This is a genomic window from Undibacterium sp. Tian12W (assembly GCF_049339405.1).
GTDB lineage: Bacteria > Pseudomonadota > Gammaproteobacteria > Burkholderiales > Burkholderiaceae_D > Undibacterium.
The window spans coordinates 57,672-115,342 of the sequence record NZ_JBMPPK010000009.1 but is presented as its reverse complement, the minus strand read 5'-3'; the positions used below and the strand labels follow the sequence as shown (position 1 = coordinate 115,342).

The 57,671-nt window shown below is 51.2% G+C and carries 50 protein-coding genes (2 of these 50 cut by a window edge); 19 read left to right on the top strand and 31 right to left on the bottom strand.

What is annotated here, in order from left to right:
* From ACO0LI_RS13035 to ACO0LI_RS13015, 5 genes are all read right to left on the bottom strand, one after another.
* Positions 1-208, bottom strand: the 5' portion of a protein-coding gene (locus ACO0LI_RS13035) for a hypothetical protein (RefSeq protein WP_110257001.1). The gene continues 92 nt to the left of window position 1, outside the view; 208 of the gene's 300 nt are visible here — the first part of the coding sequence; it begins with the start codon at positions 206-208; its stop codon lies off the left edge, out of view.
* A 335-nt stretch (positions 209-543) separates the two neighbouring features.
* Entirely contained in the window at positions 544-1,683 is a 1,140-nt protein-coding gene (gene mltB / locus ACO0LI_RS13030; RefSeq protein ID WP_423033009.1) for a lytic murein transglycosylase B, read from the bottom strand.
* 26 nt (positions 1,684-1,709) lie between these two features.
* The gene (locus ACO0LI_RS13025) at positions 1,710-3,722 is read right to left on the bottom strand and encodes a transglutaminaseTgpA domain-containing protein (protein ID WP_423032902.1); all 2,013 of its coding nucleotides are present in this window, start codon (positions 3,720-3,722) and stop codon (positions 1,710-1,712) included.
* Entirely contained in the window at positions 3,719-4,702 is a 984-nt protein-coding gene (locus ACO0LI_RS13020) for a DUF58 domain-containing protein (protein WP_423032901.1), read from the bottom strand. Before ACO0LI_RS13020 ends, ACO0LI_RS13025 begins: the two co-directional genes overlap by 4 nt.
* Positions 4,703-4,729: 27 nt before the next feature.
* Positions 4,730-5,650: an AAA family ATPase gene (locus ACO0LI_RS13015; RefSeq protein WP_422951589.1), complete on the bottom strand. Its 921-nt coding sequence runs from the start codon at positions 5,648-5,650 to the stop codon at positions 4,730-4,732.
* Positions 5,651-5,937: 287 nt separating this feature from the next.
* Here ACO0LI_RS13015 and ACO0LI_RS13010 point away from each other — a divergent pair, with 287 nt between their 5' ends.
* Genes ACO0LI_RS13010 through ACO0LI_RS13000 form a run of 3 tightly spaced genes read left to right on the top strand, consistent with a single transcriptional unit; the run spans position 5,938 to position 8,004 of the window.
* Positions 5,938-6,876 (top strand): histone deacetylase family protein, encoded by a 939-nt coding sequence (locus ACO0LI_RS13010; protein WP_423032900.1) that lies wholly within the window; start codon positions 5,938-5,940, stop codon positions 6,874-6,876.
* A 3-nt stretch (positions 6,877-6,879) separates the two neighbouring features.
* Positions 6,880-7,434, top strand: coding sequence for a GNAT family N-acetyltransferase (locus tag ACO0LI_RS13005; RefSeq protein WP_423032899.1), 555 nt, complete (start codon positions 6,880-6,882; stop codon positions 7,432-7,434).
* A gap of 60 nt (positions 7,435-7,494) precedes the next feature.
* Positions 7,495-8,004 carry a nuclear transport factor 2 family protein gene (locus tag ACO0LI_RS13000; RefSeq protein ID WP_423032898.1) on the top strand — a complete coding sequence of 170 codons (510 nt, stop codon included), beginning with the start codon at positions 7,495-7,497 and terminating at the stop codon, positions 8,002-8,004.
* A gap of 34 nt (positions 8,005-8,038) precedes the next feature.
* Here ACO0LI_RS13000 and ACO0LI_RS12995 read toward each other — a convergent pair whose 3' ends face one another.
* From ACO0LI_RS12995 to ACO0LI_RS12950, 10 genes are all read right to left on the bottom strand, one after another.
* Positions 8,039-8,533: a phage tail protein gene (locus tag ACO0LI_RS12995; RefSeq protein ID WP_423032897.1), complete on the bottom strand. Its 495-nt coding sequence runs from the start codon at positions 8,531-8,533 to the stop codon at positions 8,039-8,041.
* 96 nt (positions 8,534-8,629) lie between these two features.
* Positions 8,630-9,094: a phage tail protein gene (locus ACO0LI_RS12990; RefSeq protein ID WP_423032896.1), complete on the bottom strand. Its 465-nt coding sequence runs from the start codon at positions 9,092-9,094 to the stop codon at positions 8,630-8,632.
* Between the two features lie 12 nt (positions 9,095-9,106).
* Positions 9,107-10,663: a hypothetical protein gene (locus tag ACO0LI_RS12985; protein ID WP_423032895.1), complete on the bottom strand. Its 1,557-nt coding sequence runs from the start codon at positions 10,661-10,663 to the stop codon at positions 9,107-9,109.
* Between the two features lie 81 nt (positions 10,664-10,744).
* A complete protein-coding gene (locus tag ACO0LI_RS12980; RefSeq protein ID WP_423032894.1) occupies positions 10,745-15,106 on the bottom strand; it encodes a hypothetical protein in 4,362 nt (1,453 codons plus the stop codon).
* Between the two features lie 24 nt (positions 15,107-15,130).
* Entirely contained in the window at positions 15,131-16,108 is a 978-nt protein-coding gene (locus ACO0LI_RS12975; RefSeq protein ID WP_423032893.1) for a hypothetical protein, read from the bottom strand.
* A 1-nt stretch (position 16,109) separates the two neighbouring features.
* A complete protein-coding gene (locus tag ACO0LI_RS12970) occupies positions 16,110-17,630 on the bottom strand; it encodes a hypothetical protein (protein WP_423032892.1) in 1,521 nt (506 codons plus the stop codon).
* An 87-nt stretch (positions 17,631-17,717) separates the two neighbouring features.
* A complete protein-coding gene (locus ACO0LI_RS12965) occupies positions 17,718-20,972 on the bottom strand; it encodes a DUF6603 domain-containing protein (protein ID WP_423032891.1) in 3,255 nt (1,084 codons plus the stop codon).
* 41 nt (positions 20,973-21,013) lie between these two features.
* Positions 21,014-21,535 (bottom strand): hypothetical protein, encoded by a 522-nt coding sequence (locus ACO0LI_RS12960; RefSeq protein WP_423032890.1) that lies wholly within the window; start codon positions 21,533-21,535, stop codon positions 21,014-21,016.
* Positions 21,536-21,575: 40 nt separating this feature from the next.
* Positions 21,576-22,769 (bottom strand): hypothetical protein, encoded by a 1,194-nt coding sequence (locus tag ACO0LI_RS12955; RefSeq protein WP_423032889.1) that lies wholly within the window; start codon positions 22,767-22,769, stop codon positions 21,576-21,578.
* 49 nt (positions 22,770-22,818) lie between these two features.
* Positions 22,819-23,838: a hypothetical protein gene (locus ACO0LI_RS12950; RefSeq protein ID WP_423032888.1), complete on the bottom strand. Its 1,020-nt coding sequence runs from the start codon at positions 23,836-23,838 to the stop codon at positions 22,819-22,821.
* Between the two features lie 407 nt (positions 23,839-24,245).
* Between ACO0LI_RS12950 and ylqF the strand changes: the two genes are divergently transcribed.
* Together ylqF and ACO0LI_RS12940 are read left to right on the top strand one after the other, a co-directional pair.
* On the top strand, positions 24,246-25,178 hold the full coding sequence (ylqF, locus tag ACO0LI_RS12945) for a ribosome biogenesis GTPase YlqF (protein ID WP_162059699.1): 933 nt from the start codon (positions 24,246-24,248) through the stop codon (positions 25,176-25,178).
* A complete protein-coding gene (locus ACO0LI_RS12940; RefSeq protein ID WP_423032887.1) occupies positions 25,175-25,960 on the top strand; it encodes an enoyl-CoA hydratase in 786 nt (261 codons plus the stop codon). The genes ylqF and ACO0LI_RS12940 overlap by 4 nt, the downstream gene beginning before the upstream one ends.
* On the opposite strand, the gene ACO0LI_RS12935 is transcribed toward ACO0LI_RS12940, so the two are convergent.
* Together ACO0LI_RS12935 and ACO0LI_RS12930 are read right to left on the bottom strand one after the other, a co-directional pair.
* The gene (locus ACO0LI_RS12935) at positions 25,961-26,392 is read right to left on the bottom strand and encodes a hypothetical protein (protein ID WP_162059697.1); all 432 of its coding nucleotides are present in this window, start codon (positions 26,390-26,392) and stop codon (positions 25,961-25,963) included.
* Positions 26,393-26,922: 530 nt separating this feature from the next.
* Positions 26,923-27,591 (bottom strand): GntR family transcriptional regulator, encoded by a 669-nt coding sequence (locus ACO0LI_RS12930; protein ID WP_162042205.1) that lies wholly within the window; start codon positions 27,589-27,591, stop codon positions 26,923-26,925.
* Between the two features lie 338 nt (positions 27,592-27,929).
* Here ACO0LI_RS12930 and ACO0LI_RS12925 point away from each other — a divergent pair, with 338 nt between their 5' ends.
* Positions 27,930-28,697 carry a helix-turn-helix domain-containing protein gene (locus ACO0LI_RS12925; RefSeq protein WP_423032886.1) on the top strand — a complete coding sequence of 256 codons (768 nt, stop codon included), beginning with the start codon at positions 27,930-27,932 and terminating at the stop codon, positions 28,695-28,697.
* Positions 28,698-28,863: 166 nt separating this feature from the next.
* Positions 28,864-30,006, top strand: coding sequence for an ABC transporter substrate-binding protein (locus ACO0LI_RS12920; protein ID WP_423032885.1), 1,143 nt, complete (start codon positions 28,864-28,866; stop codon positions 30,004-30,006).
* A gap of 66 nt (positions 30,007-30,072) precedes the next feature.
* Here the strand turns inward: ACO0LI_RS12920 and ACO0LI_RS12915 are convergent, their stop codons facing one another.
* On the bottom strand, positions 30,073-31,014 hold the full coding sequence (locus ACO0LI_RS12915; RefSeq protein ID WP_423032884.1) for a 4-hydroxyproline epimerase: 942 nt from the start codon (positions 31,012-31,014) through the stop codon (positions 30,073-30,075).
* A 195-nt stretch (positions 31,015-31,209) separates the two neighbouring features.
* Positions 31,210-31,764: an SRPBCC family protein gene (locus ACO0LI_RS12910; RefSeq protein ID WP_423032883.1), complete on the bottom strand. Its 555-nt coding sequence runs from the start codon at positions 31,762-31,764 to the stop codon at positions 31,210-31,212.
* Positions 31,765-31,911: 147 nt separating this feature from the next.
* On the opposite strand from ACO0LI_RS12910, the gene ACO0LI_RS12905 reads away from it, so the two are divergent.
* The 7 genes from ACO0LI_RS12905 (at position 31,912) to ACO0LI_RS12875 (ending at position 38,908) form a co-directional block, all read left to right on the top strand.
* Positions 31,912-33,930 (top strand): TonB family protein, encoded by a 2,019-nt coding sequence (locus ACO0LI_RS12905; RefSeq protein WP_423032882.1) that lies wholly within the window; start codon positions 31,912-31,914, stop codon positions 33,928-33,930.
* 69 nt (positions 33,931-33,999) lie between these two features.
* On the top strand, positions 34,000-35,055 hold the full coding sequence (locus ACO0LI_RS12900; protein ID WP_423032881.1) for a rhomboid family intramembrane serine protease: 1,056 nt from the start codon (positions 34,000-34,002) through the stop codon (positions 35,053-35,055).
* A gap of 5 nt (positions 35,056-35,060) precedes the next feature.
* Positions 35,061-35,297 (top strand): hypothetical protein, encoded by a 237-nt coding sequence (locus ACO0LI_RS12895; RefSeq protein ID WP_423032880.1) that lies wholly within the window; start codon positions 35,061-35,063, stop codon positions 35,295-35,297.
* Positions 35,298-35,420: 123 nt separating this feature from the next.
* The gene (locus ACO0LI_RS12890) at positions 35,421-35,621 is read left to right on the top strand and encodes a hypothetical protein (protein WP_423032879.1); all 201 of its coding nucleotides are present in this window, start codon (positions 35,421-35,423) and stop codon (positions 35,619-35,621) included.
* A gap of 57 nt (positions 35,622-35,678) precedes the next feature.
* Complete coding sequence (locus ACO0LI_RS12885) at positions 35,679-36,455, top strand: prolipoprotein diacylglyceryl transferase family protein (RefSeq protein WP_423032878.1); 777 nt, start codon at positions 35,679-35,681, stop codon at positions 36,453-36,455.
* Positions 36,436-37,428, top strand: coding sequence for a hypothetical protein (locus ACO0LI_RS12880; RefSeq protein WP_423032877.1), 993 nt, complete (start codon positions 36,436-36,438; stop codon positions 37,426-37,428). The genes ACO0LI_RS12885 and ACO0LI_RS12880 overlap by 20 nt, the downstream gene beginning before the upstream one ends.
* A gap of 1 nt (position 37,429) precedes the next feature.
* Entirely contained in the window at positions 37,430-38,908 is a 1,479-nt protein-coding gene (locus ACO0LI_RS12875) for a radical SAM protein (RefSeq protein ID WP_423032876.1), read from the top strand.
* Between the two features lie 50 nt (positions 38,909-38,958).
* Here ACO0LI_RS12875 and ACO0LI_RS12870 read toward each other — a convergent pair whose 3' ends face one another.
* Positions 38,959-40,296, bottom strand: a complete 1,338-nt coding sequence (locus tag ACO0LI_RS12870) for a hypothetical protein (RefSeq protein WP_423032875.1) — start codon at positions 40,294-40,296, stop codon at positions 38,959-38,961.
* A gap of 113 nt (positions 40,297-40,409) precedes the next feature.
* Here ACO0LI_RS12870 and ACO0LI_RS12865 point away from each other — a divergent pair, with 113 nt between their 5' ends.
* Positions 40,410-41,051: a tRNA-uridine aminocarboxypropyltransferase gene (locus tag ACO0LI_RS12865; protein ID WP_423032874.1), complete on the top strand. Its 642-nt coding sequence runs from the start codon at positions 40,410-40,412 to the stop codon at positions 41,049-41,051.
* An 85-nt stretch (positions 41,052-41,136) separates the two neighbouring features.
* Here ACO0LI_RS12865 and ACO0LI_RS12860 read toward each other — a convergent pair whose 3' ends face one another.
* The 6 genes from ACO0LI_RS12860 to ACO0LI_RS12835 all read right to left on the bottom strand — a co-directional run bounded on the left by ACO0LI_RS12860 (position 41,137) and on the right by ACO0LI_RS12835 (position 46,813).
* The gene (locus tag ACO0LI_RS12860; protein ID WP_423032873.1) at positions 41,137-42,051 is read right to left on the bottom strand and encodes a LysR family transcriptional regulator; all 915 of its coding nucleotides are present in this window, start codon (positions 42,049-42,051) and stop codon (positions 41,137-41,139) included.
* Between the two features lie 205 nt (positions 42,052-42,256).
* Complete coding sequence (locus ACO0LI_RS12855) at positions 42,257-43,234, bottom strand: MBL fold metallo-hydrolase (RefSeq protein ID WP_423032872.1); 978 nt, start codon at positions 43,232-43,234, stop codon at positions 42,257-42,259.
* Between the two features lie 18 nt (positions 43,235-43,252).
* Positions 43,253-43,741 (bottom strand): ester cyclase, encoded by a 489-nt coding sequence (locus ACO0LI_RS12850; protein WP_422953073.1) that lies wholly within the window; start codon positions 43,739-43,741, stop codon positions 43,253-43,255.
* A 64-nt stretch (positions 43,742-43,805) separates the two neighbouring features.
* Positions 43,806-44,729, bottom strand: coding sequence for an NADP-dependent oxidoreductase (locus ACO0LI_RS12845; RefSeq protein ID WP_423032871.1), 924 nt, complete (start codon positions 44,727-44,729; stop codon positions 43,806-43,808).
* 627 nt (positions 44,730-45,356) lie between these two features.
* On the bottom strand, positions 45,357-45,983 hold the full coding sequence (locus tag ACO0LI_RS12840; RefSeq protein ID WP_423032870.1) for a hypothetical protein: 627 nt from the start codon (positions 45,981-45,983) through the stop codon (positions 45,357-45,359).
* Positions 45,984-46,114: 131 nt separating this feature from the next.
* Positions 46,115-46,813, bottom strand: coding sequence for an NADPH-dependent F420 reductase (locus ACO0LI_RS12835; protein WP_423032869.1), 699 nt, complete (start codon positions 46,811-46,813; stop codon positions 46,115-46,117).
* A gap of 110 nt (positions 46,814-46,923) precedes the next feature.
* Between ACO0LI_RS12835 and ACO0LI_RS12830 the strand changes: the two genes are divergently transcribed.
* Together ACO0LI_RS12830 and ACO0LI_RS12825 are read left to right on the top strand one after the other, a co-directional pair.
* Positions 46,924-47,472, top strand: a complete 549-nt coding sequence (locus ACO0LI_RS12830) for a LysR substrate-binding domain-containing protein (RefSeq protein WP_423032868.1) — start codon at positions 46,924-46,926, stop codon at positions 47,470-47,472.
* Complete coding sequence (locus ACO0LI_RS12825; protein WP_423032867.1) at positions 47,384-47,815, top strand: LysR substrate-binding domain-containing protein; 432 nt, start codon at positions 47,384-47,386, stop codon at positions 47,813-47,815. Before ACO0LI_RS12830 ends, ACO0LI_RS12825 begins: the two co-directional genes overlap by 89 nt.
* Before the next feature lie 128 nt (positions 47,816-47,943).
* Here the strand turns inward: ACO0LI_RS12825 and ACO0LI_RS12820 are convergent, their stop codons facing one another.
* From ACO0LI_RS12820 to groES, 4 genes are all read right to left on the bottom strand, one after another.
* Complete coding sequence (locus ACO0LI_RS12820) at positions 47,944-48,393, bottom strand: nuclear transport factor 2 family protein (protein WP_422953068.1); 450 nt, start codon at positions 48,391-48,393, stop codon at positions 47,944-47,946.
* A 280-nt stretch (positions 48,394-48,673) separates the two neighbouring features.
* On the bottom strand, positions 48,674-50,656 hold the full coding sequence (locus ACO0LI_RS12815) for an OPT family oligopeptide transporter (RefSeq protein ID WP_422953067.1): 1,983 nt from the start codon (positions 50,654-50,656) through the stop codon (positions 48,674-48,676).
* A 358-nt stretch (positions 50,657-51,014) separates the two neighbouring features.
* Complete coding sequence (gene groL, locus ACO0LI_RS12810) at positions 51,015-52,667, bottom strand: chaperonin GroEL (RefSeq protein WP_186947447.1); 1,653 nt, start codon at positions 52,665-52,667, stop codon at positions 51,015-51,017.
* A gap of 41 nt (positions 52,668-52,708) precedes the next feature.
* On the bottom strand, positions 52,709-52,999 hold the full coding sequence (gene groES / locus ACO0LI_RS12805; protein ID WP_110257032.1) for a co-chaperone GroES: 291 nt from the start codon (positions 52,997-52,999) through the stop codon (positions 52,709-52,711).
* Positions 53,000-53,441: 442 nt separating this feature from the next.
* Between groES and ACO0LI_RS12800 the strand changes: the two genes are divergently transcribed.
* Positions 53,442-54,467, top strand: a complete 1,026-nt coding sequence (locus tag ACO0LI_RS12800) for an FkbM family methyltransferase (protein ID WP_423032866.1) — start codon at positions 53,442-53,444, stop codon at positions 54,465-54,467.
* Between the two features lie 61 nt (positions 54,468-54,528).
* Here ACO0LI_RS12800 and ACO0LI_RS12795 read toward each other — a convergent pair whose 3' ends face one another.
* Positions 54,529-56,940 carry a phosphocholine-specific phospholipase C gene (locus tag ACO0LI_RS12795; protein WP_423032865.1) on the bottom strand — a complete coding sequence of 804 codons (2,412 nt, stop codon included), beginning with the start codon at positions 56,938-56,940 and terminating at the stop codon, positions 54,529-54,531.
* Between the two features lie 316 nt (positions 56,941-57,256).
* Between ACO0LI_RS12795 and ACO0LI_RS12790 the strand changes: the two genes are divergently transcribed.
* On the top strand, positions 57,257-57,671 hold the 5' portion of the coding sequence (locus ACO0LI_RS12790) for a DUF305 domain-containing protein (protein ID WP_423032864.1). Its footprint extends 56 nt past the window's final position; 415 of the gene's 471 nt are visible here — the first part of the coding sequence; its start codon is at positions 57,257-57,259; its stop codon lies beyond the right edge, outside the window.

The following is a 57,671-nucleotide window of genomic DNA, read 5'->3' as shown; positions in this document are numbered from 1 at the left end:
CATCGCTGATTTCATGCATGCGGATCAGCAGTGATGCGCCGACCGGCAGGCGACGATGCCTGATTTTACTGATTACTGGTGGTGCCACTTCCAATGCTCTGGAGAGTGCTGCATCATTTTTCAAATGCAATTGCTTGATCAGAGTATCCAACAGATTGTTTGGATCATAGTCGATTTCATCGGATTCAAGCTGGGTCAAATTTGCCATAATTACCTCGCTGTGTAGTTTATTGACGCTTAATTAGTTGCTTCAATAAAAAATTAATCAAACGGTAATATTGTATCTTTAAAATATAATTTGCTTGTCAGAAAAATAGCAAACCATTGTTAAATCTCTTGACACTTTGCTTAGTTAAGAAGTAAATGTGTCAACTAGATAACAGCACTTTAGTTTAGAAAATACTGAATGGCAATGTTTATTCCAGTAATTAGTTACTAGAATAACATAAATTAACAATTTTATTTGGTTTATTAAAATCTGTTAAATTGCGAGCTTCTTCTCCCATCACTCTGTGATGCGGCGTTAACCACATTAACTGAGAATTATTTTTGTCTGGCCGCAGCAATGACACGGCCCAGATCATAGACTGACATTGCATAAAAATAACTGCGGTTATACAAGGTAATGGCGTAAAAATTTTCTGTTGCAAGCCAGTACTCTGTTGCGTCATTGCCATTTTGCAGATCGACAAGCCCGTAAAGGATATTTGTTGGCGCATCGCTACTGGCTGTTGTCGCGATGGCTTTTAAATCCTGCAACTGATAACTGGCCTGCAAACCCTTGCTCAGGGCCGTGCTGAGTTGTTCATTTTTCTCATGTAACACCAGAGTGGCAGGGAATGCGACAGGCAAATTGCGCTTCCAGCCATGCACGGCCAGATAGTGGGCGACACTGCCTATGGCATCCACCGGTGAGTCTGTCAGGTTGATCTTGCCGTCACCATCAAAATCGACTGCATATTTCCTGATGCTGCCCGGCATGAATTGTGGCCAGCCTATCGCGCCTGCGTAAGAGCCTTTAAAAACAAAAGGATCAAGCGAGGCTTCTCTGGACATCAGCAACATGTTTTCCAGCTCCCCCCGGAAGAATTGCATGCGTGCATCGCGCGTCGGTGTGTCGGGATAATCAAAGGCCAGCGTAGTCAGCACATCCATCACGCGAAAGCCGCCAGTCTGCTTGCCAAAGATGGTTTCTACACCAATCAGGCCGACGATGATTTCTGGCGGCACGCCATATTCCTGCTCGGCTTTGGCGAGGGCATCGGCGTATTTATCCCAGAACGCGACGCCGGCTTCGATACGGTAAGGCTCGACAAAGCGGGCGCGGTAGGCTTTCCAGTTCTTGGGTTTGCCTGCCGGAGCAGGGCGCATTAGTTGCCTGGCGGTTTCTATGTACCTGGCTTGCTTGAAGATGGCTTTCAATTCTGCTTCGGTATAGCCATGCTTGCTGACCATTTCTGTGATGAAGCTGGATACTTCCTTCCATTGCTCAAAATGGCTTTCATTTTTTTTTGCCTTGACAGCCGGGGCGGAGCTGGCTGCCGCCGTGCTGCTTGCAGGCTTTTTCACATGTTTTTTTTCTGTTGCATGGGCTGCGCCTGAGGTGAGCAGGGCGACTGCGATAATCAGTGAGTAAATGCTATTCAGCAGGATGCCTGGCTGGCGTGATGCGTGGGATGTCAGAGAGATCAAAATACGTCTATTAAAAATTAGCGGCATGCTGCCAGCAAGGTTTTCAAACGCCGGATCAGCGTGCTTTCCGGACCTGGGTCTTTGCCGTAGCGGGCACTTGCGTACAGTGTCAGAAAACGCTCGGCATTTTCAAATTCAGCTGCGGGCAGGCTGCTGCGCAATCTTTCCAGATAGGTTTTTGGCCCCTCATGCAAAGCGCGTGCTGCGGTCTTTTTTTCCATCTTGCGACAGAAAGAAAAGTATACCTTATCAAGCGCTGTGACACGTGGCCGGTTGCGAATTAAGGGCAGGGAGATCAGGCCGAGTATCAGGCTGGTCGCGACAAAAAACAACATGGTCAGTTGTGTCCAGTCCACTTTCATGAGGCCCATGGAGTTCAACAGGCTTCTCTGGGTATTCTGGTTGTAGTTCAATACCCATTGATTCCAGGAGTTATTGACGGCACTCCATTGCATGCGCACCTGGTTGAAAAAAGAAATTCCATCCGGGCTCAGGTTCATAAGGCCCGCCAGGCCCTGGCGCGGCACGGCATAATTGAGTGAGCGCTGCACCCTTTCCGGTGCGACGGCTGCCGTTGGGTCTATCCTGAGCCAGCCTTTACCTTCCAGCCAGACTTCGGCCCATGCATGCGCGTCGGACTGGCGTATCTCAAGATAACCATCGACAGAATTCAGGTTGCCGCCCTGATAGCCGGCAATTACCCGTGCTGGGATATTGGCGGCGCGCATCAGCAGGACAAAGGCACTGGCATAATGCTCGCAAAAACCAGCCTTGGTATCGAACAGGAATTCATCGGCACTATTCCTGCCCAGGCGTGGCGGTTCCAGCGTGTAGGAATAGGCTTCACGTCGGAAGTAGTTCAGTATGGCCCAGATCAACTGCATATCATCGGGATATTGTTGTCTCAGCGTCGCAGCAAAAGCCAGGGTGCGTGGATTGTAGCCTTCAGGCAGTTTCAGCGAATCGGCCACCATCTCGCGGTTGCTGCTGGCTTCCAGGGCATAGCTGGTATACGACTCTATCGTGTATTTAAGCCTGTCATTGGTGACTTGCTCGCGCCGGGTTTCCATCAGTCTGTTGATGATCGCAACGGTACCGGTATTGGTGTCCAGTTCGGGTTTGCCTGCGGGCATGTCGAGTGCAAACAGCCAGTTTTGCCCATTCGCTTCCAGCGTGATTTCCTGGCGTATGGCCTGGCCGCCATATTTAATCCAGTTTTTGTCCTGGTCAGTTTTATAGGAAGATCTTTTTTCTTCCTGTGACCAGCTGCGCCCATCGTATTTATTCATGACGATGCCACGCCAGTAAAGCTGAGGTTTGGCCGGGATGAATTTATCGAACTTTACTCGAAAGGCAATTTCTTCAGACTGTGCCAGTTCGCTGATATTCCCTGGAGACATTGAGTTCGACAGACCGCTGCGGCCAGATTGCGCATCGCCTGGCAAACCCCACAGTGGCCCCTGTATGCGCGGGAATAGCACAAAAGCGATGATGGTCAGCGGAATTGCCAGCCCCAGTACGCTGGCGCCAAGCTTGAGCCTTTGCAGTAAAGGCGGTACTACACCTGTGTAATGGAAGGATAACTGCGCTGTCAGCAACAGGCACAGCCCGGTCAATGTCAGTATGGCGGCGAAGATGCTCTGCTGATAAAAGAAACTCGTCAGTAACAGGAAAAAGCCCAGAAAAATCACCACGAACAAATCTCTCTTGGCATGCATTTCCAGCAGCTTGCAGGTCAGCAGCAAGACCAGCATCGTGACGCCCGCTTCCCGGCCAAAAAAAGTCCTGTGCGTCAGATAGACTCCGGCCATCATCATCAGGGCAACCGGCAGCAGCAGCCAGGCAGGGGGCAGGCGGCGTCCGCTCAGGGTCAGCCATCCGCGCCAGGTCAATAACAGGGCGCAAGAGGCATTCACCCACCATTTGACATGGTCAGCATGCGGTAATAATACGAAGACGCAGGCAAAGATCAACAGCAGGGTATCTGCCTTGTCGCGTGACAATATGGTGCGGAAGACTGGCAATTTCATGATGCTGGTATCTCGTAGAGCGCCAGTGCGCGCAGGCAGGCTTCACAGTGCTCTGGCCCAGTAGTGGGCGGATACTGCGTATGCGCCAGCCTGAAGCCATAAGTCAGGCCGCGCTGATCGGCTTCTAGTACCCAGCTGGTCAGGCGTGAAAGTTTTAGTTCTGTATCGAGGTTACGTGGCAGTGCGGCAAAGTCCAGCATGACATCGTTGCCAGAACCTCCGGCAAATTGTTTGGTCACCAGTGAGCCACCCAGGGCTGTATCGACTTTGGCAATCTGTTTCCAGGCCAGGTGTTTCATGGGGTCGCCAGGCTGATAGGCACGTACGCCGGCAAAATCTTCATCACCGGCATGGCCTGGTGCTTCTGTTTTTTGCCCGGCACCTGACATCGGCAGCGGTGGTGGATTTGCCTCTGGTTGCGGATAGACGAGCGCATTGGCATCTGGCAGCCAGGTGCTCCAGGCGCGTAACAGGCCCAGCGGGAAGTTAGTCTGCAAACGTATTCTGGGTATCGCCTGCAAACCCCGGTTCGTCGTCGGGTAGCTGAGCTGCACGGCAACGCGGCTGCCAGCAGCGATATCAACAAATTTTTCCGGATGGCCTTTTTCAGCAAAACCCACACTGATGGCATAGCGTGGATGAGTGCGGCGGTTGATCAGATACACGGTATATTCGGTTTCTTCACCAGCAAAGACCGCCCTGGCCGAGCCTGGCAGCAAGTGCAGGTAGGCCAGGTTGCGAAAGCCATAAAATACATTGACCAGCGCAACGCCGCCCAGGACATAAGTCAGGCCAAAGCCCAGGTTCAGGCTGTAATTGGTTGCTGCCAAAAACATCAGTAGCAAAAGGACGACATATACCAGCCCAGGCTTGCTGGGCAGGGTGAATACCCGCCGCTGATTCAGGAACACTTCACCGCTTTCTGGCTTGTGTTCCAGAAAAACGATCTTGCGCAGTCTTTTTTTTATCGATGTGAACATGCCGTAATTGATCTATGGCTGTGCAGTTCAGACGCTGACACGTTTCATTAGTTGTGCCAGTAATTCGCTACTCGCACTGACCTTGCCTGTCATCGACTTCAAAGGGCGCAGCCTGTGTGCGATGACGGGTATCAATACTGCCTGCACATCTTCAGGCAGGACGTGGTCACGGCCTTCCATGGCAGCCCAGGCACGGGCAGCCTGCAACAGGGCGATAGAGGCGCGCGGGCTCATACCCTCGGCAAATAAATCGCCCTGGCGTGTTGCATGTGCCAGTGATTGCACATAGTCGATCAGCGCGGCAGAAGTATGGATTTTTTTGAGTTGCTGCTGCGCTTCCATCAATTCTTCTGGCTGCATGATGGCAGGCAATTGCGCCAGCAGGCTGCGCCTGTCTTCACCCAGCAAAAGGGCACGTTCTGCTGCCGCATCCGGGTAACCGAGCGACAGGCACATCAGAAACCTGTCGAGTTGCGATTCAGGCAGGGCAAAAGTACCCACCTGATGGGCAGGGTTCTGGGTGGCGATGACAAAGAACGGTGAGGGCAGGTTGCGCGTTTGCCCTTCTACCGAGACTTGCCTTTCTTCCATGGCTTCCAGCAAGGAGGATTGGGTTTTGGGCGTAGCGCGGTTGATTTCATCTGCCAGCAGTACCTGGGCAAACACGGGGCCAGGATGAAAGACAAATTGTGATTTTTCCCGGTCAAAAATCGAAATACCGACCACGTCTGCTGGCAACAGGTCGCTGGTAAATTGCAGACGGTTGAACTTCAGGCCCAGGGAAATCGCCAGTGCATGCGCCAGTGTAGTTTTGCCTACACCAGGCAAATCTTCTATCAGCAAGTGCCCACCCGCCAGCAAACAGACCAGCGCCTGCCTGATCTGCTGTTCCTTGCCGATGATGACGCTATTGACCTGTTTTGCTACTTTATGTACTTTGGAAAACATGTTCTTCCTTGCTGAGCAATATTTATTGTTGCCTGAAAATCATGATGGTTCAAGCCAGCCTGGGCTGGCCACGCACATGAATTGTCAAATTTCTGTGCCCACAGTGTAAACCGAAATGTGAAAAACTGTTGCCCATAGTGAAAAGATTCAGACAGACGGATTTGCAAAATCAGGCAAATAGGGTGAAACTGATAATAAGATAGATAAGATAAACAGAACAAATATCACTCATCCTGTGCCGGCATGCATGTGCCGGGCTGGTTTTGTGGCAGTTCTGGCACAGAGACATGACAACTGCGTATTACACCCATGCTGACTGCAAACGCCATGAAATGGGTTCATGGCACCCTGAATCACCGGACCGCCTGCAAGCCATAGACGATCAACTGATCGCCAGCCGTATCAGCAGCTTGCTGGATCACCGCGAGGCACCACAAGCGACGGAGGCTCATCTGGCGCGCGTGCACACGGCCGATGCCATTTACCGCATACGGGAAAACTGCCCCTCAGAGCGCTCTGACTACAGCCATTTCCCGCTGGATGCAGATACTTCACTGAATGCTTACACCTGGCGCGCCTCCTTGCGTGCTGCCGGTGCTGCTGTAGCGGCAACCGATGCCGTGCTTGATGGTGAAGTGGAAAATGCCTTTTGCGCCATACGTCCGCCAGGACACCATGCTACCCCCAGGGAAGCCATGGGTTTTTGCATGTTCAATAACATTGCCGTAGCAGCCAAGCATGCATTGGAGGTACGCGGCCTGAAGCGTATTGCCATCGTTGATTTTGACGTTCATCACGGCAATGGCACGGAAGAAGCATTCAGGGATGATGATCGCGTGCTGATGGTCAGTTTTTTCCAGCATCCGTATTACCCCTATACCGGCACTGAACACCCGGCCAGCAATATGGTGAATATTCCCGTTCCGGCACACAGTTATGGCGACGTCGTGCGCCAGTTGATTACTGAACAGTGGTTACCCGCCTTGCGCAAGTTCGAACCAGAAATGATTTTTATCTCTGCTGGGTTTGATGCACACCGCGAAGATGATATGGGGCAGATGGGCTTGGTCGAAGCCGACTACGCCTGGATCACTAAAGAAATCATGAAGATAGCCCAGCAGTTTTCCAACAAGCGCATCGTCAGTTGCCTGGAAGGGGGCTATAACCTGTCTGCTCTGGCGCGCAGCGTGGTGGCTCATCTTAAAGTCCTGGCAGACCTGGATTGAGCCATGATTAATTACGGTAGCCTGAGTCCGTTGAAGACGGAACGTCTTCTGTTGCGCAAGATGGAGCGCAGCGACATCGACAGCGCCGCCATCATCCATGGTGACCCCGCCACCAATATTCACAACCCCACAGGTCCCAGATCACGCGAAACCACCAGGGTATTGCTGGATGAATGGGCAGGTGCATGGGATACGCAGCATTTTGGTTACTGGACAGTCTGTTCTATAGATGAGCCAGACCAGGTATTGGGTTTTGGTGGCGTCATGCGCAAACAGATAGGTGATTTCAGTGGCCTGAACATCTATTTCCGTTTTGCTGCGCACGCCTGGGGCAAGGGCTATGCAACGGAAATGGCGATGGCTGCCTTGCATGCTGCTTTTGTCGTGCTGGCTGAGGATGCTGTATATGGCCTCGTCAGGCCTGCCAATATCCCCTCGCGCCGCACCCTGGAAAAAATCGGCATGCAGTTTTACTCGGAAGTAGAAGATGTGCCGGGTGAGGCCGCCAGCCTGATTTACCGCATCACCCGTGCCGATTACCTGAGCCAACGAAACTGATACCCGGATCAGGCGACGAAAATTGGGCGAAAACCAGGCTATGAAAACCAGGATGTGAAAATGAAAAAGACACTAAGTGCTTTATTGGCAGTGTGGGCCATGCAGACTACATTGGTTCATGCTGCAGATGATATTGCAAGCGTCACGAGCAAAGTTGCCCAGTTCATTGATGAATGGCATGACGATGCTGCCCATGCACGCCTGCAGTATTTCGACAAGATGGCAAAAGATGGCGTGTATATAGGCACCGACAAGACAGAACGCTGGACGCGCGATGAATTCAAAGCCTGGGCCAAGCGGTTTTTTGAACGGCCATCTGCCTGGGCTTTCAAGTCCTTCAACCGCCATATCAGCATGTCGGCAGATCACAAATTTATCTGGTTTGATGAGCAGTTGCAGACACAGATGGGGATCTGCCAGGCGACAGGCGTCATCGAGCAAACTGCCAATGGATTTGAAATCAGGCATTATCAGCTGTCGCTGACGGTGCCTAACGAGCTCACTGATTATCTGGCCGATGGCGTGAAAAAACTGACTGAAAAGCAGGCTGAACAAGCGCAGAAAAAATGAATTCGCACGCTGCGTCAGCCTTATTTGAGTACTCTCAGTACTTGATGATATAAGTCAGCGCAAAATACGGTGGGCGGTTTTCGTGAGCCCCGTTGCCGCCGGTGTTTGTCGTACCGTAATAATAATTGTCCTTGTCAATCCCGCCTTTGCTACCCATCTGATTCTTGCCCTCTAGGCCCATGGGCCAAGAGGAATCCGATTCACCAAATCCAAAATGCTGGTGGCTGGGTATCTGGTTGACATTGAGAGTCACGGTTTCAACACCGCCTGTGCTTTTGAGCGGGTAGTTGCTGAGGCCATTACCTTGCCCGGTGCCGATGACAAAACGGCTGCGTAAATCGGGTACCGTGCCGCCTATGACGGCAAACAGGTTGGGGTAGGTCGATTGACTAATAGTCTGCCCTATGCAAAGCAGCCAGCCGTTAGGCGCATCGCTGCCGCCAAAGGAAATGATGGAGCCAACTGGCAGGGGATTGATTGCAACCGTCTCAGCTGACTGCGAAGGCGCGGTAGTGGTTAAAGTGCTCATGGTAGTTTTATCTGAAAAAGAGTGAAAATGGTGCAAATATAGGTCTATGTTTGCACCACTACGATAAGTCGTCGCTTTGTGCTTGGTTGCGGTAATCTAGTACTTGATGATGTAGGTCAGCGCATAAAATGGCGGCATATTGTTATGTGCCCAAGTTGACCCAGCGCTGCCGGTCCAGGTTGTAAACGCCGAACTGGTTGTTGACCAGCCCTCCGAATTACCTGTGCCGTTATTACCTCCGCCGTTACCGCCACCAACACCATAGGAATGATTGTGGCTTGGTATTTCATTGAGATTGAGTGTGTGATTTTCTTCTCCTCCAGTGTTATTCAGGGGGCGGCTTGCCAGTCCATTGCCCTGGCCTGCTCCGACGATGAAGCGGCTGCGCAGGTCAGGTACATTGCCGCCGATCAGGGCATACAAAGTCGGATAGGTGGATTGCGCAATAGCTGCTCCGTCGCATATCAACCAACCGTTTGGTGCTGCGGATCCTGCAAAACTGACAACAGTGCCAACTGGCATCTGTATAGTGGCTGTGACTGTGGCGCTTGGATTTGGCATGGGATACTCCGGTCAGTTATTAGTGTTATCGCCATACACATTCAGTGTATAGGTGGTTTGTGGTGAAGTCGGGTTGACGATATAAGACGTCGCGGTTTGTGGTATCGGTAATTGGCGCGTGGTACCTGAACCATCATCGGCAACGATTTCAAAGCTGTTTTGCCCCTCGATATTCCAGTTCAACTGGAAGGCATAGCTGGCTGGCGGCACAATAGTGGCCGTCTGTATCGTGAAGCTGTTGATGACAGGGGGGAAGATCAGAGGCACCGTGCACTGTATCTTGTTCAACAGGTTTTGCCAGTTGCTGTCAGAGTACGCCCAGCAATACACAGTCAGTGTCTGCGTCTTGGTAATGCCGGTGATCTGTGGATGCTCACTGTCATAATTGAGCGCGGGATGTGCAGTAGTGCCGTATGTATACCTTTGTTCTGGTATGGTCATGCCGGGGATATAGAAGCTCAGCTTGACACTGCCGACGCCAAACATGCTCCAGGTCAGCGGGATAGAAACCTGTTCAGTGGAACTGCTGACGTGGATGGTTTCTGCCAGACTGTAGATACCGATCGCACCAGGATTCGGTGGAATCTGCTTGCTGATGGGGACGACAAATACCGTATCGTTGTAGTGCGTACCATCGTTTGCCATGAAGCCGGAAAACTGTACATACATCTGCGTAGGGCCAGTCGGCGTCATCGAAATGATATTGGCGAAAGAGAACGTCACATTTGACTGATCACCGGTCCCTATGATCTGTTTGTTGGTATTGTTGGGTGTCAATGTCCAGGTTGGAGAATTTGCCTGGCCGGTCACTGAAGGGTTTTGTACACTCCAGCCACCAGTCTGATCTACATAAACACCCGCACTGATGGCCCAGGCTGAACCCAGTTGAGTAGATTGCTGTTTGTCGTCCGGTGCCAGTGAGCCACTGGTCGTGCCATACACAAAACTGACGGATACCTTGGGCGAACCCGTCCACATATTATTGCCATTGAACAGAGGCGTGCTGCCGATATTCTTGAGGTTCAGGTACAGGGTGTTGGTCAAAGGATTGCTGATGGCGGACACATAGACCGCGCCGCCAAATTCTGGTGCGACGCTGAGTACATCATGTAAATTCAGGTTGCCCGGCGCAGGTTGCGCAACCAGCGCCAGTGGTGACGATACCTGGCTAGGTACGTTGGTACCGCTGATGTCATTGAAGTTGATTTGCACGACGTCAGCAGCAGGCGTGTTTGATGTCAGTATATTGTTGATGCTAAAAGTGACGGCGCCATTGCTAGCCCACGGGGCATTGCCGCCTGTCCATTTCAGTTGCAGGGCCATATCAGTGCTGTTATAGCTGAAAGTCCAGCCTGCAGGCGCGATATTGCCTATCGTCATTTGCTCCAGCTGTGGCGCTGTAAAATACAGCGGCATAAACACTTCCAGACTGGCAGCGTTAGTGAGATTGATATCAGCCCCGGTATCATTGGTGAGCGCGATATTCAGGCTGGCTGTGACCCCTGTATAAATAGTAGCGGGCGTGCCCGGTACCGCAGGGTTGTTCATGGTCATTATTACTGAGCTCATAATTTTTCTGTCTGTTAGGGTTGATCAAAATAATAAATCTTCAGTAGTGCTGGCTTGTTTGTTACTGCTTGTATGCATGCTTCATTTATTACTGTCCGGAGTGAGTTCCAGCCAGCCCTCCTGCAGGGTCTGTGGTGAGTAACCATAGACCGGGGTCTCGTTGGCAGCATTGGCAGGCAGTGCTGTTTCGTCGGCATTACCGGGTGTAATCCACGACCAGACATAACCAGCCTCCGCAGGCAAAGGCACGACCAGGCCCTGACTCATTTTCAGCATGGGTCTGGTGACGAAATTGACTTGCAGGCTGTTCATTGCGCTTGAATACTGGTCAGGCGGTATGCTCAGTTCATTGACGGGCAAGACGCCTGTCGTGGCATGCACTGCCGCACGCGGATCAACCAGCATGGTCAGGTGGCGTGATGCTGCATTCAGTGTTAATTGCACCGTGGTTTCAGCCGGTGCCCGGATACCACCCTGCATGCCAGGATCAGCCGCAGGTGCATAGAAAATCGAATTGGTATAGGGATTGTCACCGGTTCCATCCATCAGGTAACCAACCAACCCGTCATCCAGATTGGCGAGGTCACCCAGGCGCAGCGGGAAATTGAGGTTTGGCAGGTTGGCACTGCTGTAAGCCATGCGGTCTGTGTAATTGACGCGGTTACTGTTAACGTCTTGCGGCAATGGCGCGCCGGGGCCGCTGCTAGCCTGGCTGATTGGCAGCAGGTTGCCGGCAGTTTCCAGTCCGACCGAGGCCCTGACCAGCGCCAGTGGATTGCCCAGCAGTACCGACAGATTGGCATCTCTGGCGTAATTGGCCGGGTTGATATAGTCGGCAGAATCCAGTATGACTTTCATCAGGTCCTGTAGGTAACTGGCATTCTGGCCATTGATGTACCACATATAGTTGGCCAGATTGGCATTCACCTTGGGTGAGCCTGGTTCACCTATGTCATACGCCAGGCTGCTGGTGGCATTGGCCAGGTTGCCAGCACGGGTGCGATAGACCAGAGTCGGATTGGTGCTCAGATGCTCTATGCCAAAAGTGCCTATCGGGCTGCCATCGGCATTGTAGAAGAACAGGTTATTGTCGAGATGATTCGGCATGATCCAGCCGCACACGGGTGAGGTGGCGGGGTGACGGCTCATCTCTTCAAAGTCCCCGGTGATACCGGCAATGCTGGTGTCATATGAGGCTGACAACCATTGGAACCACAGGCGGCTGGAGGCCAGTAACCTCGGTGGCAGGTAAATCTTGCCTTGGTTCGCTGTATCTTCGGCAGGCGGCGTCATGGAGTAAGCGGTAATCACCTCCAGCGAACCATCTGGATTGCTGGCTGCAGTCGCCAGGTCCATGCGCTGGCCGAAGGCATCGACGATTTCTATGCTCATGATTTCCAGGAAACCAGAACGCAAGGGGCCAAAATTACCCTGCGCCAGCAAGCCAGTGGAGATAGGTTGCTGGCTGTTGAAGCCAAAGTCATACCAGTTGTCCCAGGCATTTTGTTTGGCAGCGTTGGCGACAGCGGTAGTTACGCTGTCGCGGCTGCCCTTGGTCAGGTCCTGGACTGCTACCTGGGCGACATCAGCAGTCAATATTTGCTGGATATTGAAACCGCTGATCGATTGCGCCAGGAAGTTCTTGTCGGCATACAGATCGGCTATGCTTTGCAGGGTAGGGTTATCCGGGTCACCGGGGTGGCTGGCTATATAGGAGTTGATTTGATACACCAGCACGCCAGTGGAGTTGGAACTCATGGTCGATGAGTTGCCATAAGTGATGGCGTCAGGCGAGGTGAAGTTTACAGCCTGGCTGCCATTCATCTTATAGACATAATCGACCGCATCTGTGTCCAGGGTAAAGAAGTCCGTGAGATTCGATGGTGAATAAATCGCGTTACCATTGCTGTCTTTGGCTTCCCATAACAAAGGATTGAGCCTGACATTCCAGACCATGAATACCGGCAGGAAGGGATTGACCTGGCTGGATGGGAAACCGGCTGGCGTAGCCTGGGTGCTCCAGCCTATGGTATTCGGTGCCCAGCCATTGCTGGCGGCATTGCTGAACGTGATATTCAGCGACTGTGGTGCGCTGACTGCGATGGCGGGATTGGCTGCAGCCTGGTAATTGTCACTTGCTACCGTCGTGAACAAACTGGACTCAGGCGAAGCGGGCGGGGTGGGCACACCACCTGCGTTAGGTGCTATATCCAAAGGACTCAGGCCGCCTTGCGCATACATCAGGCTGATAGTGAAAGCAGCGGCTGAAGCAACTGCCGGATTATTCGCCCCCCCTTTTGTTGCAAGTGCCGAGGTCACCGCCGTTGTCAGCATGGGCGTGATCAGGCAGGCTTCGCCGAGCAGGGCGCTGACATCAGCCCCCATGGGAATATTGCTGTTGATGGCCGGTACGATAGCTGTGCTGCTGGCGGTGATCTGGAATTCAGTGCTGTTGTAGCAGATATTGAGCTGCCCCAGTATCTCCTGGCTCAGGCGCACAAAGGTCAGTGGATTTCTGCCATTCCTGCGCGCGGGTTCCATCATGTCACCCTGCATCAGTACCAGGGGCTCATTCGGCAGATAGAAAGCGTCACTCTTCGTGCATTGCACTTGCCAGGCCGGGTAAGCAGCCAGGGCATTTTGCACCACCTGATAATTGTCCCATACCTTGTAGGCCAGACTGGAGACAGACACGCCGCTGACTGGCTGGCTGACACCGGTGACTGCACCTGATTCTTCATTCGTGATATACGACAATATACCAACCGCCGTGCCCTTGGCGATGACGGCATTCAATTCACCACCGCTGGCAGTGTTGATGAAATTGGCCATATTGTTGATGCTGATATTCGGGTCAGTGATCTCACCCGTGTAAAGCTTCACATAATGCGTCCAGTCCATGAACAATTGCTTGCGCATGGTAGAGAGTGCAGCGCGACCCATGTCGTAGTTTTTTTGCGCCTGATTCAGCAAATACAGTTGCTCGGCCAGGTCCAGCGGCAGGGTGACTTCGATATCGGGATTGACCGGGGTGTCACCATTGACTTCCTGACTGCCTATGATCCACAGATAGCCGCCCGGGTCGGTAGAGAAAGCATTGCTGTGCAGTGCTTCTTCCAGCGTAATCAGTTTGTTCGGTGTTTTTTCCAGATCAGCCAACAAGCCCAGTTGCAGGGCATCCAGCAGGTATTCATAATTGCTCAACACATTTGGGTCATCGGTCTGCTGGCCCATGTCAGTTTTGAGCATGGCAGCCACGGCTTCTTCAGTTGAATTGCCGACGGCAATCTCAACCTGGGTATCCCAGACTGAAACATTGCCTGCATTATTCGACTGCAAAAAATAAGTCGTGCCGGGATTGCTGAGCATGTTCCAGACAACTTCCTGACTGGTGCCGGCAGACAGGGTTTCTTCCGGGTAGTTGAGTGAGGCTATCGTGTGATTTTCATTGAGCTCATAACCCACATCGGCCAGATTGAAGGTCCATTTCATTTTTCCGGCAGTGATCTGCTTGAAAAAATCATTGGGTGTCAGTTCAGGGGCGACATGGTTGTTATTGCAGTCAGTCAGGTACTGGTTATAGTCGTCGGTAATGTGGGCATCAATATTTGCCAGAGGATCAGACAAGCTTTCATTGAGCCAGCCCGTGACCTGATAACTGGTGCGGAACTGTATCGTCGCATTCGCCTTCAGGGCTTCATACAAAGACTTGTAGCCGGGATAAGGCACGTCAGAAAAATTATCCCAAAAGCCAAACACGCTGCAGCATTCAGGATAGTAGGATCCAAAATAGGCACCGACAAAACCTATCGATGTCAGGTACAGCGAGTTACCATCAGTGGCCTTGTAATTCGGCAGGTAATTCGATGCCGGTGTATTCGCCGGGTTCCAGCTTGCTGCATCGACCACCCGCCCCATGTACATGAAAGGCTGTTGCTGGAAACCAGGCTGGGCAGGAATAGGGACAGAAATAACGGGCCTGATAATGCCGGAAGCATCGGCTTGCAGTGTTGATGACAGGTAATCACTCTCGACCACCCAGCTCTTGCTGCTGATGCTGCCATAAGCCTGGGTTTGCGTATCATAGAAACTCAGGAAGCGGGTTACCAGCCAGCGGTTAGGCGCCGCCGGGAAAACCAGGTTGCCGCCTTCTGCAGGTTGTGTGCCCTTGCGAAAATAGTCAGGCAGCTCCCATTGCAAATGCACACCCACACCGAGCGGGTTGGCCGGGCTGTTGAGCGGGTTGCCGCCGGCTGTACTGCCCAGCGGCGCATAAATCTTGTCACCAGTACTGGCCGCTGCCGGTGGCGTGCCACCATTCGGGTTATACCAGGGCATGGAATTGAAGCTGGCCGTCTTGCCCTGCAAGCCGCCGACGACATTGGTGGCATCATTGTTATTGACGCGCAGTGCAGCAATATTGAGTGGAACGATGGCGTTCATCATGATTTTCAGTCGCTGGCTTAATTAATTTGATTTATAAAAACTGACCATGCCCACACCCTCGGTCATCTCAAAGCCCATCTCGGCAGAATCGATACTACTGGGGGCAGTGGTACCCGGTGGCGGCGCGACAGAGCGGTTGGCTTGCAGGATAAGCTTGGACAAACTGTCCATACCCAGCACGCGCGGCGATATGCTGCGGAAACATGAGCTGATGTCAGTCGGTATCACCGTCTGGCTCATGGTGACGCTATTCGTGGTGGTGCCATTGCTATTGGCAGTAGCATTGCCAAAGGTGTACAGATTCTTAACCGCAGTGGCGGCCTGGCCTCTGACGGTACAGCTATTCCGGAAACAATCAATACCGTAATGCAGCGCCTGTGGTGCTTCATGTATATCAACACGGTAGGCGTCACCGGCAATCAGACAGATCAGCGTGTCAGACTGTGGCCCCAGTTGCTCCAGCCGCAAGATTTGCAGCATGACAGGTGGCACGTCTTTTGGTGTGCCACCGAGAGGATAGACATTCACACCCATGCTGGGGTAATCAAGTACTAAAGAAGAGCGCAGGACAAAGCCGCTGATGACGGTGGAATTGCTCTCGTTGAGTTTGGCCGTAGTACCAAAGGCCTTGGCCCTGACTTGCGAAGCCGTACCCTTGACCTGGCTGGTCACCTCGGGCAAGACGGCAGATTGCAAATTCATCTCTGGCGTATCGACCTGTGTAGTCAGGTTGCGGCCTATGCTCATGGCACCATCCGTCAGTGCAGAAATCCAGTTACTGTCGAGATAAAAAAAACGCAGGGATTCTGGCGGCAGCATGTTTTCATCTGGCACCAGATAATTAAACGGCACGCCATGCAGCAGTGCCAGGTTGGCCAGCCAATCGACCAGCACTTGTGGCATGGCAGGATTGGTCAGATTGGCCTGCACATTGGCAGGACTGGAATAGGCAGTCTGCAGGTTGCTGATCAGCGATGAGCGCTTATAGACGGATTTCATATTAAGCCTCAGGGTTGAGTGACATGATGGTGCGCTTCAGCAGTGAATTTGAACCATGCGGTGCTGGTGCACCGACCATGAGTTTCATTTGCTTGGCTTGCGGTGCCAGGTCCAGCGAGGCACCCAGGCTTTGTTCCAGCATCTGGTCTTCGACGGATTGCTGTACCTGCATTTCCAGGTCGCGCTTCCAGGTGTAATAGGCGGTTGAGAACGAGGTGTCCTGCAAGGCCACCATGCGGCCTATAGTCCAGGCGGCAGCATAAGAGGTATCCAGCAAACCCGTAGTCGGGTCAAAGATGGTGGCCGCATCAGGCGAGGCTATTGGCACCTGCAACCATGACTGCGTGACCTGATAAGGCGTCAAGGGACCACGATACCAGGACACGGTCTGGCCGGAAGTGCGCAGGGTTTCATTGAGCGGCACATAGCCCATATTCAATGCACCGCGCACGACCGCATTGCTGCCCTGATAGGCGAGGCGCAGATTGGTATTGGCGGCGGCTGGTGGAGGTTGCTTTTTCGGGTCATCAATGACGCGATCATTCAGGCTCAGCAACTGATGGACAAAGGTCGCTGGCTGGCCTGTGCTGAAGAAAGTCCAGTTGCTGAGTACTGCCAGCCTCAGCGACAAGTTGCCATTGTAAGTGTTGCCCGCCGGTGCACCACCACTGCTGGTGCTGGGCAAAAAGTTTTGCAATTCTTCGAGCGACACCAGAAAGGCCACAGTCTTCTTGCCGGTAGCTGGCAGGCGGTTGCCAAATACGACGGAGAACGAACCGGTAGGTTCACCCGGGTCTGGCGTATTGGTGGTAGTCGGCTGATTGATCAGGCTGACTACACGGCCATGCGCCATCTGCTTCAAGTCATCGACACTCGGTGCGATCTTCCAGAACAGGCTCAAAGGCACATCGATGGTCTGGATGGCGTCTGTCAGTGTCTCGCCGGGTTCCAGCCCCAGTATGCCTGTTGCACCATTGAAGTAGGAATAATTGCTACCCAGGCTGCTGTTCGTGCCGGACGGCAGGGCAGCCTGCGGGAACAGGTCGGCCACACTGCGGGTCGCTGCAGACAGGCTCAGGCTCAAACCTTCAGCGGTGCAGGCATCGATATCATCTTCATCCAGCAGCATGACCCATAGCCAGGTTGGTACATCGGCATCGGTATCCGTGCCTGCCTCTGGCGGTGAGTATGGCAGTTGATTGGTCGGGTAACGTACCCAAGGGAAGGTCTTTTGTGAAAACACCACATGCGGCAAGACGTTGCTGAATTCACCCGAGGCGTTGTCCGAAGGGAAGACCGAGCTGATCACATTGCCGGGCTGTGAAATCGCAAAGCGGTCTGCCGTTACCGCAAAAGTATAGCTATTGCTATAGTCTGCGCCACTGACAGCATTGCCTGCGTTATCGAGTATGTTTTGCCTTACCTTTAACTGATAACCACCAGCATCCAGTCCAGGTAAAAAATGCTGGATAAAGGATACCTGCTGGTTCAGCAAATAGGTTTCATCGTCATTGACAGCCATGTTGATTCACACCTTCAGAAAAAATATTCATCTATGCATTATTTGTTGCGCTATTCCATACAAGCTGCAATTGCCAGGCTGCGGTTGCTAGGCCGCTATTGCTTCCCCCAGTACACCCACCAGTGGCCAGTCAGTCAGCGCTTCTGTCGTTGCCATGGCTGTCAGGTTCAGTTGCGCAGACGTATAAGTAGCAAAGCCATTGGCCATCAGATCATCCAGCACGGTATTGCGCTGGCTGCTGACCCAGCTGTTCGTCAGCGAGCTGAGTACATAATTCTGGTTCGTCAACGCTTGCGCGCTGGCGCCTGTGACATTGATCTGCAATTCCTCCGCCGGGCTGGTGATGGTTGAGGTCACCGTGTAATTCTGGTTGGATTGTTGCGATGTATAGCTGAAGGTAGTCTGGTTACCTGCCGTAAAAATCAACTGTATCAATGGCACATTGTTGACCGTCAATGGATTGCGTGGCAGGGCCGTGATATTGAAACCCATCAGTGTATGTGGCAGCAGGGCTGCAGCATTGGCGTCCTTGCTGGCATTCGGGTCACCCCAGAGGGCAGTGTTCGAATTACCCAGCACAGGCTGTATCTGAACTTCATTGATGTAGTCAGTGAAGTTACCGTTATTGTCTGCCTTGGTCAGCGTGATGGTATGTATGGTCTGCACACCCGAAAGCTTCATGGGTTTGACGCTGATCGTCGTGTTCCATATCTGTGTGCTGGAGTAAGACTCGCTGGCCGCCACCAGATGTGGCAAGGCTGTGGTGCTGGCAATGGGCAACACATTGGGTATTGTCGTTGTCGTGCTGCTGCCGGTACTCCAGCGTGCGACATTCGACGGTATGGTCGAGGCCGTCATCAACTGGAACTGATTTGGATCAATGATCCAGTTCCAGGCGCGGCCTTGTGCATCAACGATGTCCTGTTGCAGCAAGCCTACGGCAACGGATGCAGACGCATTAGTGTCGGTGCTGGCATTGCTACCATTACTGCCTGCTGCCAGTTTTTGTGTGCGGGCCGATTGCTGCATGTTCAACATGCCCATGCTGCGTGCAGAGACAGACTTGACAGAGTTTGACGATGTTGAACCGCTGCCAGGCAAGAAGTTATCTGCCACATTCTGCCAGCTGACAGGTGCAGGGTTCGGTGTAGAAGAACCAAAGCTGATGGTGAAGCTGACGATGTCGAGATCAACTTCAGCACGGCCACCAAATGATGGCCCCCATACCTGCAGATTCGCGCCCACACTGACACGTATCGTGAACAGGCCAAGATCAACCGAGCAGCCTACATTGACATAGGCATCTGCACGATAGACAAACGGTGCCCAGGCGATCAAAAAATCCATGCCGCAATTGAACCAGGCCTTGATGGAACCGAGCGAAAAGCTGGCAGAAAACTGCATGCCCGCCATGAACATGGCCGGTGTCAGCGCCAGGTAAGATGAGCCCGAGGCCTGGAAAGGCCCGAGCGCAAAACCCATTTGCATACGGGGTACGGCTGGGTACCAGGCTGGTTTGCTGTATGCACTGTTATAGCCGCCCAGCGTTACAACAAAGTCACCCTTGTGGGCACCGCTGAACCAGATATTGAAGGCAAAGCCACCGCTGATCTTGACGAAGTCGCCATACAGGTAGGACGCAGGTGTGACCACGCCAGCCACGGACAGTGCACCACTGTCCGGAGTGAACGAGGCGACGATATCGATTTCTATATACGCGAGCGGGCTGCTGGCTCCCTTGGGCAAGGTAATGGAGCAGGAACCCAGCAAACCTATCTGGGTGCTGACACCAAACGATACCGTGACCAGGGCAAAGGCCGACACCATATTGAAAGACGTGAACTGTATGCCAGCCGCCACCCAGTATTGCCCAGGCTGGTTGGTCACAACGGGATTGGTGCCACTGGCCAGCTGTGTCAGCACAGCGCTAAAGGCCGCACCGGCATTCGATGGTTGCGCCGGTGCCTTGCCTGGTAACAGCAGGTAGCCGGGCAGGGTAGCAATGGTAGGCAGGTTCAACGCATAGTTGACACCAAAACCAAAGGCCAGGCCGGATACATACAAGAAAGGCGGGCCACCCAAAGGCACCTGCAAATTGGCATAGATGAAGAAGGAGGCCGGATTATTATTCTGCGCAGGGGCATAACCGCCTATGGCCTTGAAACCATAATTGGCAACCTGAACGACGACTTCACCAAAATAATTCGTGATGTCGTTCTGTTTGACTTTCAGGAAAGCGCCACCCAGACGCAGATTGCCACGCTGGAAATCCATCGCGAGGCCATCCAGGTCAAAACTGACCGTGTTACCTGCTGGCATGCCAGGCAAGGGCAGGGGGAAGGTGATGGACAGGCCTTGCAAGTCCAGCGAAAAACCACCCATGGAAAACCCGGCAGACAGACCAAACGTCGCTTCACCGCTTTTATAATTCAGACCAATCTTTTGCAGATCAACCGGGCCAAAAGTCTTGTTGATATTGATCCAGTTGATGGGGCTGGCTGGCGGGCTGGCTTTGACACTACCACTAGCCTGGTAATAAGTGGCTGGTGCAGTAGAAGCCGGGGCAGCAGGCAAGGCCATGGGCAAGGAGAAATTACTGACTGCAGTATTGCTGCCCTTTCGCAGCAGACCTGCAGTAAATGCAAAGCCTTTTTTATTGAGGCTGAATGTAGTCTGGTCACCTTTCGTATCTATCGCATAGGTATTGCTTTGATTCGAGGTCGGTGAACCGGCTGGCTTTAATGGATTACTGCTTTTCGACACCTGGGGGATATTGAAGCTGACAGGCTTGCCATTATTCTGTGCCGGGTCAGCATTGGTATAGCTGAAGCCCAGATGCTGTAGTGTAAATTCATTAAACACCGGTATGCTGCCAACCAGGGGCAAATCCTTGAATGCCAGGTTGGTGTCTATCGAAGCACCGACCACATAGTTGCTGGTAGCAGAACCACTGGTCAGGATAGTGTCTGCATAAAAACTGAAACCGAATGTCTCAGTGCTGCTGCCATTCTGATAGACCAGTTCAAACTTGGCTGCCATGCCCATTTCTGTCGTCGTTGCACCAGTAGCAGGTTTGGTATAGGTGATTTGCCCGGCCACATAGTCGATGATAGCTTCCAGGTTCAGTTCCGGTGGGAATTGCACATCGACGCCAAATTGCTGACCGATATAGCTCATGAACTTGCCTATATCAATCGTGGCATCCGTCACCGAACCACTGAAGGTGTAAACAGATCCGCTTGATTTGCTTTCCACTTCCGCGCTCAGCGAAACAGGAACCGAACCGATTTGCAGGTTCAGGCCGAGGGTAAGGTCTATAGCAGTATTGGATGTGGTAGGCATGGCGGCGCGGAGTCTGGATTATTCAGGGTTGATCAAGGTGATCAGGATTGACTGCTGGCAGAAAACGAAATCGCCAGACTCTCTATCTTGAGCCAGTTCGACAAGACAGGAGGCAAAGCAATCAGGCCGACGTCAGGATTGGAGCCTTCTACATCAAGATTGAAAGAAAACAGAAATTCTTTAGTCGTTGAATTGAGGCTGAATTCATAAATGTTGACCAGCGTCTGGTTACTGGCATTGAAATTGGCCGGATTCATATTGGGGAATGCCTGGCTGATCAATGCCATGCCAGAGTTGCTGGAAACATCGCCGCCACCAAGTTTGGTATTGATGAAGTTGATGACATCACCAAGATAAATCGTGACAGGCGGATCAAATGGTTCACGGTCAAGCTTGAACAAAAAACCGTTGCTGGCACCTGCCTGCGAACCATCCTGACCCAGCACAATTTCTGAAGCCAGCGGTACATCCTGTTCGCCTATGACCAGCGTGGTTTTAAAATTAATCGTTGTACCCATGGTCCGCGCACCTTCGTTTTCAATAGAGGATAGTTCTATATTCATTTGCCACTTATTTGCCGCTTATTTACCGCTTATTTACCGCTTACTTGACGTAAGCAACGGCAATACTGAAATCCTTGACGCCAAAACTGTCGCTGAACAGGCCCAGGTAAGAACCACCATTAGCGGTGGCATTCATGGCTATCTCGACAGAAAATTCACTGATCGTGCCTGTCGAAGTATCGGCTACGGTGGCAAAATCAAAGGTTTCCAGTGTCAGCTTGTTTGATATGCCGGTGTTGAAACTGCCGTCACTCATGAGGTCACAGAGTATTTGCGACACCGGCAGGTTTTGTGGATTTTCAAGAGTGCCGGTGACAGAAAAAGTGGGGTCGGATCTGGTCGGCATCTGCATCGCCAGATCATAGCTAAAATCCGGCGGCACACTGGGCGGGCTGGTCTGTTTATCGTAAGGGTAGAGCGCAATCGTGCCGTTAAGCCCCCAGGTCGGTATCGGCTTGCTGAGGGGATCGCTGACACTGATCCAGATCGCCAACGGGTTCAGGAATAGTGCATTCGGATACAGCGGTATATTGACGATGCCTATTGAGGTCGAGACATTGTTGACACTGATACTCAGCGTAGGCGTAGTCTTCACATACAGCGACAATTCCAGCGACAGGAGATTCAAGGTCGTGCTGGCCGGGTTGTAGTAATTGGTCGGCAGCGTGGTTGGGAACATGCTGGAAAACTGTGCGCCCGGCACCAGGAAATTCAGGTCGCTCAAACCTATGCCAAAGTTGTCGAACGTGGCGCTCATGGTGAACAGACCATTGCTCATCGGTATCTGCGTGGTCACATTTCCGCTGCCACGGCCTATCTTGACGGCGGTATTCAGATTGAACTGATCCGTGGTCGGATCATCATCGATGGTGGCGGATTGTGGCGTAGTGTTCTTGATCGTCAGGCTGGCCGCCTGCATGAGCTGGCCACCAATGACGGGAATGCAGGCTGCCAGCGCGCTCAGTATCGCTGCATTATTGCTCGACGTCAGCTCAATGTTGAGCACATTGTTGGTGGTCGTGACTGTGCCCGTCATCGGCACCGTCGTCATGCCCAGCATTTTTGACAATACACTCATGGCCTTACCAGTCGCCTGCAAATCCAGATTGGCACTGAAGCTCGTGCCGCTGATCGGTGAGCCTGACGGTACATCAAATACCAAAATACTGAGTATGGAATTACTCAGTGCCGGGTAAGTGCCACCATAGACATCAGTAAATTTCCAGTAAGCCATGCGCTATGCCCCTGCTGTTCTTGGTTGGATGAGGTTGAATGAGGTTAAGTTAAGTAGCGACTGGCAATACGCTGAATTCGGTAATGACGGGTAGGTGATCTGACACCGTATTGTAGGCATTCAGTACTGCCCGGCCCCTGGCTGGATACAAATCATCTGGAGGGTCGAAAGTAGTGTTCTTGGCTTCCCCGATAAGGTCAGCCACTTCTTCCATGCCAGTACTAATGACAATATTTGGCGTTACCCAGGAAATATTATTGTCATACGGGGCGCTCAGGTAAACCGCCGATCCTGCCTGATTATTGTCCAGACGCTTCCGTACGCTAGAGAGCGAATTATTCGCCAGTTCAGTTCCATAATTTGCCAGATTGCTGAATGGACTTACCGCCACACCGTTACCGTTCATATAGGTATCAGTTGGCTGGCAATTGAAGTCGCCCAGGAAAAAGGTGTTCCTCACTGCCGCAGAAGGAGTGTTCACCAGTTGCCTGCAAAAATCGATGGGAGGGCGCATCCTTACGGCGGCACCGCCACTCGGTGGCGGGTCATGTATGCCAGAGAAACGCAGCGAGGTAGCTGGTTGTGACACTACATTGAAGGTGGCGACTAATGGCGTCCTGCCAGGCAGGTATGCATCGGTAACGGTATTGCGCTCCAGTGCGAGCGCAGTTGGTGTCAACTCTTTGGTGTTAAAGATAAAGCCCACGGTTTCATGCCGCCCTGTGACCACCGGCACGATGTACTCGTAAGTGAAATCCTGAGGGTTATGGCCCATGGCGACAACTGCGGCATTCATGGCGTCGCGTATGGCAACCAATGTGGGCAAGCAATTGCCGGATACATTGGCCCCTTTGCGGCTGCCGCCAGTCTTGAGTTCTATGACTACAAACAGATCAACAGGGGCAGAAGAAATAACACCTTCCCATTGTTCTGCACCCATGACGACATTGGTGACAAAATCAAGGACGGTATTGCCCATGCCATAGGACTGGAACAAAGGCTGGAAAGCGTTGGGCTTGGTCAGTTTATTGAGACTGACATTTTTCAGATTCCAGGAAATTACCTTCATCGCTCATCTGCCTATGGTTATGTAAGCTATAAAACAATAAAATTCCTACTGCTGTGCTGCTTGTCTCTGCCCGTCCTGTTACCTGCCTTGTTGCTTGTCAGCACGAGTTTTCCCGCACCCGGTTTGCGGGTGAACAACTTGCTTGAATTTCCTGCGGGGAAATGTTTCAGTCGCTAATAAAAATACAACAAATCATGGATTAGAAAAATAGCATCCACATACAAATTAATCAACTAAATTTACAATTCTGGCAAAAATATTAAACATTAATGTCTTTTTGTACATCAATAGCTTCAGCCTACTTCAGATAAATGCCGGGCTTTGCTGGCATCGCCAGCAAAATCCGGCGCAAGCAGGGCAGACTTCCGTACAATGTCGCTTTGTTTTTGCCAAAAAGAAGAATAAGCATGTCCATACAATGGTTCCCCGGCCACATGAACGCCGCCCGCAAGAAGGCGGCGGAAACCATGGAAAACACCGACCTGGTGATAGAAGTGCAGGATGCCCGCATTCCACAAGCCTCGTGCAACCCCATGGTGGAGTCGTTGCGTACCTTTCGCCAGCGTCCCTGTCTGAAGATATTGAACAAGGCCGACCTGGCTGACCCGAATGCCACCAAGGCCTGGCTGGATTTCTACAATGCCCAAAAAGGCGTGTTCGCCGTTGCCCTGAGTTGTAAAAAACCGTCTGATGTAGCAAAAGTGCCTGGCCTGGCTTTGAAGCTGGCCCCGCATCGTGGCGTGCCGACCAAACCGCTGCGCATGATGATCATGGGCATACCCAATGTCGGTAAATCGACCTTGATGAATGCCTTGCTCAAGAAACGTGTCGCCAATGTCGGTGATGAACCGGCCGTGACCAAGACCCAGCAGCGCCTGTACCTGGGCAAGAACATGATCTTGACCGATACCCCCGGCATGCTGTGGCCCAAGATAGAACATCCTACTGACGGTTTGATGCTGGCTGCCAGCCATGCAGTCGGCGTAAATGCGCTGATTGAGGAAGAAATCGCAACCTTCCTGGCAGAGCAATTGCTGATTCATTACCCAAAATTTATCACTGCGCGTTACGGCTTTCCGGTCGAAGGTATAGATGCAGTCTCTGTCATTGAAGGCGTGGCCAAGAAACGTGGCTACAAGCTCAAAGGTGGCGACTGGGACTACGAAAAAGCTTCCCACACCCTGTTGCTTGATTACCGCAGCGGTGCCCTGGGCCGCGTGAGCCTGGAAACCCCAGCCAGCCGCGAACATTTGCTGGCGACCTATGTGCCGCCAGTCTTGTTGGGGCAGGGCAAGAGCGTGCAGACTGGCATGGAGCCAGAACAGGAAGATGCTGAATGAGTACTGCTGCAGACTCGCCTTTTGTATTGCGTAACGATGTCGCCGGTGTCAGCACCCTGACATTGAACCGTGGCGAGCGCTTTAACCCCCTGTCTGAAGAAATGCTGGCTGCCTTGCAGTCTGAGTTCAAGGCTGTCGCAGTTGATGAAAATGTGCGGGTAGTAGTGCTGGCTGCTGCTGGCAAGGCATTTTGTGCTGGCCATGACCTGAAGCAAATGCAGGCCCATCCATCTGAAGATTATTACAAGAACTTGTTCCAGCAATGCAGCAAGTTCATGCTGGCTATCCAGAAATTACCCCAACCCGTCATCGCCCGCGTGCAGGGCCTGGCGACAGCAGCCGGTTGCCAGTTGGTGGGCATGTGTGACCTGGCTGTTGCCAGTGACAATGCCAGCTTTGCCGTATCTGGCGTGAATGTCGGCCTGTTCTGTTCCACACCTGCTGTCGCCTTGTCACGCAATGTCTCGCGCAAGCAGGCGATGGAAATGTTGCTGACCGGTGATTTTATCGATGCGCAAACTGCCTTGCAGCGTGGTCTCATCAATCGCGTTGTCAGTACTGATGAACTTGATGCCTGTGTGGCAGAGTTGACTGCCAGCATCATCGCCAAGCCCGCACTGGCTATCAGCATGGGTAAGCAATTATTCTATAAACAGCTGGAAATGGGAGTGGAAGCCGCGTATCAACTGGCCGGGCAGACCATGGCTTGCAATATGCTGGATGATACTGCGCAAGAAGGGGTACAGGCTTTCCTGGAAAAACGCAGACCTGACTGGACTTGATTATTGTTCTGGTTCTTTGGACCTGAGATGGTCAGCGATCACCGCACCAAGCGAACACCAGACTCCGGCTACAAAGCAGGTATATAAGACTGCATATGAGGTGGGGAGTTGGGCAGGATTGTCGCTATAGGTAAAACTGGCATAGGTATAGACCAGCGCCGTGGTGGCAATACCCAACAGATAGCCATGCATCATAGGCGATTTTTCAGCCAGATACCCAACCAGCAAGCCTGGCACCACATACTGTGCAAAGCCAAAGATGGCCATGAATAGCTGGTTTCCCCATAAGCCGGTATCCGTATTCACCAGTGTTGGTGGTGCCATCGAGGCCTTCAGCAACGCAATAAATATGAAATACAGCAGACCATACACAACGGTCGAGACAGCGATCGCCTGAGTGTTGGGTTTGGAAATAAAAGGGTGGAATGCCATAGGGGCAAGATTATACTCTTAGCTGCTGAAGATTTGGGCACAATTGAGTGGGTTTTGTGGCATTCTTTAAGGGCATGTTTCGCCAAGCTATGGGAGGAGTTTGAGCTGCAATCTCATTAACGTCATTCCAGCGTGTTTTTGGCTGGAATCTAGCGTCGTTCGTAGCAGGCCGTGAAGTAATTTTCTTGTCCAGCTTTTCAATACCTATATCCAGCATTTACGATTGCCGGCCGGTGGTAGACCGGCGGCTACCCACCAAAGGTGGGCCAAAAAGGCGACCCAGGCATAGCCGCCCCTTCGGGGTTCCCGTTTGTGCAGTACAAAAATGGGAAGGCCCGAAACTCGCTGCGCTCAGACAGCGGTCCTTCTCGATCCATTTTCTGTACTGCACAAACGGCGTCTACACATGGGAACTGCAGAAAGTCAAAAGCAAGCCCAACGTCAAAAGCAACCTCGACGTCACTTAGACCTCGGACATATTCGTTGGATTGTAGCCAACGGGAGTTTCTAAACCCCCCAAGATGCCAAGCCTACCCAATCACCTTACGCGCAAACGACTCCAGATAATCCATCAAACCATCCGCCGCCTTGGCTGCCTGCTCCTCATTGCCTTTGGCAATCGCCTTGGCAACCAGCATATGGCAGCGGGCGCCTTCTTCTATGTCGCCTTCGTGCTGGAAGGCGTACCAGAAGCGGCGACATTTGATGATCAACGGGATCACGGCAGCGACGGCTGAAGGGTTGCGGCAGGCTTCGTGGACAACATGGTCGAGGGCCTGGTCGGCTGCCATGTAGTCATTGAGGTCATTGCGTTTGGCGGCGACCAGCATTTTGTCGGCGCATTCTATGATGTCCTTGCGGTGCTGTGGCGTGGCGCGGCGGGCGGCGCTGGCGCCTATCAGGCGTTCGATGACGCGGCGGGTTTCTATCAGCGTCATGTGCTCGGCAGCTTCGATGTCGCTGATGATCAGGCCGCGCCTGGGCATTTGCTGTATCAAGCCGTTTGATGACATGCGCATCAAGGCTTCGCGCAGCGGCGTACGGCCCAGGCCGGTTCTTTCTACCAGTTCAGACTCGACTACGGGTGAGCCAGGTTTTAACTGCAGCGTGACGATCATGCTTTCTATCGCGTCATAGGCAACGTCGGCTGCGCGTAATTTGGGAGCGAAAGCGGGTGTTTTTTCAGGAGTAGCAAGCATCAGATATCCATGTTCTGTATTTTGTATGGATTTTACCTATTCGAGTACGAATTTTACCTTGTAAAAAGCCAGTATTATCAAATTCTGCGCGTTTTTATAAAACTTTTGCACTTTTTTGACATATGGCAATATATTCCTGCCTTCAATTTTGCCATGGACTATCCTTATTTGCTGGTGATTTACGCAGAAATCGGCACAGGAATAGATTCTAGACTGAATTATGGTTTAAGCTCCACATTTCAAATATAATTTAAATATATTTATAAATTAAGTTAATTGCAACACAATATTTTTCCTTGTTATTCTTTTTTTGTCTCTTCATTGATGGAGTTGATTAATTGACGCTGCCAGCATCCCCTTTTCCAGCACAGCAAAAACGTCAGCAAATGGCCAGCCAGATGGCCAATGTGTTTTTTGCTGAAAGCCTGTTCGATGCCATGCCCGACATCGTGTTTTTTGTGAAGGACGATGAGGGGCGTTATCTGGTGGTTAATCACACCCTGGTCAGGCGCTGTGGTGTCCGGGACAAGGATGCCTTGATAGGCAAGAGGGCAGAAGAGGTATTCCCATCCTCACTGGCAACCAGCTATGCCACACAGGATGCGCTGGTGCTGAGTGGGAAAAAAGAAATCCATGACCAGCTGGAGCTGCACCTGTACCCGAACCGTTCGCCAGGCTGGTGCCTGACGCAAAAAATCCCCTTGCGCGATACCCGCCACAACATTATAGGCATGACAGGCATCTCACGCGACCTGGCCATGCCTGACCAGCGTCATCCCGTGTATGCCAAGATTGCGGCTGCGGTAAAACACCTGCATCAAAACTATACGCAAACCATCGCCATGGCAGACCTGGTCAAGCTGACTGGTCTGTCGGTGGCGCAACTGGAGCGCAATTTCCACAAGATATTCTCCCTTACCCCGAGACAGATGATGGTCAAGATACGTCTTGATGCTGCCTCGTCCTTGCTGGCTGAGTCACAATTAAGCATTACCGATATTGCTGTTGCTTGTGGTTACCAAGACCACAGCGCGTTTTCGCGTATCTTTAAGGCGACAGTGGGCATGACACCCAGTGAATACCGTGACGTAGTAGTGCGTAGTTAAAAAGTAACAAAAGTTTCTTTTTGATCATCAAATAGTCATCCGGACGACAATCTTTGGTCTCAATGTGTTTTACTCTTTGGGCAATGCTTTGCAGAAACTCTGCCTCGCAGGAAACAAAAAATTTCTGGCATCTTGCACAGAAGTAAAGAAAAGCACTGGAGACAATATGTTTGTAAAATTAAATCGCTGCAAAGCGATGGCTAGGCTTTTGCTCGTCAATTTGATGTTGTGCTGTAGTGTGAGTGCCTACGCAGATGGGAATGACATCGTCATCGGTCAGTCAACTGCATTGACCGGCATCCTGGCTGAACTGGGAGTTGCGCATTCCACCGGTGCCAAAGCCTATTTTGATTATGTGAATTCACAGGGTGGCGTGAATGGCCGCAAGATACGCCTGGTCACCCTGGATGATGCATATGACGCTAAAAAGTCTCTTGCCAACGCAAAACAGCTTATAGAAAAAGAAAAAGCCGTAGCCCTGTTCGGCATGCTGGGCACACCAGCCAATACTGCCTTGCTGCCAGTGCTGGAAGAAGCCAATATCCTGAGCTTTGCCCCGGTCACCGGTGCTGACGTGGTGCGCAAGCCATTTAACCGCCGCATCTTCAATATCCGTGCTGGATACACGACAGAGACAGAAAAGATTATTGATCACCTGAACGTACGTGGCATCAAGAAGATCGGTGTGGTGGTACAGAACAATGCCTTTGGCAAGGAAGGCCTGGCTGGCATAGAACAGGCTATCGCCAAACATCAGTTGAAGTTAACGGCAACAGTCAGTATCAACAGCGATTCTTCTGACCTCGACAAGGCTGTCAGTGCCATGGAAGCAGCCGATGTACAGACCATCATCCTGATCACTGCAGGCAAGCCATCCAGCGATTTTATTCAGGCCTTCAACAAGAAGGTCAAAGGCATGCAGTATTTTGCGCTGTCGGTACTGGCGTCACAGGCTGGTATTACAGCCTTGGGCAAGGATGGAGTGGGCGTGATTATTTCCCAGGTCCTGCCTTTCCCTTACTCTGCTACGACAGCCCTGGTACGTGAATACCAAAAGGTCATGGGCAAGATGAACGTCAAGGAATATTCTTATCTGGGTATAGAAGGTTTTCTGGATGCCAAGGTGTTTGTCGAAGCTATCAAGCGCGCAGGCAAAGATGTCAACAGCGAGCGCCTGATCACGGCATTAGAGGGTATGGGGCGTACAGACTTTGACGGCTTTATCGTCAACTTTGGTAAGAATAACCACCAGGGTTCTGATTATGCTGAGCTGACTGTAGTGTCCAAAGATGGGCGGTTTTTGCGTTAATACTTTGCGCTGAATGATATCGCAAACTGATCCCGCGTTTTTACCGGGATCAGTTTGCAGACGTGCTTATTGACGTATGCCCCAGACAAAGGGGTCGCGTTCATCCAGTAATAACTGTGCTTCTGCATTCACAAAGGCACTGCCGCGCAGGCTGGGCAAGACCTTGCCATCTGCCGCATGGCGATAGCTGGCTTCAAACACGCTCCCCAGTATGCTTTCTTGTCGCCAGACCTGGCCTTCCTTGAGTTTTTCATCTGCTGCCAGACAGGCCAGCTTGGCGCTGGTGCCAGTGCCGCAGGGTGATCTGTCATAGGCTTTGCCGGGGCAGAGCACAAAGTTCTGGCTATGGTTGTCCGTTGAGAGTGGCGGGCCAAATAACTCGACATGATCGATCAGTGCACCGTTTTCACCGGTAATGCCCTGGTTTTCCAGTGCCTGTCTGACGCGCCAGCTAAAGTCTGTCAATTGTTCTACATTCGACAGGCGCAGGTCTTGCCCATGCTGGTTGATCAAAAAGAACCAGTTGCCACCCCAGGCAATGTCGCCGCTGATCTGCCCATGTCCGGCTACATCAATCTGTACGGCATGGCGGTAACGGTAGGCAGGTACATTGTGCACGGTCACGGTGTTGTCGGCATGCAGTTCTGCCTCGACGATGCCGACCGGCGTTTCTATCCTATGCTTGCCCGCCTCGATCTTGCCCTGATAGGCGAGAGTGACGATGAAGCCTATCATGCCGTGGCCGCACATACCCAGATAACCGACGTTATTGAAAAATATCACGCCAGCCGTGCAGGACGGGTCATGCGGTGCACACGCCAGCGCGCCGACGATGACATCAGAACCACGTGGTTCACAGACGGTGGCTGAACGGTAGTGATCAAATTGCTCACGAAATACTAGCAGGCGGGCAGCCAGGTCAGCTGTGCCAAGATCCGGGCCGCCATCAACAATAATCCGGGTAGGTTCACCACCAGTATGCGAATCAATGACTGAGATTTTTTTCATGGTTTTTGCCAGTATGGGATGAGTTTGCTGAATCATGGTTTCCATGCACAAGAAAACCTGATTCATGATGAAATGATGATCGACGTCAGCTTAGGTAAAAACGCTGTGCCTGTCTTGACACAAATTCAGCAGACGTACGACGAAATCAGCATAGTCATGTTGGCAATATGATCTCGCACCCAGAGTGCAGATTTGCTAATCCACCTTGCCAGTATTGGCAAAATTTTTGTAACGCGTGATTTGCTCGCCCAGCATGTTGTCTGCCATTGGTGCAATTTTTTCAAAACCGCCCAACATATATCCACCTACGCTATAGGTCAGGACCAATTTACTCAGCGTCTGGCTTTTTTCAGCAGGTTTTTGCGGGATAAAATCCCAGCTCATGCTGCCAGCCAGGCCATGGGCCTGCAAGGGGCCGAGTGCGCCAGACATGCGCAAGGCTTTGCCAGGCGCAGCATGTACCACACTCAAATGCTGTACGCCACCACCATTCGGGTATTTCTCGCAGAAACAGCCACCGGGTCTGGCATCTATGCTCAGGTTCTTGGTGTTATGGGTATAGGTGTGTGAAGGACTCCACCAGTTGCTGACGTTGACCAGCAGCTCGTAGGCTTCTTCAGGTGGTATATTCAACAGCACTTCATGACGTATCTGGAAACCATTACTGCTTATATTGATAACTTCTGCCAGAGCAGGAGTAGCCAGGCAGAGCAGGGCAGAGGCGGTGAGGATGCGAAAGCGAGGGGTCATGTTTTGCTCCTGTTTGGTGGGCCATCAAATTCAAATCGTGAATTTCTGATGCTGAAGCACTTTTTTGATGCATACAGATGGTAAAGTACGTTTCGCATTTTGACCATGCGATAATCTTCAGCCATGAGAGAAAATTGAACCTGTTGCATGAATCTGTATCCAGACCACACTGAAAATGCCATGCCCAAAGAGATCAAGCAGCGCCTTATTGGCGGTTTGCTCATTTCTCTCGCCGTGCATATATTTATTTTGTGTTTGCAGTTTGGCTTGCCTGGCCTGGGTATGCCCGGCGTGGAAGCGCCGTGGAACAAACGCAGGGCTGAGTCACCACAAATCACTGTACAGATTGCCAATTCAACACCAGCAAATAATGACAAACCTGTCGCTGCCAGCGCTGCGGCTGAATCATCGGCACCAGTAGTGCCAATGACACCAATAACACCTGTCACCCCCAAGTCTGATCCTACACCCGCATCTACTGTTGCTGCAGTCAGCGTGAAAGAAAGTGGCGCAACTGCAAAAACCGAGAGTAAGGCTGCCACTTCTGGGATTCGCCTGGTTGCACCACAAAAAGCGGCACCTGCTCCCGCACCGGTACAGACCAAAGTTGCCAGCAAGCCGCGCGCACCTCAAAAAACCAAAGCCAACACGGCACCACCCCAGGCCCAGCAGCGCAAAGTCATGGCACCAGATGTGGCCCGTGTGATCACCCAGGATATAGCCCGTGAAGAAAGCTTCGCCATGGCTGTGCCCAATCCCGATGACCTGCCCAAAAAAGCAGATGCAGAACCCGACCCTAAGAAGCAATATGACAACATAGCGCAAGAAGGCGTGGAGCAGGAAACACCGCAAGAAAAAGCTGCCAAAGAACAGGCAAGAGAACAAAAACGCAAAAAGCGTGAAGAACAGATGCGCAAGCAGGCCGAGGAACTGGCGCAGCAAAGCGATACCAATGGCAAGGCAGAACTCCAGCAATTAAGCAAACAATTCGACGAAGAAAACCGCAAACTCGCCGATGAAGCCAGCCGCAAGGCGGCAGCCGCACTGGCCCTGCAAAAACAACTGGAAGCAGAAGAACAAAATCGCCGCGCCCAACGCGAAGCAGCCCAGGCTGAAGAAGTCAAACTGGCAGAGCAAAAACGCCAGGACGACAATAAGCGCCAGGAAGAAGAAAGACAGCAAAAATCCCAGCAACTGGCCCAGGCACAGAAAGAACAGCAGCAAGCCAAAGAACAACAACAGCTGAAAGAAAAAGAACAGCAAGTCGCGCTGGAAGCGGAAAAACGCAAGCAGGAAGAACAGCGCCAGCAAGCAGCGGTACGTCAAAAACAACAAGAAGAGCAAGTCGCCAGACAAAAGCAGGATGAACAATTAGCGAAACAAAAAGCCGAAGAGCTGGCTGCAAAACAAAAGGCTGACGAACAGCGTGCCCAAGCCCAAGCCCAAGCCCAAGCCCAAGCCCAAGCCCAAGCCCAAGCCCAAGCCCAAGCCCAAGCCCAAGCCCAAGCACAAGCACAAGCACAAGCACAAGCTGCTGCCGCTGCCAAAGCTGCTGCCCAGGCCGCCTCCAATAACCAGTCTGCAAACACGGGCATCAATCCTGGTGCAAATACCGGGCAGCAAAACAATGGCTCTGCCACCACGCCGGGCAATGGCAGCAATCAGGGGAACAAGTCTGATCCTTTCAGCCTGCCTAAAAATATTACCGGTGGTGACCTGGCAAGCCGGGCCAGGGACCAGGCACGCGGGCTCGATGTCTTGCGTGGTACGCCGCCTTTGCCACGCAATGATGCAGAAGAAAAGCCACGTCGCCGCAGCCTGTTTGGTAGCCAGGACAAAGATGTTCCCTTGCGTCTGTATATCGATAGCTGGAAGCAAAAAATCGAACGTAATGGCAATCTGAATTATTCGCAAATTTCCAAGGACAGGGCTCGTGGTGATCCTGTCGTGGTGGTTTCCATACGCAGTGACGGTAGCGTAGAAGAAATCACTATCTTGCGTTCCAGCGGGCGCGCCGACATCGATGAGGCAGTACGCCGTATCGTTCGCGTGAATGCCAAATACGCTGCCTTCCCACCGAATATCGCAGCTCAGTATGACGTCATAGAAATACGCCGTATCTGGAATTTTGACGACAATCTGAGATTGATAGAAGAGCTGCGCTAGTTGTGTGAAATATTCTGCTGGCTGGATTTTTTCGGCTTCATGCCAGCCAGGTAAATTCAATCATCATTCATGACAAAATTTAAAAACTATTCCAGCGTTTCCATCGTGCTGATTGCACTGAGTGCTTTGGTTGCACTCACTTCCAGCTTTGGTGGGACGATAGAGAACCTGCGCATTCTTTTCATAACCGACCCGGATCATGCCGGGTTCGCCGATGTTTTATCAGGCCAGATCTGGCGCTTGCTGACACCTGCCTTCATCCATTTCGGCCCCATGCATCTGATCTTTAATTTGCTGTGGGTGTGGGATCTGGGCATCGTCATTGAAAACAGAAAAGGTCCGCGCTTTTATCTGGGCTTTTTTCTGATTGCGGCAGTCATTTCAAATATCGCGCAATACCTGCTGACAGATAATCCCTATTTTGGTGGCATGTCGGGCGTTATATATGGCTTATTTTCCTATGTCTGGATACGTGGCCGCTATGACCCCGCCTTTAACGGCATCATGCGCAAGGCCACAGTGAATATGATGCTGGCCTGGTTTGTATTGTGCTGGACCGGCTTGCTTGGCCCCATCGCAAATTGGGCGCACACCATGGGATTGCTGGTTGGCGCTGCCTGGGCCTATATTGAGTGCAAGAAGCTGGGGCTGACGCAATCTTCTTTGCCGCTACCGGCCAACGTGGCACAAAACCTGGAATATTTTTCTACTGCCGATATCCTCAAGGCAGAATCATTACGAGATTGGGTCAGACAGCAATACCTGCCAGAAGCGAGAGCACAATTTGACACCATAGAAGGCAAGCTCAAAATCATCGAAGTGATCTTGCAGCAAAAACCAATAGAGGCACGGCCAGCACATGAAGTGCAGGCACTGGAAATAGTATTTGCCGATGCCTTGGTACAAGAGACAGGTTTGAAATGGGCCGTGATCGATAACGACCAGAAACGCATCTTTGTCATGACTACGGCAGATGCGCCGCCAGTCATTTTCAGCCTTGTTCCTGCCAGTAAAATCATGCAGGCAGTCATTGACACAAACAAGGATGTAAATTTGGCTGCATTGTTCAAAACCAGTGTGCAAACCATACGTGAAAATCTCCGGCAGCGTACAAATACGGAATAAAGATAATGAATCTGCAGAAAATTGTCCGTGTCATCGCCATGATGATTTGTCTGATATTGATGATCGGCTTTGGTCTATGCGGTCTCGCGGGTCTTGCTTTTTTAGGGAACACCCATTTCGATCTCGTTGTGCTGGGTCTGGTTACGCTTGGTTTAAGTATCAGTCTTGTTTGTGGCTTTCTGCTCAAGAAGCTTTTTGTATCTACACACAAATCTGATCATGACAAGCAAGAGCCAGGCTAAGCAGCTATCCAGGGATTTCAGGCAAGTCATTTCAAATCAGAACTTATTTACGAGACGGGGTAAGCCTTGCTACATACTTGGGCTATGATGTTCATTAGTTAAATGGGATAAACATTATTTGTCATGCGCAATTTAAATAACTTTTTTCGTGCATTCTTCATCCTCCTTTGTCTTATTCCAATGGTAGGTTTTGGTGCCTGTGGCGCGTTTGGAATATTTTTTGCAGTCATCAGTTTCAGCTTCATTCCACTCGCCTATGGCGTTGCAGGTTTGCTCATTTGTGCTTTGCTGTATAAATTAATTGGTAAGATCGCGTCCAAATAAATTACTCATCTACCCAGCCTGCAGCGTTCTGCGTGCTTCGTTCCAGTTCTGCATTCAATGAAACTTTACGTATTTTCAGCAAGTACCGCCCATCTTTTGCATTTCATTTTTGAATGGCTGGCAATTGCCATTGGTGTGCAGTTATACCGCCGTCAGCGCGCATACCAGCAACAGGCAGGCATACTGGCACCCGGACATTATGGTGTGATCATCGGTTGTGTACTGGGTGCTGCAATAGGCAATAAAGCAGCCTTCTGGATGGAGTTCCCGCATATGTGGGCGGCCGCAACAGCTAACTTGCAGATATTGATGTCAGGCCAGTCCATCGTCGGTGGTTTGCTGGGTGGTTTGATCGGTGTCGAGTTTGCCAAGTTCCTGCTCAAACAACCGCAATCAACCGGCGACAATTTTGTTTTACCCTTGATGGTGGCGACGGTCATAGGCCGCATAGGCTGTTTCCTGGCGGGGCTCAACGACGGCACCTATGGCAATGCCACGGGTCTGCCATGGGGCATCGATTTTGGTGATGGCATCGCGCGCCATCCCACCCAGATTTACGACATGATCTTTGTTCTGGCATGGGGCGGCTTTTTATTGCGATTCAGGCAGGCATGGCAAAACCAGTCTGGCCTGATGTTCAAAATGTACCTAGCTGGCTACTTGTTCTGGCGCTTGCTCATCGATGGTATCAAACCTGTGCCTTACTATTATTTTTCTTGTTTAAGTGGCATACAGGTTTTGTGCATTATTGCGCTTGCGATTTACTTACCTTTGCTTGTGCGACAGATGTTGAAATTGAATATGGGAGAACGCAATGCAATCAAGCCAACATAAAAATTCACGAATTGCAATGCTGGTGGTGGCGCTGAGTTTGATAGGTGGGACTGGTTGTGTGCATTATTTGATAGCGAGATCCGCATCGGAAACAAATGAGCAAAGAGATGCCCGGTTGGCGCTTCAGCAGAAAGAAAACCAGGACAGATTTCAGCGTGAAGCCTTGCGACAACAAGAGGAACAAAAGCAAGAGGCGCTAAAAATACAAAAACGTGAGCAGGAGGAGCAGCAAAAGACAGATGCATTGGTAAAAGGTGCAAGTGCCAATGACCCCTATTCAAAAACCTACCTTGCGATTGAATATTTGAAGCCTAATGGCAAGTTTCCCAGGGATGTTTTGAAGGGCTTGAGTTTGCTTAAGAGTGCAGTCGGTGATAAATATCCTGAAGCTGAATACTTGTATGGATGGTTGTTAATTCAGGGAGCACTTGACAACGGACAATACAAACTGAAGCTTAAACCGAGCGAGTTGGCACTTTCACCGGAGACTGGAGTAAGATTAATTTCCACAGTAGCAAGCAAAAAGTGCAGCATTTACTTGGATGATGTAAAGATCGGACCAGACAAGGAAATTTATCGATTGCCTGCGTTCTATTCCCCCTCCGGTGATTTGATGAAGATCTATTCCGATGGCAGATATATTTCAAGGGATAGAAGTAAAGCTGAATTATGGTTCGCTCGTACAATTCTTCATTGCGATGAGTATTTTGAGCTTTCACAAAGGCAACCCTTACGTTACGTGGGTTATGAATATTTTTCTGACGCAAAAACACTGGCATTCTTCATGCTTCGAAGCACACGGCAGGATATGAAAGAGAGACCTGAGGACGTGGAGCGCAAACGCCAATTTTTGAAAACACTAAAGCCTGAGCAAGTTCAGGAGGCAAATGTGATTGTTGAAGAATTGCGTTTTTCTGCCCGTAAGTCAGAGCAAGAGTATCCAGCACCACTTCCATTTGTGATGAAAAAATAATATGTCCCGAAAAGTCCGCCCTTATCTGTTTTATGACACCACCAGTTCGGTGTGTTCGAGTTGCCTGCACCCTGTAGAAGCAAAAATCATCTTCAAGGATGACAAGGTCTATATGGACAAGTGGTGCCGTGCGCATGGTACTGAGCGCGTGCTGGTCAGTGATGATGTTGAATACTACAGGCTGTGCCGCGAAGTATTCGTCAAACACCCTGAAATGCCGCAAATCTTTAATACTAAAATGGAATATGGCTGCCCTTATGACTGTGGTTTGTGTCCTGACCACATGCAGCATTCCTGCCTGTCCATCGTGGAGATTACCGACAACTGCAATTTGAATTGCCCGGTCTGTTATGCCGAGAGTGGTACCCATCGCGAACAGCACAAACCATTGGCTGAGATTATCAAGATGCTTGATACGGTAGTTGCCAATGAAGGCGAGGCCGATGTCATGCAATTGTCAGGCGGTGAGCCAACGCTGCATCCGCAATTTTGGGAAATCCTGGACGCTGCCAAGGCACGCCCCATCAAGCATGTCATGGTCAATACCAATGGCATCGTGCTCGCGCAGGACAAGGCCTTTGTTGAGCGTCTGGCGAGCTATGCGCCGGGTGTGGAAGTCTATCTGCAATTTGATTCTTTCCGGGCAGAAGTGCACAAGGTCTTGCGCGGCGCGGATCTGCGTCGCATACGCCAGCAGGCGCTGGAAAACCTGAATGCAGTTAATCTGTCTACCACTCTGGTCGTGACCTTGAAAAAAGGTTTGAATGATGATGAGATAGGCGACATCATTAATTTTGGGCTGACCCAAAAATGCGTACGCGGCGTGACCTTGCAACCGATACAGGATGCAGGACGTGTCGAGAACTATGACCCGCGCCTGCACAGATTGACAGTATCAGAAATACGCAGAAAAATTACCGAGCAATGCAGCCTGTTCAGTCTCAAGGATATCGTACCTGTACCTTGTAATCCAGATACGCTGGCGATGGCGTATGCCTTAAAAACAGAGGAAAAGACCGTTCCGCTCACGCGCTATCTTGACCCGCAATCTCTGGTGGAGGGCAGTGGCAATACCATCGTCTTTGAGCGTGATGAGAATTTAAAACAGGGCATGAAAGACCAGATTTTCAAACTCTTCTCGACCAATCATTCGCCAGAGTCTCAGGCCAATTGTCTGTCTGAATTGATGTGTTGTCTGCCCTTGATCTCGGCGCCGCAAAACCTCAAATATGACAATGTCTTTCGCGTGCTGATCGTGCAGTTCATGGACGCTTATTCCCTGGACGTACGCGCATTGAAAAAATCTTGCATCCATTTCGCCCTGCCAGATGGCAAGATGATACCGTTTGAGAGTTATAACCTGTTATACAGGGAAGCCAGCAGGCTCAAAGAGATACGCAGCAGCATTGCGAGACAAACCATGGATAGACTGCCAGAAGGGAAGAAGCAGAAACACATCCCGTTGGTAGAAATCAACTGAAAAATGCCAGCCAGTGTAAGCAAGGCTGGCATGTGTTGGCATGTCTTATATCATGGCAAGGCAGCAGGCTTGGCCAGATAGCTGGTTGAATAAGTCTTGAACTGCCCACCATCGGTATTGATGGAAGTCTGGTTCACTTCACCCGTGCTGAACACCGCACCCAGGCCACCAACTGCGACCATTTCCGATGCATGTGTGAGGAAATAGCGTACCTTGTTGTCGCGGTATTTACCTGACGAGCCGCCTATCTGGGTCGATGGCACGCCCAGCGGGGTTTGCCACCACAGGACGGGCAATTGCAAACCCTGATAATAGGTTTTGGCCAGCGCGAAATGGTCCTTGAAATTAGGTGAAGTCAGGTTCGACTCATCCCAGTACCAGCCCGTGCCTGCGCGTGAGCAATAAGCTACTTGCGGTACGGTTTCAAAACAGCCTGCATCCCTGTCCAGGGTTTGCATGACGATGAAATCTGCCTTGTCTGCACCCAGCTTCAGCATATAAGACATGGCAGTTGAGTGCAGGTCTTCAAACAGGGCAGGGGGAAAGCCAACATAGGCATTTGGCGCAATGGCTCTCGCCATCTGCATGAGGCACTGGCTTATACCGGCGACGCTATTCGGCTGGTTCGCGCAGTCAGGATTATTGTTGACCTGCGCTGGCACGGTGGCCGGGTCGGCGTTATTGGATATCCTTTGCGTATAACCCCAAAAGTCAGGCTCAAAATTGACCAGTACCGGTTTGCCATAGGTTTTGATTTGCTGGAACATAAGACGTACATTGTCCCAATAGCCTTTCATGAACGTCGTATTGGTCAGGCCGCTCAGATTGCCGTCACCATTACTGGCCATCTGGTACAAAGTGAACATGGGGATGGCGCCCAGCTTGTCGGCATTTTGCGCAACGATCTGGACATAAGCACCAGAAGGGCTGTTCCAGGTTGGCCATGAACCAGCACCGACACCGACCAGGTATTGGTCATAGATGTCTGGTGTAATGTTTTGCTTTTGTACATCCGCCAGATCGGCACTGCCCAGACCCACCAGAAAACGCGTAGGCTTGCCGAGCTTGGCTGCCAGTGCAGCGGCTTTTTTCTCCAGCGTGACGACCGTTGTACCAGTACCGGTGCCTGTGCCGGTCGTAGTACCCGTACCCGTACCTGTACCTGTACCAGTGGTGGTACCCGTCGTGGTTCCAGTACCAGTCGTTGTACCTGTAGTAGTTCCGGTGCCTGTACCCGTAGTTGTGCCAGTGGTTGTTCCGGTAGTACCAGTTGTGGTACCTGTAGTCGTGGTGCCGGTAGTTGTCGCTGCAGTCGAGCCACCGCCACCACCACCGCAAGCACTGGTTGCCACGAGCAGGCTTGCTGCAAGGATAGTTGGGAGTTTCATAAGACTAGAAATAAAGTGTCAGAGGTTCTGTTCATGATAGACGATGCCTTTACGACTTTGCCTGAAACCATTTCAAGCTTGCCGCTTAAATAACAATCCTTCACAATGTTGGCATGTCAGAACCCAAGCCCAAAAGAAAATCCTGCCCACGATGCCAGCGCCCATCCACAGCCTGCATATGCAACTGGGTTTGCAGCATTGCCAATGCACCTGAAGTATTACTGCTGCAACATCCCCTGGAAGTCAACAATGCCAAGGGTAGCGCACGCCTGCTGGACCTGTGCCTGCAAGATTCAAGGATGGTGGAAGGCGAGCAGTTTGATGAGCAATTATTGACTGACTTGCTGCAAGCTGGTGGCAAACAGGCTGTATTGCTTTATCCTGCAACCACGAAAAATGATGCGCAGGACCTGCAATACGAAGCAGCAGAATTTGTTGCGCAAGACCATGCATTGACGAATATACGCCTGGTGATCATAGACGCGACCTGGCGCAAAAGCCGCAAGATGCTGTACCTGAACCCGCTGCTGCAACAACTACCCCGCCTGAGCCTGCAAGACATGCCAGCCTCACACTACCGTATACGCAAGGCGCATGCTCCAGATCAGTTATCGACACTTGAGGCGGCTTGTTATGCATTGATGCAACTGGAGCAGGATGAGGGGAAATATCAGCCCTTGATTGAGGCGTTTGATGGGTTTGTCGGGCAGCAGATGGGGTTCAGGATTAACCCGGCATTAATTGATTCCGCTTGATTGTCATAAAGTGATTGACCAGCTTATCCCGGCTATTGCTGTGCAGGGATGTGTTTCTAAGCGACGTGTGCGAAACCAATCGGTATTATCGAAGTGTTGATGCAGTCAGTGCAATTTGTTCGCGCAGCCATTGCTGTGCCGGATGAGTATCATTGCGACTATGCCACATCAAATCATAGTTGATTTCCGGCATGGCGACAGGTGGTGGAAATGCAGCCAGCTTGCGCCAGTCGCAGGAATGCTGGGCTATGCGTTTTAGCACTGTTGATACCATATCTGTCTTTGCGACGACTGAAGGTGCCGCAAACATTTGTGGCAAGGTGAGCCCTAAGTTGCGGCGCTTGCCCAGATGTACCAATGCTTGATCGACCATGCCATAGCGGTCACCCTCTGGAGACACCAACAAATGAGTTAGCTTGAGAAATGTTTGCATATTCATGCCATCTGTTATTTCAGGATGGTCTCGACGTACAATGGTAATAAATTCGTCACGCATGATTGTCTGTGTCAATATCCGCTTTTCAGCCACACTGGGCGGTGCCCCAATCGCAACGTCTATGGTTCCTGCATCCAGTAAATCGACTGCACTGTCGCGGCTGCCTATTCCATGCACCGCCAAGGATATCCCTTTCCCGTGATTCTCCATTGCTTTCACAATGATGGGCAATAAGACAAAGGCAGGATACTCAGACAAGCCAAGCGTGAATGTAATTGATGCATTCGCTGGTTCGAAGCGGGGTTTGGGTAACAGCGCTTTTTCAATTTGCTTTAATGCCTGTGAAACAGGTTCTGCGAGATCTCTTGCCTTTGGTGTCAGCAGCAGGCCATGCGCGCTGCGCAGGAATAACTGATCATTGAACAGCGTGCGCAGTCGGGACAGGGCAGCACTCATTGCAGGCTGGCTGACACCGACATGGGCAGCAGCGCGTGTCACATTGCGCTCGTTGACAAGGGCATCGAAGGCGGCCAGCAGATTAAGGTCTATCCCGTGGAAATCCATATATCAATTTTTCTATTTTGGCAGACATCCGTTATTTTGCTGCGAGCTCATGGCAAAGCTCTCCTGGCACAATGTATCAGACATATATCAGACATATTTTAGGAATTTTTTGTTGTTAACAAGTGTAGCAAATAAAGCGAATTTAACACTGACAGCGTCAGGCAAGCTTGCTACACTTAATTAGCGAATTTCTTTCCCAGTAGCCTTATTTGCGGCACAGGCGCTCGTAGTACACCTGAATTTCCATGCTTATCCAGTCCTTCAGATCCCAATCGGGATGTTGGGCTGCCAGGACGGGTGTCAGCTCTTTCTGGATGTCAGGCAGTTGCTTGCCTGCAGCACAAGACTTGGCAACCTCCTCACGGGCAAAATCCATGTGTTGCGCTGAAGCTTCCAGGTCCGCCGCAGTACCTATCGTGCCATGTCCTGGAATGACGATGTTTGGACTGGTCGCAGCGATCTTTCGAAAAATTTCGCGCCAGTTCAACGGATCAACATCTGTATCCTGCAAATCAGGAAACCAGGGCATGATGGGGAAGGATTTGGTTTCCAGCAGATCGCCTAATATTACGACGCCCTGTTCTGGAATCGAGATCACCTGGTCCCCAAGCGTATGCGCCGCTTGGTAGTAATTGAGTTTTACTACCCGTCCGCCAAGGTCAATTGAGGCTTCGTTTTCGTAGGTAATATCTGGTTCTACGAAATTCACATCTTTCATTGCTTCGCTGACGTCCAGTTTTTCAGAGAACAATGTGCGGAAAACTGGTCCCTTTTTACGCAATTCATCACGCTGGGCGCGGTTATAGATTATCGTTGCCAGGCCCTTAAAGACTTGCGCCCCGAAACCATGTTCAGGATGAAAGTGCGTCACAGTCAGATAGATTTTTTTGTCTCCCGCGAGCTTGCGTGCTTCTTGCAAGACGAGTTGTGCACTTGCTGCACCCAGCCCGGTATCGACTACCAGGACTGCATCTTTACCGGTGATGATAGTGACATTCGGCACCAAAAAAATATGCTGTCTGTCTTCAATCACATGTACACCTGGACTGACTTCAGTCATATTGGCGAGGCGGACGACTTTTTCTTTTGATATGTCATTATTTGCCGCGAGCGTAACTGTAGTGGCAAAAGTTGACGCCAATGCTGCCAGCAAGAGGAGGGTAGCGAGTTTGATTTTTTTCACGAAATTTCCTCTGATTGATTATTTGTTTTTCAGTTGCTCAGTCGCTCCATGCCAGTCTTCGACATGATATGACTTTACGATCTTGTGGTTTTCTACAGTATGGATATCAATCGACATGATGTCGAAGCTACGGTTGGATGCTTCCACACCCAGGAAGGAAAGAACAGGTGTTGCACTGGCATGTCCACGGACGACATAGCGATTACCGACTTGAAGAATTTCTTCTATCTTCCAGGTGAGATTGGGCAGAATATTGCCTGTGCCTTGCAGCTGTTTTAAGAATTGATCACGTGTCTTTGCCACACTCGTATAGTCCCCTCTGCTTTGCCAGTCAGGGGCAAGCACTTCGGCCATTCTGGCTGGCAGATCGGCACTGCTTGTTCCGCTCAGTAATTTGCTGTAGAAGGCCTCGACAATAGCGCGGTCATCGTCCGCCCTTGCTACGTGCGTGACAAATGTACTGCCGAGCATAATTATGATGGCGGTTAAGGTAGAAATTTTGGTCATGATATGTTTTCCTGATTCAGGGATTGATTATTGTCGTTTGATGTGTTTTAGCTTTCGATGCGCTTTAGCTTCCGATGCATATGATGACCTTGCCGCGAGAATGACCCGCGGCTAAGCGTTCAAGAGCTCCATGCGCATCATCCAGAATATGAGTCGAGTCCACTAGCACCCTCAGGCGTGTAGCTTCAACGTCTTTCAACAGGTCAGACAAGACGGATGCGTCATGCTTGACCGCTGTGAACACGGCTTGAATCTCGTCACGTGGTTTAATGGTGTTATCAACGATGGATACTATGCTTCCGCCAGGACGGACGGTTGCCCAGGAGCGTCCCAGCGTTTCCCCGCCACGGGTATCCAACACCAGATGCATTCCTCCGAGATGCTCAAGCAGCTCACTGTTGTGATAGTCAATTGCCACATCTGCGCCGAGCTCGCGTATGAGATCGAGCTTGTGCTCTGACGCCGTGGCGATGACATACGCGCCTGCCTGTTTTGCAAGCTGAATGGCAAAACTGCCGACGCCGCCAGCTCCTGCGTGTATCAGTACATGTTGTCCCGGCAATAATTTGCCTACATTGAACAGGGCCTGTTTGGCCGTCGCTGCGGCCGTCGGTAAGGCGCTAGCCTGCTCATTACTGACGCCAGCCGGGATGTGGGATAAGAGATCGGCAGGCACAGCGGCATACTCTGCAAAGGCACCGCCAGCGCTTGGACTGAGGCGGCCTGCTACGCGATCGCCATGCTTGAAGCCAGTCACGCCGTCACCGGTCGTTTCGACAACACCGGCGAAGTCAGTTCCCATTGTGTAAGGGAAGTTCACTGGAAATGCCGCCTGCTTTTGGCCGGCCAGTATCTTCAAGTCCAGAGGATTCACTGACGCTGCTTTAATGCGTACGATGACTTCATGGGATGCCGGGGCCGGGAGTGGCACATCTTCCAGCCTGGCATCAGATAGCTGGCCAAAATGACGAATGTTTAGTGCTTTCATGCTTGTCTTTCGAAAAATTTGAGAGGAGACCATGTGAAAATGATAGAGGCCTCAGGAATATTCGTCCAATAGATATCAGGTATAAATGATTATTTGAAAAATGGATAATGCATGTGACATTGATTGGCCCCGGACTGAACAGGAGTGATGCGGTACATACACGCATTCCTGGATACATTTACTTTGAACATCATCAGCCCGGCGCGACTGTAAAGCTCAAAAATTCATGGATGCCGTCATGAAGAGCAGGGCATGGCTGACTTGTACTTTCACAAGAATTGCTGGCAGGGGAGGAGGTTCGCGCCAGGCTAATGCCTGCGCGTTCCGGCGAGTCCAGTCAAATTGACAGGAGTCAAAACTGGCAATATCTATAGTGACGAATGTAAGGCATTGCCATTCTTTGGCAGATAAATTGCCGGATCAGGTATTTTTTGGGATTCAAGAAAAGCTGGCTGACTGGCAGAACGCACTAATAAATTGCGACGCTTGCCAGTCAGCTGAGCGTGAGTAGTATTGGAGTAAGGCCATGCCTTCCGTCTTTATCGGAGGACACGGTTTTTTGATTGATCAGCTTGGACTGCATTGAAATCCATGACCTGCATTACACATTGAATGACGTCACTGTATTTAGCGGCGGGTATAAATGTACTGATGCGCAAGCCATTTCGTGCCGCTGCCATCGGCCAGGATGAAGTACTGGTTTTTGACTTCGTTATCTGGACCAGATTTTTCATAGACTTGTTCCATTCTCAGCAATTGACCTGTGACCACATTGCCACTGCCTGGAACGACAAACGGGTCGAATTGCACGCGGATGCGCTCGACATTGTCCTTGTCAAAGCTCCAGGCGGGCATAAGGCCGACTGCCACGCGGGCATCCATCGACAGATATTCCCAGCGCCCCGTCACGCGGTTGAACCCAAGATAATCCAGGCGATTCACGCCTTTGCCGACTGCATCTGCAGAGGGATGTAGTAGCTCTTGCAAATATAAGCCGACCATACGTCTTTCGGCAACTTGTCCGCGGATGATTTCTGGTGTCGCACCGGGACGCGACCAGGCCGTCTCAACGACATCCCACAGGCCGGCACGGCTGGCAAGTGCGTCACCCTCGCGGCCCAGCATGTTCATGCTGGCGGGCGTGATATCTGTGGCTGTTGGCGCAGGAGGCGTTTGTGCATGTACAGAATTGCTGAAGATGGTAAGGATGGTAGTGGCGGCGGCAAAAAGTCCAAGTTTTGCAAAGTTGTGCATGGTAATTCCCAATACAAATAAATGTGTCTCAGATGTCACTCTGGTGCGGACATGCAACTGTCGGCGCAGGAGTCGGGCATCGCTTGAATGCTGAGATGTCTCAACTATCATCAAGGCGGTGCGGTCAGGGATCAGGCTGGTGATTCGAAAGTGCCAGGACTATTCACAGTAGCTCGCCATTCGGGAGTCCGTTCTTGCCGCGCTTCAGTCAATGCCTTGCGAACACCGGCGGCGTTGTAATCCTTCAGATATCCCGGTGAGCCGGGTTGCTGGCGCCATGATTGCGCGATCGTGCCAGCATCAACTGCTGTAAAACCAATTTCTTCGACAAGCTGCATGATGACTGCTTTAGCTTGCGTATTATCACCGGTGACTGCCAGCGCCACCCGGTCGGCGCGCTCATCAGCCGTACCTTTGTTCAGCAAGTGTTCAGCCAATATGCTATTGAATACTTTGATAACCGGGCGTCCGATTTGTTGTTCAACCCAGGCGCTTTCTGTCATTCCTGCTTCGACTTCTGCAATCAGGCCATCGCGTTGCTGCGGATAATAGTTGCTGGTGTCAATCACAATCAAGTCCGCAGGCGCGTTGCGGAACAGGTCTTTGGGTAAGCTGGCGACAGCTGTCATGGGGATAGTGACGACCACGATCTCACTATCCCGCACTGCTTGTGAGACCGTCACCGGATGGGCCCCCGTTTCATTTGCCAGATCAGTTAAGGAAGATGGGCCGCGTGAGTTGGCCACCGCTACATTGTGTCCTGCCTTGGTGAATAAACGTGTCAATGTGCCACCGATATTGCCCGATCCAATAATGCCGATTTTACGCATGATTTCTTTCCTTGTTTAAGCCGCCCTGGGGCAGAGAGAATGATATTATTCCTTTCAGAATCACACATAAATAAGGGTTTTTGCATGTGTGTAACAACTGGGAGTGTGGAATGGACAGGCTTGCAAGCATGGCGGCTTTTGTCAAAACGGTGGATGCCGGGTCCTTTGCCGCAGCCGCCAGCGCATTGGACATGTCGCCTCAAATGATAGCCAAGCATGTGAGTTGGCTGGAAACTCGTCTGGGCACGCGCCTGATCAACCGGACTACCCGGCGACAGAGCCTGACCGATATCGGCAAGGCTTATTACGATCGTTGCAAGATGGTGCTGGCCGATGCAGACTGGGCTGATTCGCTCGCCGACGAGGTGAAAGGTGCGCCGAAAGGGCGCTTGCGTATCAATGCGCCAGTGTCATTTGGCACTTACGCGCTGACACCTGTCATTGCCCGCTATTTGCGACAGTATCCACAGGTAGAAATTGATCTGGTGCTGAGTGACCGCTATGTTGATCTGGTGGAAGAAGAGTTTGAGGCAGTGTTTCGTATAGGCCGTTTGAGCGACTCCAGCTTCATTGCACGCGAGCTTGCTCCGTTTCGCCTGGTCGCCTGCGCATCACCAGACTATCTCAAAGAAAAGGGGCGTTCCCGCGACGCCGCTTGATCTGGAAAAACACGAGTGTCTGGCTTATGCATCCAGCACGGGTTCAACTGCCAGCGAATGGCGCTTTATGCGCGGAGAAGAAAAATACCAGGCACAGGTCAGGCACCGCTTGCAACTCAATGATGCGAAAGCATTGCTGGTTGCAGCCTTGAATGGCATAGGCGTGGCTTATATTGCAGAGGACCTTGCACGTGAAGATTTGCGCACCGGTCGTCTGGTTAAAATTTTGCCTGATTATGAAACACCATCGCGGCCCGTGCATCTTATCTACCATCCTGACCGCAGGCAGACTCCCAAGCTGAAGAGTTTTATTGACACAGTAGTTAGCGAGCTTGGTATGTAGAGGTGGTTGAGTAATTAAGATAGAAACGGTGCGCATGGCGCACCCTACCGAACGCAGTCCAGGCCTTCCTTATCTTTCTATGGTTTTAATTATCAAGTCCTCTATTGAAAACCTTATCCCATAATCGTTTAATTGCTTTTCTTTGGCTTGCTATACCAAAGCGCATTCACAATAATCCAGCGGTCTTCAAATTTACCCATGTGGAAGTAATCGACAAACCACGGAGTTTCCAGGCGTACTGAGGCGGCTTTGTCTGTCACATCAAGGACGGTGCAGCTACGGCTCCATTCTGCCTTCGGGGTTTTAAGCGCGCCTGCTTTGGTCAGGTTGACCAGTTCTTCTTTGGACATGCGCCGCAGGCCCAGGCGCTCATCCGGCGTGTCTCCTATCACTGCGCGTTTGGCCAGATCGGGATGCAATGACCTGGCTACCCGTTTGGGATCTGCTTCAAGTTGGCCGTCAATATAGTCGTAGCAGGTGGCCTCGATGGCGGCAATGGTCGCAGCATCTGCGGTGGTTTGATTGCTGCCAGGGCCAGCATAAAAGGTAGCGGCGATGAAAAGGGTCACAATGGACATGGCGTTGGGTTCCTGATTGAGTGCGGCTTTTAAAAGATCAAAGACGGGGTGACATAAAGAATGACATAAAGAATGACATATTTGCAGATACCTTGGCAGGTATCTGCTTGCCTGACGTTTGATTGAGCAAAACCATCAATCTACCTTGACCCGGCATATTCATGTTGGTTCCTGATATTTGTTCGCGATTCGTTCACGTTGCTATATTCAAGCAAAATTCGCAGCTACAAAAAAGCCCCGCAAAGCGGGGCCAGTAGTAATAATACGCATCTATGCAGGATCAGATCAGCACATTGATAATCGCGTTGCCGATACCGATCAAAGCAGCACCAGAGATCAAGCCGGCGCAAATAGGTTCGCAACCTTCTACCCAGAAATCATAGCCTTTGCTGCCAGGTGTGCTGTTGCGCTTACCCATCCACCAGAATATTGCTGCGCCTATCCACATTGCCAGGCAGGATTCTGGCGGCAGGATGACGCCCAGACCGATGGAGACGGCGGACAACGGGAAGCGGCCCTTGGTGAAGATGCGTGCGCCTTCAATCAGGCTGGCGGCGACTGCTGCCACGATAATGGCGGTAATGGCGGAAGATGGCAGGCTGCTGAAGCCTTTGGCAATCAGTTCTGCCACGCCTTTCCATTGCATGGCACCGGGAAAGGCAAACTTGTCTGACACGATGGTGGCAGTGGAGCGTACACCATTGGCATCAGGCGGCAAGAACAGCAGGAAGTACAGCGGTACGCAAGCCAGGGCGCCAGAGAAAATGCCGATGATATGGCCTATCGCCTGCTGCCTTGGTTTTGCGCCCAGCATATAGCCAGGTTTGATGTCTGACAGCAGGTTGGATGCATTCGATGCCACTTCGGCAGTCATACCGGCAGGGATCAGATTGTTGGCTGGATTTGCACTGTCAATCGCACCCATGCTGAACTGCGTGATTTTTGACAGGGTGCTGGTAGGTGTCCAGGATGTCAGTGCCATTGCATTGGCGCAGATGATGGTCAGGATAAATACCAGCGGCAGGGTGATGATGGACATGATCCATGGCACGCCAAAGAAGGCATGTGTGGTCCAGGCTGCCAGTATGCTGAAAATGGGGATGCCGATGTAGGAAATGATCAGCGGCACTTCGATATGATCCAGGATATTGCTGCCCTTGTCGGCAACTTTAGTCTTGTCTGCTTTTTTGAAGATACTGGTGAACAGTTCGGGCTTGGCCGCCAGGCTGATGAAGGACGCCACCACCATCATGGATACTGCCCACCACAGACCCCACTGATTGACGATTTCAGTGCGCGAAATAGGCACGACCTTGCCGCTAGGGGCGATGCGTTCGATGATGTCACCGCGTTGTATCATCCACGGCGCCAGGAAAACGAAGTTGATGATGGCACCCACCAAAACACTGCTGGCAACGCGTATGCCCATCAGGCCTCCGACACCCAGCATGGCAGCATCGAGGGTGAAACGCAGGCCCAGTGCACGGAAATCTGTGCCGAGGATCTTCGGGATCAGCAGATCGTATTTGACGGCAGCGGTGTAATAGTAATGATCGACACGTTCCTGGAAATGCCAGGCTTCTGTCATGCTGGTCCATTTATCCATACGCAGGATTTTGAACTGGATCAGTTTCATCCAGCCATCGCTGGTGATCATCTGATAGATGGCTGTCCACATGGCGGTAAACGCCATCAGGCGCGCCTTGTACATGCCGCTGGCGGCTTCGCCGGTATATACCGCATCCAGCACCACGCCGCAGGCACGGCCTTCTGGGAAGGGCAGTTGGTCTTCATTGATGAAGCGGCGCTTCATCGGGAAGGCAACCAGCACACCCAATATGGAGCAAACGCTCATCCACACTACCAGGTGCCACCAGGTGACCACGGTGCCGCTGATCAGCATATACGCTGACAGCACGGTGTTGAGTGGCATGGTCATGTAGCCAGCCGCGGTGGCGATGGATTGGGTGCAGTTGTTTTCAAGGATGGTGAAATCCTTGGCGATACCCAGATTGGCAAGTATTTTGAAAATCGCAAAGGCCAGGATGACGGAGGTCAGGCCTACGCCTATGGTAATACCGGTTTTGGCACCGATATATAAAGCGGTTGCAGACAATATGCCGCCAAGCAAAAAACCTGTAAATGCCGAGCGTATGGTCAACTGTGCCATATCTCCACGGTAAATATTGGTGAACCACCACTCGTCCTTCTGGGCACGGGTCCAGGTCCGTATTTGCTCATCGCTTAATTGTTGCAGCGCCATATTTTCTCCAAAGCGGTTGTCTTGCTTGATGATGATGCCCGGCTTGTTGATGCATATGCAAGATCATTGCAAATATGAAGCACAGAGCCGGAAATATGAAAATTTTCTTTCAGGTGCGGCAGTATCCAAGCGGCAGATGTTTTCTGTCAAGCAGACCGTGCAAAAATTCGTTGTCTTGTGTTATTTGCGATGATTCATAACAAAACGGGCATAAAAAGTGGAGATTCACACGTGAATTGCGCATTTGTTCCACACAGGATTGTAAATTGTATAAACAATAAAAAAACCCCGCAACTTGCGTTGCGGGGTTTTGAGCAATGCGGCTCTCGGTGAGATTATTGAGAGCAGCTAGCAGCTATTACATCATGCCGCCCATACCACCCATACCGCCCATGCCACCCATATCACCACCACCCATGCCGCCTGCTTTGTCTTCAGACAATTCAGCAACCAGAGCGTCAGTAGTCAGGATCAGGCCAGCAACAGACGCTGCATTTTGCAATGCAGAGCGAGTTACTTTAGCTGGATCCAGGATACCCATTTCTATCATGTCGCCGTATGTGTCATTGGCAGCATTGAAACCGTAGTTGCCTTTGCCATTGATGATGGCGTTCACAACAACGCTAGGTTCGCCACCGGCGTTAGCAACGATTTCACGCAGAGGTGCTTCGATTGCTTTCAGAACCAGTTTGATACCTGCTTCTTGATCTGGATTGTCGCCTTTGATGTCGCCAGCAGCTTGACGTGCGCGCAGCAGGGCAACGCCACCGCCAGGAACAACGCCTTCTTCTACGGCAGCGCGAGTTGCATGCAGAGCATCTTCAACGCGTGCTTTTTTCTCTTTCATTTCAACTTCAGTTGCAGCACCAACCTTGATCACAGCAACGCCGCCTGCCAGTTTGGCAACGCGTTCTTGCAGTTTTTCACGGTCGTAGTCAGAAGTTGCTTCTTCGATTTGCGCGCGGATTTGTTTAACGCGTGCTTCGATACCGACAGCCTGGCCAGCGCCATCGATTACTGTCGTGTTTTCTTTACCGATTTCGATGCGTTTGGCTTGACCCAGATCAGCCAGAGTTGCTTTTTCCAGTGTCAGGCCAACTTCTTCAGCAATCACTTGACCACCGGTCAGGATAGCGATGTCTTCCAGCATGGCTTTGCGACGGTCACCGAAGCCTGGAGCTTTAACAGCTGCAGTTTTCAGGATGCCACGGATGTTGTTCACAACCAGAGTAGCCAGTGCTTCGCCATCGACATCTTCAGCGATGATCAACAGTGGGCGGCCGGATTTTGCAACTTGTTCCAATACTGGCAGCAGATCACGGATGTTCGAGATTTTTTTGTCGAACAACAGGATGAACGGGTTTTCCAGGATAACGGATTGTTTTTCTGGATTGTTGATGAAGTATGGTGACAGGTAGCCACGGTCAAACTGCATACCTTCAACGATGTCGAGTTCGTTATCCAGGGATTTGCCGTCTTCAACAGTGATCACGCCTTCTTTGCCGACTTTGTCCATTGCTTTTGCAATGATATCGCCGATGTTGGCATCGGAGTTAGCAGAGATGGAACCAACTTGAGCGATTTCTTTGTTGGTTGTTGTAGGCTTGGACAGAGTTTTGATTTCAGCAACGATGGCTGTCACCGCTTTGTCGATACCGCGTTTCAAGTCAGTTGGGTTGAAGCCAGCTGCTACATATTTGAAACCTTCGCGAACGATGGCCTGTGCCAGAACTGTCGCTGTGGTTGTACCGTCACCAGCGTTGTCAGAAGTGCGGGAAGCCACTTCTTTCACCAGTTGTGCACCCATGTTTTCCAGCTTGTCTTTCAGTTCGATTTCTTTAGCTACAGAAACACCGTCTTTGGTGACTGTAGGCGCGCCAAAAGAGCGTTCCAGAACGACGTTACGGCCTTTAGGGCCCAGAGTTACTTTAACTGCGTTCGCCAGGATGTTGACGCCATTGACGATCTTCGCACGTGCGTCATCGCCAAAAATTACTTGTTTAGCTGCCATATTAATTCTCCGAATTCTTTAATTGATATCGTGGATGTCGATTACTTCTGTACGACCGCGAAGATATCTTCTTCACGCATCACCAGAACTTCGTTGCCGTCAACTTTGACAGCCTGACCAGAATATTTACCGAACAAAACGCGGTCGCCAACTTTAACGTCCAGGGCGCGAACTGTACCGTTGTCCAGCAATTTGCCAGGACCAACTGCCAGTACTTCACCTTGATCTGGTTTTTCAGCAGCAGCGTCAGGCAGAACGATACCGGATGCAGTCTTTGTTTCTTGATCCAGGCGTTTCACGATCAGGCGATCGTGCAGGGGACGAAGGTTCATACAAGCTCCTTTAAATTTGCGAGTAATTACTATTGGAATTCAATTAGCTGGAGAGGGACTTGTTAGCACTCTCTCTCAACGAGTGCTAAGTATATGGGCGGGGGGATGGCTTTTCAAGGGCTAAAGTTTGGCCAGAAAAAATAATAATGTTGCATTTTAATAAATTGAACTAAAAAACATATTTAAAATCAAACGATTAGCGGAATGTTTTCACTCTTTTTAGAAGAATTTCAGTTGTTTAGAAGAATCTCAGTTGTTTAGTCGGCACTTTGTGGAATGTCGAATATTGTCTGTTATCTAAAGAATGGATTGTGTCGTTCTGCTAAGTAATTTTATTTTTGATAATGTATTGTTTCATCTTTGCATTGTTGTTTAATTAACCTGATTCGGGTTTTGCCTGATGATTAGATTGAGCGCAGGCTCGATTTTGAGAAGTATTTCAATGAATTTTTTAAAAAAATTATTTGGTCAAAAGACTTTGACGCAGGATGTGCTGGTATTGGAAAATTATTATCAGGACAACCATTTTCCCAAAGTCGCTTCACTTGCCGATATTTATTATTGCTTTCGCCTGATTCTGGGGAGAAATCCAAATCCCGAAGAATGCCGGGGACATTCCGGCATGAGTGGCGTGGATCTGGATAAAGTTGTCAAGTCATATGTTCAGTCCGTGGAGTTTCAGAACAGGAATTTATTGGTTTCACAGGCCCAAAATATTGCTGAACGACAGATCGAAGGATTCAGGATTTATGTGGACCTGGACGATCATGCCGTTGGTGTACATATGGCAAACGCTTCGTACGAGCCGCATGTAACAAGTATTTTTAAGCAATACGTCAAGCCTGGAATGCGGGTTCTTGATATAGGCGCAAATATTGGATACTTTTCTTTATTGGCGGCAAGTCTTGTTGGTGATTCTGGCAAAGTGTTTGCAGTCGAGCCCAATGCCGAGAATTGCAAATTACTGGAGGCAAGCAAGAAATTGAATTCATACGCGCAAATTTCTGTGTTGCAATTTGCTGCAGGCAGATCTTGTGGCTTGTTATCGTTGAATACTTCATACAGCAACGGCACTACTTCGACCTTGAGTGATGACATGACATTGTTGCGGGCTAGCCGGACTGTCGCCGCCATGAAGCTGGACGACTACAGAGGTCTTGATGGCGGTGTCGATTTCATCAAGATTGATATTGAAGGCGCCGAATACAATGCTTTATTCGGTGCGCGTAATCTGCTGGAGCGTTGCAAACCTTCGATCATCAGTGAGTTTTCACCTACTGCAATGCCGGCTATCAGTGGTGTCGATGGGCGCGAATATCTGAAGTTCCTTGATACTCTGGCTTATGACATCAGCGTGATTGCTTTGGATGGTTCACTCCAGCATTGCGGTGCTGATCACGACAAAGTCATGGATGCATTCGTCAGCTCAGGTGTGGATCACATCGATATTTTTGCAACCCCAAGATAGTTTGCAAGCAGGCATCCCATCCCTGCCATTCTCAACATTTCAATGACAGGCATCCCCGGCATTACACTATCGTTAATGCCAGCGGTGCGGTCAGGGCTGTATAAGCATCATTATATAAATACCAAAGCATGTAGTTGCCGGTGGTCAGGTTAGCTGTATTGAGCGTGAGATTGCCCTGCATGCTGCTGGCATATTGCCAGGCCAATGAATTGGCCGTGCCTGGTACCACACCGGCGGCGTATACACCTATCCAGTTTTTTGTGCTGAGCTGTGCCTGTGGTACCTCGTAGGTGACCGTGATGTTGCTGCCTCTTGCTATCTGTGGTGTGCTGCTGAGGCGGGCTGTGCTGCGTTTCCCGCCTATGCGGGGGTCGCAACGGCTGTTAAAATTATTATTTGCCGTTGCTTCGACATGGCCAGCCAGCCTGCGCAGGAATTGAGCATCGTTGTTGCTGCTCACACTGAAGTCATACCAGCCAAAACTGTTGTTCAGACTATAGTCGAGCCGCAAACTTTGACCGGCTACCAGGGTGTGCATGCTTGACATGCTGCCATAGGCATTGTCGCTAATAATCAGCGTGCAAGTCTGATTACTGTCTGTATTGGACAGGGTCAGCACCAATTTGCCATTGACAGTGTCATGTATAGTCTGCACTTCCGGCCTGTTTGTGGCGGTGCTGCTGCCCCGGCATTCGCGCATGAAGCCATTGGGGCCATAGACAGCAAGGTGATAACTGTCACCGCTCCAGTTCCAGACTTCTTTTTGTATCTGCTTGCCAGCTTCGACAGTGTAATACCACGGGCCATCTGTGCGTGCTCTGGAGTACACGATGAAGGCTGCGCCCGTAGTACCAGTGTTGGTGAAACTGACTTCAAGCTGTTTGCTGGCATTCTGGCGGGTTTGTACTGCCAGCTCATACGACAGGCGACAGGCTGGGCGTGGGCCCTGCAGCGCCTGATAAGACTCTTGCTGCGGCTGGATCTGGTTGACTGGAGGTACCGGATAAGGCTTGCCATTAACCGGCACATAGGCGGCAGTTTTAGGGACGGTGGCAGGCCAGTTCTGGTCAGGCGACTTGAAGTCAAATGCCGACGTCAGGTCACCGCAGACAGTGCGCCGCCATGGCGATATCTGGTTACAACTGACTGCAGCCCGGTTTTTACCCAGACCACTGACCAGCCACTCTTCAAGAAAGCGTAACTTTGAGGTGTGATCAAACAACTGGGAGCAGACTTTGCCACCTTTGCTCCATGGCGAAATCACCAGCATGGGTACGCGCGGCCCCAAGCCTACTGGTTCATTGCCGGACTTTTCATAGTAGCCGTTATCTGCCAGGGTTGATCGTCCCATGGCAGTCGTTACCGGAGGAATATCTGGCGGGACATGGTCGAAGAAACCATCGTTTTCATCATACATCAGCAGGAAGACAGTTTTGGCCCAGACTTCGGGTTCTGCCACCAGGGCAGCCAATAGTCTTGCCGTCAGATTTTCACCGGCATTTGGAGAGTTGGGTGCATGCTCGGTATAGTCATTGGGCGCACATATCCATGACACCTGGGGCAAGCGGCGGTTGCGTACATCATCGGCAAAGGCGCTGACCAGACCATCGCCTTTGCTACCACCCACGCTGGCACCTGGCGCCAATATACGGGCTTTTTGATACAGGGGCGAATTGCTGTTCAAGCGGCTGCCGTCAGCATTGACACGAAAATTTTTGAAATAGGCGAGGTAGTTGTCGCCGTAGTTATCCCATTCCTGATACACCTTCCAGCTGACCTGATTCGCTTCCAGCACTTCTGCATAGGTCTGCCATGTGGGGGCGATGGCTGTCGTTACGCTGGAGATGTCGTCATTGGCAGGTTCAGCATTGTAATAACCCCTGGCATCAATGTTGTACAGATTACCCATGCTGCCTAGCCAGCCCTGGTTGGTACCGCTGAGCGAATACAAGCGGTTGGGGTCAGTGGCACCAAACACCGAGCAATGATAGGCATCACAAATCGTGAATGCATCGGCCAGCGCATAATAAAACGGCAGGTCACCACGGTCGAAATAGCCCATGGTTTGCACCGTCTTTTGCCTGACCCAGGCATCCCAGGCCTGCCAGGTTTGCTGCGAACCTTTCCACGAATGATTGGTGCCGACCGATAGTGCGCTGGTGTTCCTGACATCGAAATGAAAAGGCAGCACACTGCCGCCAGCCGGGTTAGGTTGCTGCCAGACCGGTGCGCCGTTGGGCAGGCTGATGGCACGTGGATCATCAAAGCCGCGTACCCCGGCCAGGGTGCCAAAGTAATGATCGAAAGAGCGGTTTTCCTGCATGAAGATGATGACATGGCCAACATCGGCCAGCGTGCCAGTGAGATTGTTCGCCGGTACGGCGAGTGCTTCCTGTATCAGGCCGGGTAACAGGCCGGAACCGGCTGTCGCAGCAGAAAATTGCAAAAACCGTCTCCGGCTGTCAGAAATCATGGCGTCTCCTTTTTTGTGAAATAAAGCGGGGCTCAGCATTACATTGACGGCGATAATATATTTCAAATATGTCAGTGACATGACGAAGTTGAAAGAAATGTCTGGAGCCGGGATGGGGATTTTTTGAGCCTATAGTCGGGGACGCCGGGAAATGCTAAACAGGCTGGTTAGCCTGGTTTTGCGCTCGCTGCATTCTGACAAAATTGTCATGTTCGCGTCATCTTGTTGTTCTGGTAGTGCTTCCATACTGTCCATCGTCACACATGCATCTGCAGCCTGTGTTTTATGGAAGATGAAAATTTCTGGGAGTAACAAGATGGTCGTTGATAGTTTTAGTTTCAGTTTCAGTCGGGGAGCAGGTCGCCCGCTCATGTTTGTATGCGCTGCTGTGTTGATCAACCTGGCCTTGCTCCTCAAGCCTGCTCTGGCACATGAGCATCACCATGGTGCTGCGGTGGTTGATTGCGCCAGTGATAAAACTGAGAGTAGCAAGCCAGCTTTCATGGCAACCACAGCGAAGCCCTTCGCTGCGCTGATGGATGATGCCATGCAGCTTATGGATGAAGGCATGAAGTGTGCGCCCATGAATGGCCAGAGTGAGCATGACTTCATGAGCATGATGATTCCTCATCATCAGGGTGCCGTCGATATGGCCAAGGCGGTTTTACTATATACCAAGGACCCGGCCGTCAGGAACCTGGCACTGGGCATCATCGCTGAGCAGCAAAACG

What these genes read in the sequence shown, in the direction of transcription:
- ACO0LI_RS12815 (WP_422953067.1), bottom strand. Translation starts at nt 50,656, where the DNA reads ATGGCGCTGCAACAATTAAGCGATGAGCAAATACGGACCTGGACCCGT.
- ACO0LI_RS12985 (WP_423032895.1), bottom strand. Translation starts at nt 10,663, where the DNA reads ATGAGCTCAGTAATAATGACCATGAACAACCCTGCGGTACCGGGCACG.
- ACO0LI_RS12900 (WP_423032881.1), top strand. Translation starts at nt 34,000, where the DNA reads ATGACAAAATTTAAAAACTATTCCAGCGTTTCCATCGTGCTGATTGCA.
- ACO0LI_RS12885 (WP_423032878.1), top strand. Translation starts at nt 35,679, where the DNA reads ATGAAACTTTACGTATTTTCAGCAAGTACCGCCCATCTTTTGCATTTC.
- groES (WP_110257032.1), bottom strand. Translation starts at nt 52,999, where the DNA reads ATGAACCTTCGTCCCCTGCACGATCGCCTGATCGTGAAACGCCTGGAT.
- ACO0LI_RS12935 (WP_162059697.1), bottom strand. Translation starts at nt 26,392, where the DNA reads ATGGCATTCCACCCTTTTATTTCCAAACCCAACACTCAGGCGATCGCT.
- ACO0LI_RS12880 (WP_423032877.1), top strand. Translation starts at nt 36,436, where the DNA reads ATGCAATCAAGCCAACATAAAAATTCACGAATTGCAATGCTGGTGGTG.
- ACO0LI_RS13020 (WP_423032901.1), bottom strand. Translation starts at nt 4,702, where the DNA reads ATGTTCACATCGATAAAAAAAAGACTGCGCAAGATCGTTTTTCTGGAA.
- ACO0LI_RS12995 (WP_423032897.1), bottom strand. Translation starts at nt 8,533, where the DNA reads ATGAGCACTTTAACCACTACCGCGCCTTCGCAGTCAGCTGAGACGGTT.
- ACO0LI_RS12835 (WP_423032869.1), bottom strand. Translation starts at nt 46,813, where the DNA reads ATGCGTAAAATCGGCATTATTGGATCGGGCAATATCGGTGGCACATTG.
- ACO0LI_RS12795 (WP_423032865.1), bottom strand. Translation starts at nt 56,940, where the DNA reads ATGATTTCTGACAGCCGGAGACGGTTTTTGCAATTTTCTGCTGCGACA.
- ACO0LI_RS13015 (WP_422951589.1), bottom strand. Translation starts at nt 5,650, where the DNA reads ATGTTTTCCAAAGTACATAAAGTAGCAAAACAGGTCAATAGCGTCATC.
- ACO0LI_RS13005 (WP_423032899.1), top strand. Translation starts at nt 6,880, where the DNA reads ATGATTAATTACGGTAGCCTGAGTCCGTTGAAGACGGAACGTCTTCTG.
- ACO0LI_RS12820 (WP_422953068.1), bottom strand. Translation starts at nt 48,393, where the DNA reads ATGTCCATTGTGACCCTTTTCATCGCCGCTACCTTTTATGCTGGCCCT.
- ACO0LI_RS12930 (WP_162042205.1), bottom strand. Translation starts at nt 27,591, where the DNA reads ATGCTTGCTACTCCTGAAAAAACACCCGCTTTCGCTCCCAAATTACGC.
- ACO0LI_RS12890 (WP_423032879.1), top strand. Translation starts at nt 35,421, where the DNA reads ATGCGCAATTTAAATAACTTTTTTCGTGCATTCTTCATCCTCCTTTGT.
- ACO0LI_RS13010 (WP_423032900.1), top strand. Translation starts at nt 5,938, where the DNA reads ATGACAACTGCGTATTACACCCATGCTGACTGCAAACGCCATGAAATG.
- ACO0LI_RS12915 (WP_423032884.1), bottom strand. Translation starts at nt 31,014, where the DNA reads ATGAAAAAAATCTCAGTCATTGATTCGCATACTGGTGGTGAACCTACC.
- ACO0LI_RS12850 (WP_422953073.1), bottom strand. Translation starts at nt 43,741, where the DNA reads ATGACCAAAATTTCTACCTTAACCGCCATCATAATTATGCTCGGCAGT.
- ACO0LI_RS12830 (WP_423032868.1), top strand. Translation starts at nt 46,924, where the DNA reads ATGGACAGGCTTGCAAGCATGGCGGCTTTTGTCAAAACGGTGGATGCC.
- ACO0LI_RS12845 (WP_423032871.1), bottom strand. Translation starts at nt 44,729, where the DNA reads ATGAAAGCACTAAACATTCGTCATTTTGGCCAGCTATCTGATGCCAGG.
- ACO0LI_RS12990 (WP_423032896.1), bottom strand. Translation starts at nt 9,094, where the DNA reads ATGCCAAATCCAAGCGCCACAGTCACAGCCACTATACAGATGCCAGTT.
- ACO0LI_RS12860 (WP_423032873.1), bottom strand. Translation starts at nt 42,051, where the DNA reads ATGGATTTCCACGGGATAGACCTTAATCTGCTGGCCGCCTTCGATGCC.
- groL (WP_186947447.1), bottom strand. Translation starts at nt 52,667, where the DNA reads ATGGCAGCTAAACAAGTAATTTTTGGCGATGACGCACGTGCGAAGATC.
- ACO0LI_RS12970 (WP_423032892.1), bottom strand. Translation starts at nt 17,630, where the DNA reads ATGGCTGTCAATGACGATGAAACCTATTTGCTGAACCAGCAGGTATCC.
- ACO0LI_RS12800 (WP_423032866.1), top strand. Translation starts at nt 53,442, where the DNA reads ATGAATTTTTTAAAAAAATTATTTGGTCAAAAGACTTTGACGCAGGAT.
- ACO0LI_RS12895 (WP_423032880.1), top strand. Translation starts at nt 35,061, where the DNA reads ATGAATCTGCAGAAAATTGTCCGTGTCATCGCCATGATGATTTGTCTG.
- ACO0LI_RS12965 (WP_423032891.1), bottom strand. Translation starts at nt 20,972, where the DNA reads ATGCCTACCACATCCAATACTGCTATAGACCTTACCCTCGGCCTGAAC.
- ACO0LI_RS12870 (WP_423032875.1), bottom strand. Translation starts at nt 40,296, where the DNA reads ATGAAACTCCCAACTATCCTTGCAGCAAGCCTGCTCGTGGCAACCAGT.
- ACO0LI_RS12950 (WP_423032888.1), bottom strand. Translation starts at nt 23,838, where the DNA reads ATGAAGGTAATTTCCTGGAATCTGAAAAATGTCAGTCTCAATAAACTG.
- ACO0LI_RS12840 (WP_423032870.1), bottom strand. Translation starts at nt 45,983, where the DNA reads ATGCACAACTTTGCAAAACTTGGACTTTTTGCCGCCGCCACTACCATC.
- ACO0LI_RS12875 (WP_423032876.1), top strand. Translation starts at nt 37,430, where the DNA reads ATGTCCCGAAAAGTCCGCCCTTATCTGTTTTATGACACCACCAGTTCG.
- ACO0LI_RS12905 (WP_423032882.1), top strand. Translation starts at nt 31,912, where the DNA reads ATGAATCTGTATCCAGACCACACTGAAAATGCCATGCCCAAAGAGATC.
- ACO0LI_RS12940 (WP_423032887.1), top strand. Translation starts at nt 25,175, where the DNA reads ATGAGTACTGCTGCAGACTCGCCTTTTGTATTGCGTAACGATGTCGCC.
- ACO0LI_RS12910 (WP_423032883.1), bottom strand. Translation starts at nt 31,764, where the DNA reads ATGACCCCTCGCTTTCGCATCCTCACCGCCTCTGCCCTGCTCTGCCTG.
- ACO0LI_RS13000 (WP_423032898.1), top strand. Translation starts at nt 7,495, where the DNA reads ATGAAAAAGACACTAAGTGCTTTATTGGCAGTGTGGGCCATGCAGACT.
- ACO0LI_RS13025 (WP_423032902.1), bottom strand. Translation starts at nt 3,722, where the DNA reads ATGAAATTGCCAGTCTTCCGCACCATATTGTCACGCGACAAGGCAGAT.
- ylqF (WP_162059699.1), top strand. Translation starts at nt 24,246, where the DNA reads ATGTCCATACAATGGTTCCCCGGCCACATGAACGCCGCCCGCAAGAAG.
- ACO0LI_RS12955 (WP_423032889.1), bottom strand. Translation starts at nt 22,769, where the DNA reads ATGGCTTACTGGAAATTTACTGATGTCTATGGTGGCACTTACCCGGCA.
- ACO0LI_RS12980 (WP_423032894.1), bottom strand. Translation starts at nt 15,106, where the DNA reads ATGAACGCCATCGTTCCACTCAATATTGCTGCACTGCGCGTCAATAAC.
- ACO0LI_RS12960 (WP_423032890.1), bottom strand. Translation starts at nt 21,535, where the DNA reads ATGAATATAGAACTATCCTCTATTGAAAACGAAGGTGCGCGGACCATG.
- ACO0LI_RS12865 (WP_423032874.1), top strand. Translation starts at nt 40,410, where the DNA reads ATGTCAGAACCCAAGCCCAAAAGAAAATCCTGCCCACGATGCCAGCGC.
- ACO0LI_RS12975 (WP_423032893.1), bottom strand. Translation starts at nt 16,108, where the DNA reads ATGAAATCCGTCTATAAGCGCTCATCGCTGATCAGCAACCTGCAGACT.
- ACO0LI_RS12920 (WP_423032885.1), top strand. Translation starts at nt 28,864, where the DNA reads ATGTTTGTAAAATTAAATCGCTGCAAAGCGATGGCTAGGCTTTTGCTC.